This is a genomic window from Stenotrophomonas sp. 78350_Sma (assembly GCF_056482105.1).
Map to the genome: position 1 here is coordinate 3,739,808 of NZ_CM151182.1, position 57,671 is coordinate 3,797,478.

The following is a 57,671-nucleotide window of genomic DNA, read 5'->3' on the forward strand; positions in this document are numbered from 1 at the left end:
CGTGCCATCAGTCGAAGCTCCTCAGCGCCAGACCGGTGGCGATCATCAGCGCGGGGGCATCCTGGGCCAGCGCATGCGCGTTCACCTTCGGGCCCAGGGTCATCTGTGCCAGCGGGTTGGCCACCACGGTCGGCACGCCCAGCTGTTCTTCGACCATCTCCGGCAGGCCACCCAGTACGGCGCAACCGCCGGCCAGCACGATGTGGTCGACGCGATTGAACTCACTGCCCGCATAGAAGAACTGCAGCAGGCGGCTGATCTGCTGGACCGTGGCTTCCTTGAACGGCTCCAGCACTTCCATCTCGTAGCTTTCCGGCAAGCCACCCTGGCGCTTGGCCAGGCCGGCTTCCTCGTAGCTCAGGCCGTAGCGGCGCATGATCTCGTCGGTCAGCTGCTTGCCACCGAACACCTGTTCGCGGCTGTACAGGCTGCGGCCACCGCGCAGGACATTGAGGGTGGTCATGGTGGCGCCGATGTCGACCAGCGCGACCACGCCATCGCTGGACACCGGCAGTTCACTGGCGACCAGGGCGTAGGCGTTCTCGACCGCGAAGGCCTCCACGTCCATCACCTTGGCCTGCAGCCCACCCAGTTCCAGCGCGGACTGGCGCAGTTCCACGTTCTCCGAACGCGACGCGGCCAGCAGCACCTGGACCATCTCCGGGTTGTTCGGGATCGCCCCGATCACCTCGAAGTCCAGGTTCACTTCCTCGATCGGGTACGGAATGTAATTGACCGCTTCCAGCTCGATCTGGGCTTCCATGTCGTTCTCGTCGAGCTCGGCCGGCATCGGGATCACCTTGGTGATCACCGCGGACCCGGCGACGGCGGCAGCGGCCAGCTTGGCCTTGCTGCCTGAACGGTTCATCGCACGGCGGATGGCCTCACCCACGGCCTCCACTTCCACGATGTTCTTCTCCACCACCGCATTCGGCGGAAGAGGTTCCACAGCGTAATGTTCCACACGGAAACGATTGCCGCTGCGGGACAGCTGCAAAAGCTTTACCGCAGTCGAACTGATGTCGACGCCTACAAGCGGCGACTGACTTTTTGGGATGAGCCCCACGGTTTCTCCCCTGCCGACGGGCACTTGGACGCAAGACCTGCGCCCGAGCATTAATAACGTATTCTTAGCAAATGGCAACGGCCCTGCTGTGAAGTTCCTCACGGATTCACGATGCAGCCCCTGACTGTTCCCCTTGCGCTCCCCGGTGCCGACCCCAGCCGCCACCTTGCGTAATCTATACTCTGCGACCACGAAATTCGCAATCGGAATCTGAACCCGATGACTCGACTCCGCCGCTGGCTGCGCTGGATCTTCCTGATTGTCCTGGTCCTGGCGCTGATCGGCGCGGCCGCCGTGGGCGGTCTGTACTACGCTGTGTCCTCCAAGCTTCCCGACGTGCAGACCCTGCGCGACGTGGAAATGCAGGAGCCGATGTACGTCTATGCTGCCGACGGCAAGCTGATGGCGGTGTTCGGCGAGACCCGGCGCACCCCGATCACCATGAAGGATGTGCCCGAGCGCCTGAAGCAGGCGTTCCTGGCCACCGAGGATGCCCGCTTCTACGAGCATGGCGGCGTGGACTACATGGGCATCGGCCGCGCGGTGTGGCTGCTGGCCACCACCAGCGACAAGCGCGTTCCGGGTGGCTCCACCATCACCCAGCAGGTGGCCCGCCAGTTCTTCCTCAGCTCCGAGTACAGCTACACCCGCAAGCTGGCCGAGATCCTGCTGGCCCGCAAGATCGAGTCCGAGCTGAGCAAGGACGAGATCTTCGAGCTGTACCTGAACAAGAGTTTCTTCGGCAACCGCGCCTACGGCGTGGCCGCCGCCGCCGAGTTCTACTACGGCAAGAAGCTGAACGAGCTGGACCTGGACGAGATGGCCTCGCTGGCCGGCATCCCCAAGTTCCCGTCCTCGGGCAACCCGATCTCCAACCCGGAACGTGCCCGCCAGCGCCGCGACAACTATGTGCTGCAGCGCATGGCCGACCTGAAGTTCGTCAGCCAGGCCGAGGCGGATGCGGCCAAGGCCGTGCCGATGCATGCCACCGCGCATGAGCCGCCGGTGCAGGTCGATGCCCCGTACGTGGCCGAGCTGGTGCGCCAGGAAATGATCGCCCGCTTCGGCGGGGATGTGGTCAATAAGGGTTACCACGTCACCACCACGATCGACTCCACCCTGCAGACCGCCGCCAACCAGTCGGTGCGCGACGGCCTGCTGCTGTACGACCACCGCCACGGCTGGCACGGCGTGGAGAAGCAGGTGCAGGTGGGTGCCGGCGAAGACGCCGCCGCCCTGGCCGAGCACCTGCGCGGCATGTACGGCCAGGCCGGCCTGCTGCCGGCGATCGTCGCCAGCACCGGCGCCGATGGCAGCGCCACCGTGGTGCTGGCCAACCGCAGCGAGATCGTGCTGCCGGCCGGTGCCGCCAAGTGGACCAACAAGACCCCGGGCAAGCTGGTACAGCGCGGCGACATCGTGCGCGTGCGCGCCGGTGCCAAGGAAGGCGAATGGCTGCTGGACCAGATTCCGCGCGGCCAGTCCGCGCTGGTCTCGCTGGATGCCCACAACGGCGCGCTGAAGGCGCTGGTCGGTGGCTTCAGCTTCTCCGGCAACAAGTTCAACCGCGCCACCCAGGCTCGCCGCCAGCCGGGTTCGAGCTTCAAGCCGTTCGTCTATGCGGCCGCCTTCGACAAGGGCTACAACCCGGCGTCGATCGTGCTCGACGCCCCGGTCGTGTTCCGCGACCGCCGCGGCAAGACCTGGGCCCCGCAGAACGACGGCGGTGGCTTCCGCGGCCCGATGCGCCTGCGTGAAGCGCTGGTGCAGTCGCGCAATCTGGTCTCGGTGCGCCTGCTTGATGGCATGGGCGTGGACTACGCGCGCAAGTACATCAGCGAGTTTGGCTTCGCCGAATCGGAACTGCCGCCCAACCTGTCGATGTCGCTGGGTACCGCTTCGCTCACCCCGCTGTCGGTGGCCCGTGGCTACGCCGTGTTCGCCAATGGCGGCTCGCGCGTGGATACCTGGCTGATCGACCAGGTCAATGACCGCGACGGCAACCTGGTGTTCAAGGAGAACCCGGCACTGGCCTGCCGCGACTGCGCCGGCAGCAGCGACCAGCCCGTCAACCAGGTGGTGGACGGTTTCAATTTCGGCGCTCCGGCCCCGAAGGTGGACCCGGCTGCTGCGGCCAAGGCCGAAGCCAAGACCGAGACCCCGGCCACGCCGGTCAACCCGGATGCCCGCACCGCCCCGCGCGCGATCGACGCCCGCACCGCCTACCAGCTGGTGTCGATGATGCGCGACGTGGTCCAGCGCGGTACCGGTGCCCAGGCCAAGGTGCTCGGCCGCGAGGACGTGGGCGGCAAGACCGGCTCCACCAACGACCACCGCGACGCCTGGTTCTCCGGCTTCGGCGGCCCGTACGTGACCACCGTGTGGGTGGGCCGCGACGACTTCCGCTCGCTGGGTTACCGCGAATACGGTGGCAAGGCCGCCCTGCCGATCTGGATCGACTACATGCGTACCGCGCTGAAGGACACCCCGATCGCGCAGAACGACCCGCCCAGCGGCATGGTCCAGGCCACCCTCAACGGCGCGACCGAGTGGGTGAAGGTGGAAGACATGGACCGCCTGACCGACTACGACCTGAACCTCAATACGCCGCAGGCCGACGCCGCCGCGTTCGATATCTTCTGAGGAAGGGCCAGGTGGGTGCCAACCGTGGGTTGGCACCGATTCGACTCTGGTAGCGGCCAACCTTGGTTGGCGCCGCCTTTGTAGAGCCGAGCCATGCTCGGCTCCGGGCGCCCTCGGTAGAGCAGCCGAGCATGGGCTCGGCTCTACAGGATCAACGGCACCCTTTTGCCGTGGTAGCGGCCAACCTTGGTTGGCGCTCTGTGCCGACCAAGGTCGGCACCTACCAGAGCAGCAACATCCGAAATACCCACGCAGATGTCACATCCGTGCGCTAGTCTGTAGCCAGGTCGCAACAGGGAGTCATCGCATGCATCGCGCCCGTCAGCATGCTGCCAGCCAGACCCGCGAGCGGCGCCACCGCCTCGCCCACGAAGCCGCCCGCCTGATGGCCGAAGGCGGCATCCGCGACTACCACCAGGCCAAGTTGAAGGCCGCCAGCCGGCTCGGCATCCACGACGATGCCTCCCTGCCCCGCAATACCGAGATCGAAGACGCACTGCGCGAGTACCAGCGGCTGTTCTCCGGGCCCCAGCACGGCAACGAACTGCAGCGCCGCCGCGAGGCCGCAACGCGTGCGCTGGAGTTCCTGCACGGCTTCTCCCCGCGCCTGGCCGGCCCGGTGCTGGAGGGCACCGCCGATGCCAACAGCCCCGTGCAGCTGCACCTGCACAGCGACGACCCGGAAGCCGTGCACCGCTTCCTGGAAGACCACCGCATTCCGGCCGAGTCGCGCACGCGACGCCTGCGGATGGACCGCGAGCGCATCCTGGACGTACCGGTCTGGGTATTCAGTGCCGAGGAGCTGACCTTCGACCTGGCTGTGCTGCCCTACGACGCGTTGCGACAGGCGCCGCTGTCGCCGGTGGATGAAAAACCGATGCGGCGCGCCTCGATCAGCCAGTTGCGGCAACTGCTGGCCGAGGCCGAGATCACCGCCTACATCGGCGGCTGACCCCTGGTGCACGCTTACCAGTCATAGGCCAAGCGAAGCTGTGCATTGGCTTCCTTGTAGCCCTGGTCGCCCCGCATCAGGCCGAACCCGCCCCAGGCGTTCAGTCCGGAGCGGAAGGCAATGCGCGCGCCGGCGCTGACTTCATAGCGATCGCGCGCAACGCCTGCGCCCATCGCTTCGCCATCGAACGCAACCTGCGGTGCGGTGCCCTGGCGGTACCAGTTGGTCGCCAGATACGGGTTGACCGTCGCACCCGACCCCATGCGCGATTCGGCCTGCAGGCGCAGCCCCAATCGTCCAGACAGCCGGTTGGACTGCAGCAGGCGCACTTCGGTACCGGTGTGCTCCACATGCGTGCCCATCTGCGAACGGCTGTGGACCAACTGCAGTTCGGGCTGCAGGCTTACCGCGGTGGCACCCACGCGGCCCACACCGAAGCGGTAGCCCGCTTCCAGCGAGGACTGCCACAGATGGCTGCGATAGCGCTCACGCGCCAGTGCATCGCCATCGACACGGTTGCGGAACCGACCGCGCTGTGTCCACGCATCCACATAGGCCGCCTCGGATGCCCAGTTCGCGTAGATACCCACGGCGGCGCCCTGCACGTCGCCCTGCGCCTGGTAATCGGTCAACACCGACCGCGCCTGGGTTCTGGCACGTGCAGCAGTCAGCATCACGCCCACACGGGTGCGCGCTGCATCGAATACACCCACGTCGGCGCCCAGCTGCAGCACGGAATGCTGCGACCGCAGGGACAACTGGTTGTCCACGCCAGGCAGCCGCACCTGCGCGGCCTGCGTGCGGATCCAGCCCTGCACACCGTCGCCTGTACGAACGCCTCGGTCCTGTGCGCCGTGCTGCAACAGCCGGTCCATGGCGAAGCGGTTGGCCAGATAGGTACCCGCCTCCGGACGCAGGATGCGTGGCTGCAACCCAGTGCACCCATCGCCTTCAATCACCTCGCAGGGATCAGGCGTCACACCCGGGCCGTCTTCGCACGACGGCCCATCCAGGCCTTCACTGCAGAGTTCCGGCGGCGGCTTCACCGAGCAGCCTGTGCCCTGCGGATCGCTCTCGCAGGGGTCGGGCACGGTGGCCAGCGCCGAACGCAGGTACCAGCCACCGTCGGCAGGGTCGGCAATGCCGCCCTTGTGCAGGAAATACTCGTAGCGGCCCGCAACGGCACGCCCGGACAGCGAATAGTGCGCGTCCGAGCTGCCTTCCACCTGGATCAGCTGGATACCGTTCTGCGTCTGCGCGCCCAGCCCGCCGACATTGTTGACCTGGACCGCCGCATCGCCGCGGGTGCTGCCCAGCACGTGCAGGAAGTCGGTCGCGGACGCGTCACCGCCCAGCGCCGCATTGAACACCAGCAGACTGCCATGCGTATCCAGGTCACCGCCCACGACAAGGCGGTGGAAGCGACCGGCATAGCCCTGGGAAAGCTGCACCATACTGCGATCAAGCGACAGCGATCCGACCCGCGAATCACCGGTCAGCGTCCACTGGCTCTGCCCGGACAACCTCGCCTGCCCAAGCACGGTACTGCTTCCCTGCCACCGTGATCGATCGGCAAGGTTCAACCGTAGATCCACGGCGACCGGAATGCCCGCAGCAAGATCTTCCGGGGTGATCACGATGTCACCCACCGCGTCCACATCGCCGCTGAAATCGAAGGTGAACGGTGCAGCGAATGCGGCATCGACCTGCGCCAGCACACCATTGCCGCCGGCCAGTCGTGCACCGTTGCGCGCGGTGAACTGGCGGGCGCTGCGCACCCACAGTGCACCATGGCGCTCGGCCAGCAACGACCCACCGTCAATGTCCAGCACGCCGTTGGCATTGATCACCGCCGCCCAGGCACCACGGCCGGTCGTAGTCACATCGGTGCCAGACAGGGACATGCGGCCGGCACCGCCGGTCAGCACGCCATAGCCCTTTTCGCCGGACGTGACGATGGAGCCACCGGACAGCGCCACCTGGCCACCCAGCCGCGCCACCGCACCGATGCCACCTGCGCCACGGGTCTGGATGGTGACACCATCGGCCTGGATGGACGGCTGGCCACGGCCTGCATCCATCGATGCGTACAGGCCGTGCGAGGACTGCCCAAGCGTAGTCAATCGCACATCGAACAGGCGGGCATCACCTGCACGGTTGTCCAGCGCCACCGCGCTGCCGGCCGAGGTGCCAATAGTGCCACCGTGCATCGTGAAGCTGGCCGCGCCCAGGTGAACCGCTGCAGCAATGCCGCCATGGGTGTAGATGTCCACCCCATCCAGGCTGACCTCGTCGCCGTCCGTCGCGGAAACCGCGTAAAAACCGGTCTCGATACGCAGGTTCTCGAGTTGGGCAACGCTGTCGCCCCGCAGCGTGATGCCGCTACTGCGTTCCGAAGACGCGATCAGTTCCCCCCCGCGCCAGTGCAGCGTGCCGCCGTCCACTTCGGCCATCGGCATGGCGGCGGTCGGGTCCCCTTCCGCATCCAGATGAGTGTCAACCAACACTGCTGCGCCACCGCGCTCCACCAGCAAGCCCTTTGCAGAGGGTCCGGCCACGAGCGAACTGCCCTGCAGACGCAGGCTGCCGCCGCTGGCCACGGCGGCCGCCGCACTGCCCCAACCGTTGGCGCGCAGCACTGATCGGGTCACGTCCGCAATGGCGCCCTGCTCGATACGCAGGGCCTCGGAACCGGCGGCGGCCACGGTGAGCTCACTGTCGTCCACCTGCACCCGTGCACCGCCGGCAGCGATCAGCGCCATGGCCGAATTTCCCGTGGTGCTGAGGTGCGCACCCTGCATCAGCAGCGATCCGCCATCCACCCGGGCAGCGGCACTGCCAAGGCCGAGAGTGGACACCCGCACACCGGTTCCATCGGCGGCGCGCAGCAGCTCCACCCGCCCGCCCGACGCCACCGAAATGGCGTCGGACACGCGCCCGTGCTGCGTGCTGACTGCTCCGCCGTGCAGCCGGATCAGGCCATCGGATTCAGCGCGCAGGGCTGCGGCGCCCTGCCCGCGGGTAATGACCGACACCGGCGCGGCCGCGTCGATGCGACCGCCGTTGAGTGCGAACAGCGCATGACCCGCCGCCCCTGCCTCACTCGTCTCGTAGCTGCCTGCAGCGTCGTGCGCGCTGCCATCGGCAATCAACTGCGGCAGCGGCGTGCTGGCAAAGGCGGGAGCAGGCAGCACACAGGCGAAGATCGCCATGGCCAGCAGATTGCGGGGAAGAGGCCGTGAAGCTGAATGGCGGGCAGGGACATGCATGGCGGGGAGCCCGGTTGAAAAAAGGAGGGTGCGCAGTGTCCGTACAGGCCGGGGCCAATGCCATGCAACAAGTTGCAGATTCGCCCTTCCCTCATCACGTCCAGGCGGACCCGCCGCCCACCCTTCCGATGGCCCATGCCCTACAGCGGCATTCCGCTGCCGGTTGTGGGCCCGGCGCCCAACAGCCACTCCGGCAACCAGGGGGCAGGCGCACGCCTGGGATACTCCGCCATCATCCGCGCGTGCATGGTCCGAAGATCGTTCAACAACCATGCCTGGTGGTAGATGTCGCTGAACGCATCCGACCAGCCGCTCTTCACCCGCTGGCGTTCGACGCCTTCGAGACTGGGTACCCGATCAGGTGGGCCATCCAGGATGGGCTGCAGCGCGCGGTTGATGCCCCTGTTTTCCGCTGCGGCCTCGCGCAGCAGGCTGATGTGCGCCTGCACCCGCGCGCATTGATACGGCGCACAGCCATTGGTCGCCTCGATGTAATCGGCGATGTCCGCCAGCAGCGTGGCCTTCAACCGCCATGCCACCTCGCCATCCAGTACCTGCCGCACCCGCATCGTGCGCAGTGTACTGGCGCGGATGTCCTCCCCGGTGGTGAAGTCCTGGCCCGGCGGGCTGCCGGCGCGGCGCACCATCGCGATGCGGAGGATCGCCTCATTGGTGATGCCTTCCACCCGCAAGGCTGCCGCCTGCGGATGCAGCCGCGGGGGTGGCACCGTACTGAACTTCCAGTAGTACCAGAGCACGAACACCACAACCGCAAAGCACAGCACGTTGGACAACAGCAAGACATCCACGCGCCGGGTGTAGTAGTAATACCGCGCACGCCACAGATAGAACGTGCGGTAGCTGATGAATCGACTTGCCCATCGGTACATTGCCATCTCCTCGGCAAGGGCCCCGGCGCGGCGGGGATCTTTACGCGCACCACGCCGGGGCTGCACTGCTTACCAGCCGATACCCACACCGACGCCGACGGTGCGTTCGCCACTGTTGGTGAACGCGCCGCTGAGGCTGAAGGTGGCCGAGCCCTTGTCATTGAGCACACGCTGGTAGCCGACCGCCATGGCCGATTCACCCTCGCTGTAGCCCACGCCCGCGCCCAGGCGGTTGTAGGTGTTCAGGCCCGCGGTGTTCATCGCCATTGCGCTCTGCGCGCTGCCCATCGCCGCCATCCGGTTGAAGCGCTTGTCCATCTTGTCCAGGCGGCGTTCGACGCTGCTGATGGCGCCATCGGTGTACTCGTTGGCACGCGCCAGCATCTTCTCCAGCTCGGCGGTATCAACCTGCGCCTTCGGTGCCGGCTCGTCCTTCTTCTTCGGGGAACCCGCCGGCTGGCCGCCACCCTCGTTGGAGGCAACCTTCGGCACATTTCCGCTGTCAGCGATGGGCGATTCCTCGGTGGCAGGCGGCGGGGTCACCGGCGCTTCGGCTGATGCCAGGCGCTGCGAACGCCCCTGCGGCTGCCCATCCAGGCGGCTCTCCAGCCCGTCCACGCGGCCGTTGAGCTGCTGCTGCATGGCATGCAGCTGGCCACCATTGACCGCATCACGGCTGCCCGCCGCGATCAGACCGTTGGCCACGTTGGAAATGACCATGCCCTGTGCACCGGCCAGCGTCAGCTGACCGATGCCGTCGGTGCGGCTGGTGGGCGTGTCCTGGAACACCGAGCGCAACTGGCCTTCCACGCGATCCATGCGCGAACCGGTGGACGTGACGGCGCCGTCGAGCGACTGCAGGGCATCGCCGAGGGTGGCGTGGCTGCGGCCCTGCAGGCTGAAGCTGGGGCCGACGATGTTGCCGTTGGCGTCGATGCGGGCGCCGCCGCCGATGCTGCGCAGGGTTTCGTTGAGCTGGGCTACGGTGGTGGCGTCGTTCGCAGAAATGCCTCGCCCGACGTTCACTAGGCGGCGCTTCAGGTTGTCGTTGCCGAATGACACCGTCCCTACTTCCTTTGCGACAGATTGATTGCCAACAGCTACAGAGTTGGCCGCCCCGCGCGCAACAGACGACGCGGCCCCCAGTGCCATCCCACCTTCAGCCAAGACCTCGGCCTGGGTTCCGAGCGCGAAACCGGCATCCGCCGATGCAGCTATATAGGCCGCGCGTCCGAGAGCGACAGAGTTTCGAGCGTGCGCTTGAGAAAAGCTGCCTACAGCCACAGCACCTTCAGATTCCAGAGATGCTTCTGCATAGTCCCCAAGAGCAACAGCTACCAATCCCGCCTTCGCCGCAGCCTGCGCGCCACCAACTCCAACAGCTAAGTACTTTGCCTGTTCCTTCAGAGAAGCGACCTCTGAATTCGTGGCAAACAGCTGCCCACCAGTGACAGCATCCGTACTAGCAACGGAACTGATATCACCCTCTGCTAATCCGGTAACGCGAGCGCCAGCAAAGTCGATCGGGCCTTGGCGAGCGGAACCTAGCGGCTCATCCTGCTGCTCCTTCATCTGATCGATCTCGCTCTTGTTGCGGGCGATCTCCTGCTTGGCCGCATGCAGCTGGTTGCCCGTAACGGCATCGCGGCTGCCCGGAGCCAATCGACCATCAGCCAGGTTGGTCAGGACCATACCCTGTGCGCCAGCAAGGGACAGCTGACCAACGCCGCCCGTACGCGCAGATGTCGTCTCGTCGAACATCGAACGAAGCTGGTTCTCGATCACGCCCACTCGGGTACCGGTCTTGGTAGTGGTGCCATCCAGTACGTTCAGTGCATCCGCTACCGTGCGCTGGGTACTGCCCTGCATGGTGTAGGTCGGAGCGATCACGTTGCCGTTCGCGTCCATGCCCGCACCACCGCCAAGAGTAGCCAGGGATTCGTTGAGCTGTGCAATGGTGGTCGCATCATGGACTTCAGCTCCTCGACCGACATTTACCAGCCGACGTTTCAGAGTGTCGTTTCCGAAGGACACCGAAGCTTCCTCACGCGCCACCGAGCCGGAGCCGATCGCAACCGCTCGGGCCGCCCCAGCCATTACGCGACTGCCTGAACCAAGCGACACGCCGTTTTCGGCCGCCACTTCGGTTCCACTACCAAGCGCAAATCCGCCTGTAGCTCCAATGAGAACCGCAGATCCTCGCCCGACTGCAACTGAATTCTCGGCCTCTGCGAGTGCGAAGCTTCCGATTGCGGTCGAGCCCGCTCCCATTGCAGATGAGCCGGAACCAACAGCGACGCCAAGCCACCCTGACTCTGCGGGCAGGCTGGCAGATGATGAATCGATACTGAGGAGCATACTTTGCTCCTCAATCTTCGAAACCCGCTGATTGGTGGTAAACAACTGGCCACCATTCACTGCATCCGTACTAGCCGCAGAACTGATATCCCCATCAGCAATCCCCGTAACCCGCGCACCGCCCATCTCGACCAGGCTGCGGTCGTCGCTGAACTTCACCACGCTGTCCAGGTCCGGATTGAAGGCTTCAAACTCTTCGCGAAGGCGATCCAGGCCATCACGGTTGTCATCGATGCGGCCGGCATGTGCAGTGAGCTGCGTGGCATGCGACGAGAGCGCCAGACCCTGCGCCTTCGCTGTCTCGTTGGCGGCAAACAGCTGCTGGCCGCTCACGGCATCGGAGCTGGTGGCGCTGAGGACGCCATCGGCGACATTACTGATACGGCGCCTGGCACCGGCCTTGTTGGCGACATCCAGCACGGTGCCGCTGTTCTCGGCACCCAGCCGCACATTGCCGGTAGCCGATACCTGCCCCACCAGCCCACCCAGCGTGGTGGCCTGTGCCAGCGCGTTGTCAGCGGCAGTCCTGGCGGCACCGGCGGTGGTCTGCGCCGTGTTGGCGGTGTTCTGCGCGGTGGTGACGTTGCTGTTGGTAGCGGTGAGCTGGCGGCCGGTCACGGCTTCGGTGCTGGTGCCGCTCAGGGTCGCATCGGCAATCCCGCTGATCTTACGGTTGGCATTGGCCTTGTTACGTACGTCCAGCACGGTACCGCTGTTTTCGGCACCCAGCCGCACATTACCGGTAGCCGATACCTGCCCCACCAGGCCACCCAGCGTGGTGGCCTGTACCAGCGCGTTGTCAGCGGCAGTCCTGGCGGCACCGGCGGTGGTCTGCGCCGTGTTGGCAGTGTTCTGTGCGGCGGTAACGTTGCTGTTGGTGGTATTGAGCTGGCGGCCGGTCACGGCCTCGGTGCTGGTGCCGCTCAGGGCCGCGTCGGCCACGCCACTGATCTTGCGGTTGGCATTGGTCTTGTTGCGCACGTCCAGCACGGTACCGGTGTTTTCGGCACCCAGCCGCACATTGCCGGTAGCCGATACCTGCCCCACCAGGCCACCCAGCGTGGTGGCCTGCGCCAGAGCGTCATCAGCGGTGGTCTTCGCCGTGCCGGCGGTGGTCTGCGCGGCGTTGGCGGTGGTCTGCGCGGTGGTGACGTTGCTGTTGGTAGCGGTGAGCTGGCGGCCGGTCACGGCTTCGGTGCTGGTGCCGCTCAGGGTCGCATCGGCAATCCCGCTGATCTTACGGTTGGCATTGGCCTTGTTACGTACGTCCAGCACGGTACCGCTGTTTTCGGCACCCAGCCGCACATTGCCGGTAGCCGATACCTGCCCCACCAGCCCACCCAGCGTGGTGGCCTGTGCCAGCGCGTTGTCAGCGGTAGTCCTGGCGGCACCGGCGGTGGTCTGCGCCGTGTTGGCGGTGTTCTGTGCGGCGGTAACGTTGCTGTTGGTGACGGTGAGCTGGCGGCCGGTGACGGCTTCGGTGCTGGTGCCGCTCAGGGTCGCATCGGCAATCCCGCTGATCTTACGGTTGGCATTGGCCTTGTTACGTACGTCCAGCACGATACCGGTGTTTTCGGCACCCAGGCGCACGTTGCCGGTCGCCGACACCTGCCCGACCAGGCCCGACAGCGTCGTCACCCGGGCCGCGGCAGCATCAGCGGCGGTCTTCGCGGTGTTTGCGGTGCTCTGCGCAGTGGTGACGTTGGTATTGGTGGTATTGAGCTGGCGGCCGGTTACAGCTTCGGTGCTGGTTGCACTCAGCACCGCGTCGGCAACGCCACTGATCTTGCGATTCGCATTGGACTTGTTGCGCACGTCCAGCATGGTGCCGGTGTTGTCAGCGCCCATGCGGATGGTGCTGCTGGCCGAGGTCTGTGTCAGCAGACGGGTGTTGGCCAGCGCCTGGTCGGCGGCAGTCTTGGCGGCGTTGGCGGTGGTACGCACCACGCCCAGATCGGCGTTGGTCTTGTGCAGCTGCTTGCCGGTGACCGCATCGGTACTGGTATCGGACAAGCGCGCATCGGCGACGTTGACGATGCGGCGTTGGGTGGATGCGCTGCCAACGGAGACGCTGTTTCCTTCGTTGGCGACTGAGCCACGGCCCAGCGCCACGGCGCCGCTTGCGCTGGCAGTCGCATGGTGACCCAACGCGACACCGTCGTGCGTTGCGTCGGCACTCGCCCCCAGTGCGATCGCACCACTCCATCCTGCCGTACCGGCACGCGCGTTGCCGCCGATGGCGATGCCACCCAGGCCTGCGCCCGTGTCAACATTCGCACCGCTACCGACGACGACGGCATTCCGCCCCGATCCTGATGCATCGTTGCCGATCACCGTGGCCCCGATGCCGTCCGCCCTTGCCCAGGCGCCCAAAGCGGTACTGTAGCCCTGGTAGGCAGTTGCGTAGTAACCCAGTGCCGTCGCGCGGTCACCCAGAACCTTGCTGCGATGTCCGAATCCAGTTGAGAAGCGACCGTCGATTTCAGTTCCATTACCCGTGATCATCGAGTTGCGGGTATTGCTTCCCACCAGAGTGTAGATGCGACTGTCGTCGTGCCCATAGGAAGGCGTACAGGGATAATAGTCCTCTATCAGGGGCAGACAGCTCTCATTGAAGACGGCCGCAGCAACCGGCGACGACGCACAGAGAACAGCCGCCATCAGGCAGAGCTGCGTTCCATTGCGCTTGCCTTTTGTGGCACTCAGCTCACTCGCAACTACCCAGCACTGACGGGCAGTCGACCACAATCTACGATAGATCTTGTTCATGGAAACTCCTTAACAGGACAAACGAAGGGAACGCCGTGGCGCTGCAGCCACGGCGGGTGTCGGAGATCAGGGGGCGAAGGTCTGCAGGTGTTCGCGATAGCCATCGCGGGTGAGGCGATAGCGCAGTTGCACGGTGCTTCCCGCAGCGGGAACGAACGGCAGTTCCAATGCGCTGCCGGGGTACAGGCTTCGCGACACGTCATGCGCAGTGCAGCGGCTGCCCTGGCATTCGGCGATGCTGGTGATGCCCAGGCGCAGCGTTCCGGTGTTGCGCAGCTGGTTGCCGTCCAGGCGGAAGCCGACGGTGCCGTCATCCGGCAGTACGTTCACCAGCGCGCCCCACACCAGGCTGACGCCGACGTTGGCCTGCGCGCCCTGCCCGCTGGGTTCGAGTGGTGTTTCGTCCGGCCCGCGCACGCCCTCGAAGTAGACGCGGTAGGCGGTTTCCTGGGTGACCGGTTGCAGCGGAATGACGCGGATCAGGCGATTGCCGCCCCCGGCCAAGGCAAACTTGCCCGGGGTGATGGCGATGGCCGCCTCGGCCGGCTCGATCTCCACCTCGTTCTCGTCGGCCTGCGCCGCGTTGTCGATGCGGCGGATGGATGCCTGCACGTACTGCGGCTGGGTGGACTGCGAATAGACACGGATGTTGGTGCCCTTCTTCACGTCCACCGATGCACGCATGGGGTGCACGGTGAGGTTGGCATGGGCGGGAACGGCCGCCGCAAGGGCGATCGACAGTAGTCCGAACGTGATCGGTTTCATCAGGGTCTCCAGGATCAGGGACGCGTAGTGGGCAGGCGCAGCTCGACCTTCAACTGGCCTTCGTAGCCACCGGCGCGCTGTTCGGTGATCGGCACGCGTGGTGTGGTCAGCAGCAACGGGGTGGGGACGCAGAACACCGGCTGGGTCATGCCTGGCAGCAGCACCAGCCGCAGCTTGGCGGTGTCGATGCCGCGCAGTTGTTCTTCCACGCCGTTGGCCATGCGGCGACGCACGCCGGCATGTTCCAGTTCGATCATGTAGTCCAGCCGCTGGTCATCACTGCTGCCGCCATCGTCATGCCACAGCGAGTACCCCAGTGGCCCGGGGGGACGCCCGCTGGTGTCGGTGACAGTCAGGCCCAGGTACTCACTCTGTGAGCCGAGGCCGTCGTAGAGGCACATGTCCAACGGCTTGCGCCCGCCCACGGTCTGGGCGAGTGGGTCGTAGCTGAGATTCAGATCGACGTTGGGCGTGGTCTGCGGGAACTCCGGGAAGTAGATGGAGACCGCGTCGTAGTCGGTGATGGTTATCTGAAAATTGAAGTCAAAGCTCGCAACGCGAGAGGCAGCACTACTGCGAAGCGTCAGCTCCAAGCGGCCGACCCATCGACCCGCGACCAAGCGAGACAGTTCCGCATCTGAAATGAACAATGACGCGGCGGTCCCACTGGCCGGCGTCCTTGGACACGGGGTCGAGTAGCTGGTCCAAATAGGGCGTCTGTCAAACTGCCAATAGTTATGGCACACCAATCCCGAGTCAGCACGCTCCAGATATCCCTCTACCGCGAGTGAGGTCACCATGCCGCTACGCAGCTCCGTGAACTGGAGTTGGATGCGACTCACATACGAGCCGTTCTCGCCGGTATCCGCCGTCGGACACTGACCCGTAGCAGGGTTCTGACTGGAGTTGCAGGTGAAATGGAGTTGTCCAAATCCCTGCGCAGGGTCACCGTCGTATGCAAGCAGCGTTCTTTCCGCAAGCAGGCGAATGCCACCGGGCAGCAACGACCTGTCAAAGTTCATAATGATCGTCTCTGAATAATCCATGGGTACTTGATCCGGCGGCCTTTGCGCCCACGCGCCCGGCACCAGCAGCACGCTGGCCAGCACCACCCACACCCACACAACACCCCGCCTCATGGCGTTCCTCCTGCAGCAGCGGTCTGGGGCGTCGCGGCAATCAGTGCCTGTTCCTGCAGCAGGCGGGTCACCCGTGCCTGCTGGCGGATCTCTGCTGGCAGCTGGGCCACGGCAAGCGGCTCGCACTGCACGGTGCCGACCAGCAGCACCACGCTGCGCCGCTCGCGCACCTGCAGCGGGCAGTGCAGCAGGCGGTCGTCCTGCAGCAGGTAGAGCGTGCGTTCGCGACGCGGGAAATCGGCGACGAAGCCGCCGTTGCTACCGGTGCCCGGCACCGGTGCGTTGAGGATGCGGGCGCCGCCCAGCGGCAGCCCGGCAATGTCCTGTGCGTTGCCGATGAAGGTGTAGGTCACCTCGATCGGAATCGGCATGCGCAGCAGCTTGCCCGGCGGCAGGAACAGCGGGCGCGAACCGCCCACGCCGGTCACCCGGATCGCAGCAATGCTGTCCATGGTGCTGGCGTCCTGCACTTCGGCGCGGTGCGACTGGTAGGCCGACAGCGGCAGCAGGCGGCGCTCGCCCAGGGCCAGCTTCTGCCGGCGCAGGCCGCCAACCTGCAGTTCGGCGGCCACCCCACTCAGGTCCAGATCGTCGGTGTCATCCACCTGCACGGCCAGCCCGGATTCAGCCCCCAGGCCGCCGCCCCAGTAGAGGCCACGGGCGCCCAGCGCCAGGCCCGACCGGGGGGGGGCGCGGGGGGCCTTTTTTTTGGGGCCCCCCTGGTGGTACCCCCCCACGGGGGGACCGGGGGGGGGGGGGGGGTTCGGCGGGGGGGGGGGGGGGGGGGGGGGGGGGGGCGGGCGGTGGTGGGCGGGGGGGGGGGGGGGGGGTGGGGGGGGGGGGGGGGGGCTTGCCGGGGGGGGGGGCGGGGGGGGGGGGGGATATCCGGCCGTGCGTGTTCAGGCTGGCGCAGGTCGGCACTGTAGCGCCGCTGCGACGAACCGCGCTCGCTGCGCTGCAGGCGGGTCAGGCTCAGGTTGAGATACACACCGCGGTCGCGCCCGCTGCGCAGGCTGCCATCGGTATCCTGCTGCCACAGGCCCACGCGCGCGGCCACGCTGAATTCGTTCCAGCGCTGGGTGCGGCCGTAGCTGGCCTGCCAGGTGCGGCTGAGCTGCGGCTGCCGGGTCGGCGCCGGCAGCAGCGGTGGCAGCAGCGGATCCAGCCCGGCCAGTGGATCATCCACGGCGCCAGGCAGGTCCAGCCCCGGCCGCCAGGTCTGCCGGCGGGTATAGCCAACGTAGGCGCTGCCACCGGCCAGCGGCAGCGCTACCGACGCGCTGAGCGAATCGGCGCAGCCCAGCCGGTCACGCGCGTCGTCTTCGAAGTTGCAGGCGTTGCCGCGCAGGCGCTGGTGGTAGACGTTCCAGGACGCGCCACGCCGGTACGACAGCTGGTGCTGCTGCCCGTTGCTGCCATCGCTGCCCTGCATGCCACTGAAGCTGGCGCGGACCTCCTGCGTGGCGAACACGTGGCGCAGGTCCACGCGCAGTTCGCCATAGCTGTAGCCGCCGATGTCGGCCACGCCGGCGGTGGCCGCAACGTTGCGGCCCAGAGGAATGCGCAGGCCGGCCATCGCCGCCAGTTCATCATTGTGGCGTGCTGACCGGCGCTCCTGCCGGCGCCCGCCCTGCAGGAACCACTGCACGCTGCTGTCGGTCCAGTCGCCGCCCTTGTCGAACGGTGCTTCCTCGCTGCGCACCAGCACGCCGTCTTCATGGATGCGCAGGCTGACGGTATAGCTGCCGAACGGGAAGCGGCGGGTATCGAGCTGGTTGATGCCGGCCCGCAGGTAGTAGGTCTGCAGCAGACGGTTGCCGTCGAAGGCATCCACGCGCGCATCGCGTGCCAGCAGCACCGTGAGCGGAGTGGCCTGCACGGCAGCATCGGCATCCACATAGGCCTGGGTGGTGCCCAGGCGCAGGCCCTGGAAGCGGTCCAGCGGCAGCATGCCGAAGCTGAAGGTGCCGCCCAGCGGGCTGGAGAGATTGCGGCGGTCCATGCGGCCCAGCTGCAGGTAGTGCTGCGGGCCCAGGTCGTGCCGGTAATAGGCGTTGTCGAGCTGGAAGTCATCGCGCATGCGCTGGTTGCGATAGCGCTGCTGGCTGTAGTTCCACTCTGCCGCCAGGTGGCCACGCTCGAACACGCCCAGCATGCCCATGCCCTGCGCCGACAGCGCCTGCATGCCGCGACCACCGCTGAGGTTGATGGACTGCTGGTGCAGGAAGGCGTTTTCGGCATTGGCGCTGACGCTGTGGAAGCGGGATGCGGCCGGCTCACCGTTGATCCACTGGCGCGCGACGAACAGCCGCACCGTGCCCTCGCCTTCGTCATACAGGGCCCGCACGGCGGCAGGATCCTGCGGCGGCTCCAGATAGCCGCAACCCGCGCTGCCCGCGCCGAAACGGCAGGCCAGGTGGCTGTTGCGGGGGAGTGGCTGCGAGGCTGCTGCCAGCAGCGCCTGCTGCGCTTCTGCGGACAGCTGCAGAGCGGCCAGCACCGCGGTGGGGTCTTCCAGCTGCACGTGTTCCAAAGTGACGCGCACCGGCATGAGCCCGGTCGAACGACCGAACAGGCTGATGTCGAGTTGTTCGGTCTGACCTTCGACCAGATCCTCGAAACCGGGTGGCACGCCACGCGCCATCACCCACGGTGTGGGCAATGACAAGGCGAGCGCGATCGCCAGCCGGGTGACGGCGGGTGCAGGTGTTTTCATGGGGATGCTGCCGGAAGCGGCCGGCCCGGTGATCGGGCCGGCCCGGGGTGTTACGGCGAAGTGGTCGTCTGCGCCATTGCAATGCTGACCATGCCTTCATACTTGCCGGCCACGGTGATCGGCGCACGGGTCGCCTGGGCGACGACCAGCGGCATCGCGACCGAACCACCCGGAACGCCACCGCTGTACAGGTCCGCTGCCGGGAACTTGGTGTTGACCAGAGTCAGCTCCTGGCGGTTCAGGGTGACCGTCAGCGGCACGGACGGCGCGGCGCCGGCGGCATCGGTGGCGATCAGCGATGCGGCATTCACCAGCCGCACCTCGACATCCTTGGCAATGTCATTGGTGTAGATGCGCACCTGCTGGCTCCAGGGCGACAGGCCGCTGGCCGGGTTGTGCACCAGGTTGACGACATCCGGCAACGCCGTGCCATCGTCCTTCAGCAGGGCCAGCGACGTATCAACCTGGGCCCAGACGGAGATGTTCGCTTCGGCGGCGTTGGCGGACAGGGAAGCAGTGGCCAGCGCAGCAGCGAGCGCGGCCTTCTTGAGAATGGCGTTCATGGGGAGTCTCTCTCGGACAGGGAAAATGAAAGCCGCCCTCCCCCTGGAAAGAGGAAGAGCGGCGCCGCCCGCAGAGGTGGTTGCGGGCAACGGAGAGAATGTTAGGAACCCATTGCCATGCAGACCATTCAAGCTTTCCTAAAACATTGAACGCTAAGGAGAAACCTTGAAGACGCTCAATGTTTGAGAGTTATGCAAATTCCCTCACTGATTAAATGCAATAAACCTCATTGCCTTGCCTGTGCAGGGTCGAACCGCGCCGAAGAATCCGTGGACGCGCTCCAGATGAACGCATCGCCATGCGCGCGGAACCTGTCGCCGGGCGGAGAACATGATTCGCGCTCGACTGCTGTTCGCATTGCGCGCGCGATTCAACTGCCGGTCGACGCTACCTCCCGGGCAATGACAACAGGAACGACTCCATGGCCGCCACCAATGCCAAGGGTGTCTCATTCATCGGGTAGTGCCCTGCACTTTCGATGACCTCCAGCGTTGCGTGGCGATAGCGGCACAGATAGGTCTTCTCCATCAGTGATCGGTTGAACGTTGGATCCTTCCCGCCCACCACCACCTTCAACCGATGGTCGCCGATGATCTCATCGCTGAAATCCGTATCTGCCCACGCGGAAAGATAGGCAGCAAATGCGCCGGGCGTGGAGTGCTCCATTGAGTAGTCGGCCTTCCAGTCCAACCAGGCGACAGGCAGCCGCCCACCGGTGCTGCGGTCGATGATGGTCCGCCGGTTGGCCAGGCTGTCGGCGGCACCCTCCAGCAGGTGGCGCGTGGCCGCGTCATAGGCAATACCACCGCAGGGAACGGGTGCGATGGCGAGCATGGATCGCACACGCTGTGGCGCGAGCACGGCGATGCGTTCGATCGCCATGCCTCCCATGGAATGCCCGACCAGGCTGAAGGTGCCGATCCGCAGCGCATCGGCGAGCGCCAACGCATCATGCGCGATCTCGTCGATGCTGAACTGACCCGTCGCATCGCGCATGCCTCCGTAGCCACGGCAATCCATGAAGACGTAGCTGAAGTGATCGCGCGACAGCCACGGCTCGATCGGCTCGAACGCATGCGCGTCGCCGAACCAGCCATGCAGGACCAGGACGAAGTGAGGCCCCCGCCCCACGCGATGAAAAGTGTTGGCCATGAAGAATCGCCACAGTCAGAAGGAGCACTGATGCTAGGCAGGGCAAGTGCGGCCCGCCGTCGATGGCGGGTCAACCGCTATAGAATCCGGGCCATGCGCAATTCGCTGCTCGATCCCTACGAAGACCTGCCGCGCGATGTTGTGGTCACCTCGAACGACTACGCGGCCGCGTCCACGTTTCCCCGGCATGCCCACCGACGCGGTCAGTTCGCGTTTGCGGCGCGCGGCACCATCAGCGTGACGACACCGCAGGGACGCTGGCTGGTGCCTCCGCAGCGCGCCTGTTGGGTACCGGCGGGGCTGGCCCACGAGATGACGATGCGCGGGCCGGTAACGATGCTCAATGCCTTCCTTTCCATCGAGGCGGCCGCCGCCGTGGCACTGCCAATGCACTGCAGCGTGTATGCGGTCTCTCCCTTGCTGCGGCAGCTGCTGGAGGATGCAGTGGACCTGCCACCGCTCTACGACGAGGACGGGCGTGCGGGCAAGCTGATGCAACTACTGGTGGCGGAGATCGCGTCGATGCCGACGCTTTCCCTGCATGCGCCATTGCCTGCCGATGCACGCCTCGCGCGTATCTGCCGGGCGCTGTTCGATGCGCCTTCGCTCGCCATTGGGCTTGATGAGGTGGCTGCGGAAGCGGGCATGAGCCGTCGCACGTTCACGCGGATGTTCCGCGCGGATACCGGGGTGAGTTTTGCCGAGTGGCGGCAGCAGGTGTGCCTGCTGGTGGCCATCGAACGACTGGGGCAAGGGCAGGCGGTGACGCGCGTGGCACTGGACCTGGGGTACGCAAGCCCGAGTGCGTTTTCTGCGGCATTCCGGCGTGTGCTGGGGAGTTCGCCGAGCCAGTATTCAGAGGTGTAGCAAGAGCAGTCGAGCATGGCTCGACTCTACAGAAGCGTGCCAACCAAGGTTGGCACCCACCAGGGTGGCGGCAAAAAAAACGCCCCGCGGATGCGGGGCGTTCCCAGCACAACCTACGCGGGCGATCAGCTCTGGTAGTCGCGCACGTCGCTGCCGGTGTAGACCTGGCGCGGACGGCCGATCTTCATTTCCGGATCGACCTGCTGTTCCAGCCAATGCGACACCCAACCGGAGGTACGGCCCAGGGCGAACATGACGGTGAACATTTCGGTCGGGATCTGCAGCGCCTTGTAGATGATGCCGCTGTAGAAATCGACGTTCGGGTACAGCTTGCGGGCGACGAAGTACTCGTCCTGCAGCGCGGCCTGTTCCAGCTTCACGGCCACGTCCAGCAGCGGATCCTGCACGCCCAGCTGCTTGAGCACCTTGCTGGTCATCTCGCCGATGACCTTGGCGCGCGGGTCGAAGTTCTTGTAGACGCGGTGGCCGAAGCCCATCAGGCGGAAGCCCGAGGTCTTGTCCTTGGCCTTGACCACGGCGGACTCGACGTTGTCGGCGCTGCCGATCTCTTCCAGCATCTTCAGCACGGCTTCGTTGGCACCGCCGTGGGCCGGACCCCACAGCGCGGTGACGCCAGCGGCGACCGACGCGTACGGGTTGGCACCGGTCGAACCGACCAGGCGCACGGTCGAGGTCGAAGCGTTCTGCTCGTGGTCGGCGTGCAGGATGAACAGCAGGTCCAGCGCCTTGACCACGTCCGGGTTCAGGTCGTACTGGCCGTCCGCCGACTCGAAGGTCTGCTTCAGGAAGCGGCTGACGTAGTCCAGCGAGGTGTCCGGCTTGTTGGCCGGCAGGCCCTTGCCGTGGCGGTAGATCAGCGCCGACAGGGTCGGCACCTTGGCGATCAGGCGCACGGCGGCCTGGCGGCGCTGTTCGGCGTCGGACAGGTCCAGCGAGTCGTGGTAGATGGCCGACAGCTGCGCGATCGCAGCAGCCAGGATGGCCATCGGGTGGGCGTCCTTGGCGAAGCTGCCGATCAGGGTGTTGATCGAATCGTCGACGTTGGCTTCGGCAGCCAGCTCATCGGTGAAGGCCTTCAGCTGCTCGGCGCTCGGGCGCTCGCCGTTGATCAGCAGGTAGGCCACTTCGACGTAGCTCGACTTTTCCGACAACTGTTCGATCGGGTAGCCGCGGTACAGCAGCACGCCCTTGTCGCCGTCGATGTAGGTGATGGCGGACTTGCAGCTGGCCGTCGCGGTGAAGCCGGAATCGTAGGTGAAATACCCCGTTTCCTTGGTCAGCTTCGCGATGTCGACGCAGTCGTTGCCAAGGGTGGGTTTGATGACGGGCAGAACGACCGACTTATCGCCGGCGTTGAGCGTGACCTGATCAAGATCGGACACTGTGTGCGCTCCTTCATGGGAAGGCGCCTGCCCAAGCGCATTGGTCAGGCACGTGAATGACGTCCTCGGCCTGTGCCGGGGATCAGGTCATTATCGCACAGCAGCATTTGTCGGGTGCTAGACGGAAGTCGTATACGACAGGCGGCCAGACGCCGGCCGTTGAGCGGCCCGGATCGGCAAAAGCGCTGTCATACGAACGCAGTGTTCCGCCCATCCAAACGCCCGTTGGGCAGGCGTTGGGGAAAAACAAACGGCCGCGCAGAGCGCGGCCGTCGGTTCGAAGCAGGATCGACAGATCAGCGCGCGTAGCGCTTCTGGAACTTGTCGATACGGCCCGAGGTGTCGATGACCTTGTGCTTGCCCGTGTAGAACGGGTGCGAAGCCGAGGAAATTTCAACCTTCACCAGCGGGTAGTCGTTGCCGTCTTCCCACTTGATGGTTTCCTTCGTCGCCATGGTCGAGCGGGTCAGGATCTTGAAATCGGAGGTGACGTCATGGAAGACGACGTCGCGGTAGTTCGGATGGATATCGGCCTTCATGGGCTCACACCGTAAATGGGCTGGTGGTCAAGAGCGGCATTATAAGCACCGGTTGCCGCCCGGGGCAACCGGTGCCGGGCAATTGACTTCAGTCCGCGCCCAGGGCCTGGCGTACCAGGGCCTCGAAACGCTGCTGGTCGTAGGCCATCAGCAGATCGCAGTTGTCCGGCTGGCCGGTCTGGCGGTTCCAGTCGACGATGGTGGCACCGCGGCTGAACGTGCCGTTCAGTTCCACGTTCAGCGGCCGCGACTCGACCTGCAGCTGCCCTTCCGGGTTCAGTGCCCAGGCCATGGCCACCGCATCGGCGGTGTACCAGCGGCCGCCTTTGGCGTCTTCAGACAGCGCGCGGGTCTTGCGCGAAATCAGCTCGTAGAAGCGGGCGCGATCGGAGTCGGCCTGCAGCCACGTCTCGGCATCTTCCAGCGGCAGGCCATGGGCGACGGTTGCCTCCCAGTCCGACACCAGCAGGTGCTTGAACGAGGTGAACACCACGTGCGCCGCTTCAGGGTCGAAGGCGATGTTGAACTCGGCCGCCGGGGTGATGTTGCCGTGGCAGGTGACTGCGCCTCCCATCACCACGATGCGCTTGATGCGCTGGGGCAGGGTCGGGTCCAGCTTCAGTGCCAGGGCCAGGTTGGTCAGCGGGCCGAGCATCACCAGCATCAGTTCGCCGGCGTGCTCATGCGACAGGCGCAGGATGGCCAGTGCAGCGTGCTCGGCTTCAGCCTGGCGGCTCGGCGGCGGCAGGTCCACGTCGCCGTAGCCGTCACGGCCATGCACGTGGGCAGCGTCGACGGAAGGATGCAGCAGCGGATCCGGGCTGCCGGCAAACACCGGTACGTCGGCGCGGCCGACGATGTCGCAGAGCTTGAGGGCATTGCGGACGGTGTACTGCAGGCCGACATTGCCGGCGGCGATGGTCAGGGCGACCACGTCATGCCGTTCATCGGCAAAGGCCATCAGCAGGGCCAGGGCGTCGTCCACACCGGGGTCGGTGTCGATCAACAGGGGGATCTTGTGGGTCATCGTTGCCGTCTTCAGATCGGCAACGAAGTGTGGACCGGGATGATGACCGTTGCAAGTACGGGGGTTCTGGCAGGGCTGCGCCCTGCACCCGCAGAATCAACGGCAAACGCCAGAGCAACGGCAAAAGCTGGTTTCCTGGGGGCTGCGGGGTGGGTCCGATTGCGGGGGACGCCGTAAACCCGTCCTTGGGGGCTTGGCCGCGGCATCCATGCCGCGGACACCCCCGCAACCGGACCCACCCCGCCTTCGACAGATTTCCGCGGTCTGTCGGAACGGCGGATGTTGGTAGGTGTCGACCTTGGTCGACACATCCACGCAATGCGTGGATGAACATGGAGATGATCGAAAGCGCTGTAGAGTCAGGAATGGGCTCAGAGCCCTTCGGCACTTACGCCGAGGCGTAACGCACGGCGGTGCCGATCCAGCGTTGCACCACACGATCGGCCAGCGCGGGTTGCTGGGCCAGCAGGCGCTCGGCGAGGTCATGCACGCCGGGCAGCAGGCCGGCGTCGCGGGCCAGGTCGGCGATGCGGAAACCGGCCAGGCCGGTCTGCCGCGTACCCAGCAGTTCGCCGGGACCACGCAGCTCCAGATCCTTTTCGGCGATGACGAAGCCATCGTTGGTTTCACGCATGGTCTGCAACCGCTCGCGTGCCATCTGCGAGAGCGGCGCCTGGTACAGCAGCACGCAGCGCGACACCGCCGAACCACGGCCGACGCGGCCGCGCAGCTGGTGCAGCTGGGCCAATCCGAGGCGCTCGGCGTTCTCGATCACCATCAGCGAGGCGTTCGGCACATCCACGCCCACTTCAATCACCGTGGTTGCCACCAGCAGGTCGATGTCGCCGCCCTTGAACGCCACCATCGTCGCCAGCTTCTCGGCGGCTTTCAGGCGGCCATGCACCAACCCCACGCGAACGCCGGGCAGCAGCGCCTGCAGCGATTCGTAGGTGGCCTGCGCGGGCGTTGCATCCAGCTCTTCGCTTTCCTCGATGAGCGTGCACACCCAGTACACCTGCCGCCCCTCCTGGCAGGCCAGCGCGATGCGCTCGATCAGCTCCGGGCGGCGATCGTTGTTGAGGGCCACGGTCTGCACCGGCGTGCGGCCGGGCGGCAGTTCGTCGATGGCCGAGACATCCAGGTCCGCGTATTCGGACATCGCCAGCGTGCGTGGAATCGGTGTGGCGGTCATCACCAGCTGGTGCGGGACGCTGTTGCCGCCCGCGCCCTTGTCACGCAGGGCCAGACGCTGGTGCACGCCGAAGCGGTGCTGCTCGTCGACGATGGCCAGGGCCAGGTCCTGGAACACCACCGCCTCCTGCATCAGCGCGTGGGTGCCGACCACCACCTGCGCTTCGCCATTGGCGACCTGTTCCATCACCTTGGCGCGCGCCTTGCCGGTGACCTTGCCGGCCAGCCAGGCGATGCGCACACCGAGCGGTTCCAGCCAGCCGCGCAGGTTGTTGAGGTGCTGCTCGGCCAGCAGTTCGGTGGGAGCGGCCAATGCGACCTGCTTGCCCTGCTCCACCGCCAGCATCGCCGCCAGCGCGGCGACCACGGTCTTGCCCGAGCCGACATCGCCCTGCACCAGGCGCAGCATCGGGCTGGGCCGTGCGAGATCCTCACGGATCTGCTTGAACACGCGCGCCTGCGCACCGGTCAGTGCGAATGGCAGCTGCTTCAGCAGCGCCTTGGCCAGCTTGCCAGGACCGCCCAGCGGCGGCGCATGGTGCGCCTGCAACGCGATGCGCTGGCGACGCAGGCTGAGGTGGTGGGCCAGCAGCTCTTCCATCGCCAGGCGGCGCTGCGCCGGGTGGGTGCCGGTGGCCAGCGCGGCCAGATCGGCATCCGGCGGTGGCCGATGCACGGTCAACAGCGCGCTGCGCAGCGACGGCAGGCCGAGGCCATCGAGCCAGCCGCTGGGCAGCAGTTCCAGGGTGCTTTCCTCGGGCAGGCGATCCAGGGCCTGGCCGATCAGCTTGCGCATGGTCATCGGACCGACGCCTTCGACGGTGGGATACACCGGGTCGAGGCGGTCGCCGAGTTCGGGGTCGTCGTTGCGGCCCAGCACCTGGTAGCTGGGATGGACGATCTCCAGGCCGAGGTGGCCGGGCTTGGGCGTGCCGAAGCAGCGCAACCGGTTGCCGACCGCGAACTGGCCGACCTGCTGCTGGCGGAAATGGAAGAAGCGCAGCACCAGGGTGCCCTGCCCTTCGTCCTCCACCGCCACTTTCAGCATCGGCCGGTAGCGCATGCCGCGTTCGACCGCGACCACCCGCACTTCCACCTGCGCCGGCACGCCGTTGCGCAGGTCTTCGATGCGGGTCAGCCGGGTCCGGTCTTCATAGCGCAGCGGCAGGTGAAGCCAGAGATCCTGCAGGGTGGCCAGGCCACGCGCCTGCAGTTTGGCGGCCACAGCCGGACCGACGCCCGCGAGCATCGCCAGGGATGCTTCGCCGGACGGTGACAGTACCGGAGTGACCGCCGCCTTGCGTGCCACGTGGCGGTCAGTCGATGACCATCACCGCGTCGACCTCGAAGTTGGCGCCCTTCGGCAGGCCGGAGACTTCGATGGTGGAACGGGCCGGGTACGGGGCCTGGAAGTAGTCCTGCATGACCGCGTTGACCTTGGCGAACTCGCCCAGGTCGGTCAGGTACAGGCCCAGGCGCACGACCTTGTCCAGCGAACCGCCAGCGGCTTCGGCCACGGCCTTGAGGTTGTCGAAGGCGCGGCGGGCCTGCGCTTCGACGTCACCAGCGCCGACGACATCGCCGGTAGCCGGGTCGAGCGGGATCTGGCCGGAGAAGTACACGGTGTTGCCGGCGCGCACGGCCTGCGAGTACGGGCCGATGGCGGCGGGAGCCTTTTCGGTGTTGATGATCTGGCGGGACATGGGTCGCTCCGGTGCTTGGGGGAAAACAGAGCGGTGATTGTACCGGCTGGGCGCGGCATCGGCTGGGGTCGGATCCGTTTCCCGGCGGGAAACGGATCCGACCCCATGCGTCGTGTGCGCGGAACGTCATCCACGCATGGCGTGGACCTACTGGCGGCGTACCGACTGCACGACCGACAGGCGGCGCAGGCGGCGCATCACTTCGGCCAGGTGGTTGCGGTCGCGCACCTGGATGTTGAACGCCAGCACGGCGGCGTTGAAGTCACGGTCCAGGTAGTCCACGCGCTCGATGTTGGAGTGACTCTGCGCGATGGCGGCAGCCAGCTGCGCCAGCACGCCGGTGCCGTTCTCCACTTCCACCACCAGCGAGGTGTCGTAGTCGCCGGACACGGTGGTGTCCCAGCCGATCGGCACCCAGCGCTCGGGCGACTTGCGCAGCTCGGCCAGGTTCGGGCAGTCCATGCGGTGCACCACGATGCCCTTGCCGGCGGTGTGGTAGCCCATGATCTCGTCGCCGGGAATCGGCTGGCAACAGCCGGCGAAGGTGACCACGCCGCGCTCGCTGCCGTTGATCAGGATCTTTTCCTGCGAATGGTGGCGTGAATGCGGGCCGCCGCGCAGTTCGGCGTAGGCCATCAGCGCCTGCGCCGCCTGGGTCGGCATCCAGTTGCCCAGGGCGACCTCGGCCAGCAGCGCCTCCAGGCGCGGGAAACGGTGTTCGGCCAGGAATGCATCCAGGCGCCCCTTCGGCAGCCGCTCCAGCGAGGAATCCATCGCCTCCAGCGCACGGTCGAGCATGCGGTGGCCCAGCTGCACGGCATCTTCGTGCTCCAGCTGCTTGAGCTGGTGGCGGATGGCGGTGCGCGCCTTGCTGGTGACCACGAATTCCAGCCACTGCGGTTTCGGCGTGGCCGAGCGTGCGGTGATGATCTCCACCGACTGCCCCGACACCAGCTTGGTGCGCAGCGGCACGAGTTTCTTGTCCACGCGCGAGGCCACGGCCATGTTGCCCACGTCGGTATGCACGGCGTAGGCGAAATCGAGTGCAGTGGAGTTGCGTGGCAGGGCCAGGATCTTGCCCTTCGGGGTGAACAGGTAGACCTCGTCCGGGAACAGGTCGACCTTGACGTTGTCGAGGAACTCCAGCGAGGAACCGGCGGCGCGCTGCGAGTCGATCAGCTCGACGATCCAGGCGTGCGCGCGGCTCTGCGCGCTGTTGGGCGAATCGCCGCCGAACTTGTAGGTCCAGTGCGCGGCCACGCCGCGTTCGGCGATCAGGTCCATTTCCTCGGTACGGATCTGCACTTCGATCGGCGAACCATACGGCCCGAACAGCACCGTGTGCAGCGACTGGTAACCGTTGGCCTTGGGAATGGCGATGAAGTCGCGGAAACGGCCATCGAGCGGCTTGAAGGTGGCGTGCACCGAGCCCAGCGCGTGGTAGCAGCTGGGCACGCTGCGCACGACCAGGCGGAAGCCGAACACGTCCATCACCTGGTCGAAGGATTTGTTCTCGTCGCGCATCTTGTTGTAGATGCTCCACGGGGTCTTGATGCGGCTGATCAGCCGATGCTCGATCCCCTCCTTGGCCAGGCGCTGCGACAGCTGCACTTCCACCTGCGCCATCGCCTCGCGGCGCACCACCGGCTGGCTGCGGATGTGCTTTTCAATGATGGCGTGGCGCCACGGGTACAGCGCCTTGAACCCCAGGTTCTGCAGCTCGCTCTTGACCAGGCTCATGCCCAGGCGCTGGGCGATGGGCGCGTAGATCTCCAGCGTCTCGCGGGCGATGCGGCCGCGTGCTTCGCGGCTCTGCGCGCCCAGCGTGCGCATGTTGTGCAGGCGGTCGGCCAGCTTGATCATGATCACGCGCAGATCGCGCGACATCGCCAGCAGCATCTTGCGGAAGCTCTCGGCCGCCGCTTCCTGGCGGTCGCGGAACTTCAGCTTGTCCAGCTTGGTCACGCCGTCGACCAGTTCGGCCACGGCTTCGCCGAACTCGGCGGCCAGCGCCTCACGGGTCAGCGGGGTGTCTTCGATGGTGTCGTGCAGGATCGCGGCGATCAGCGCTTCCACGTCCAGGCCGAGCTCGGCCAGCACCTGGGCCACGGCCACCGGATGGGTGATATAGGGCTCGCCCGACTTGCGCGTCTGCCCAGCGTGCGCGGAGGCTCCGACTTCCCAGGCACGGCGCAGCAGCGGCAGCTGTTCCGGCGGCAGGTAATGGGCAGCGCGTTCAAGCTGGAGGACGTAGTCGGGTACGGCGGCAGCGGGCGCTGCGGCGACCTTGGCAGTGGGGCCTGGGTTCATGCCCGAAGCCTATTCCAGCGCGACGTTTACGGCAAATCCTGAATGCGAAACAGCCCGCACGGGGCGGGCTGTTCGGCGATCCAGCAATGACGTTGATCGATGCGATCAATCGTCGTTCTTGGACATGTCTTCGTCGGCGACCACTTCGGCGGCGGCCCACTCCAGCGCTTCGCGCTCGGCGCGCTCACGCTCGGCCTTCTCGACTTCGTCGATCAGCGCGTTGTCGATCTTGCGGGCGGCGATTTCGCGCAGCGCCAGCACGGTCGGCTTGTCCTCGGTCTCGCTGTTGTCCAGCGTGGCCTGCACGCCGTTGGCGAGCTGGCGGGCACGCTTGGAAGCCATCATGACCAGTTCGAAACGGTTGTTAACGACTTCCAGGCAATCTTCTACGGTGATGCGGGCCATACGGGCTCCCGGCGACCGGTCGGCCGCTCAGTCGAATGAGGGAAAGGGGACGGAGTGTACTGGCAGGGGCTGGACAAAATCAAGCCAACCCCCACCCGATTCTTTTGGAATCAGTCAGTTGCGCCCGGATCGGGGGTCAACAGGGCCTGGATCAGGCCGGCATGGCGGACCTTCTGGGCCTCCCGGCGCAGGCGGCTGGCGGTGAAGATGGCGCACAGCTCGTCCACGGCGGTGTCGAACACCTCGTTGACGATGACGTAGTCGAACTCGTTGAAGTGCAGCATTTCATCGCGGGCCGCGCCCAGGCGCTGGGCGATGACCGCCTCGCTGTCCTGGCCGCGCTTGCGCATGCGGTCCTGCAGGGCCTGCTTGGACGGCGGCAGGATGAACACGGTGACCGTGCCCGGCACCAGCTGGCGCACCTGCTGCGCCCCCTGCCAGTCGATTTCCAGCAGCACGTCCTGGCCGGCGGCCAGCTGCGGCTCCACCGACTGGCGGGCGGTGCCCTTCCAGTCGCCGTGCACCCAGGCATGCTCGAAGAAGTCGCCGGCGGCGATCATTTCCTCGAACTTCTCCGCAGAGACGAAATGGTAGTGCTGGCCGTTCACTTCACCGGGGCGCATCGCGCGCGAGGTGAAGGAGATCGACAGGGCGATCTGCGGGTCACGCGCCAGGGTGGCATTGACGATGCTGCTCTTGCCGGCGCCGGACGGGGCGGCAACGATGTACAGCGTGCCGCGCGCAACGGCGTCCGACGGCTTCGACGGGGCGCTCATACGGCGGATCCAACGGCTTGATTTCGCAAAATTTTTCCTCGGTGTTCCAGATCCGGCGCGGAGGATCGCGCCAGGACGGCGGGGGCTGCGCGGAACATCCTGGAACCAGGCCCGGCAGACGCTTCCCCGGGGTACGGGCACGCAACTTTACCAGAGCGGCCCCGTTGCGCGCCCGCCCGGCAGGCGCCGGGCCTTGTGCCACATGGACGTGCGGGGGCCTGTGCTATAACCGGGCCGTACCCAACGACAGCCCGGAGGCCTGCGCCTCCCCGCCATCCCAGGAGAACGGCATGCCATCGATGAGCCGCCGCCAGTTCCTGAAAGTGACCGGGACAACCCTGGTCGGCTCCAGCCTGGCATTGATGGGCTTCGCGCCCGGCATCGCGCTCGCGGAGGTCAGGCAGTACAAGCTGACCCGCGCGACCGAGACCCGCAACACCTGTACCTACTGTTCGGTGGCCTGCGGCATCCTGATGTACAGCCTCGGCGATGGCGCCAAGAACGCCGAGCCGAGCATCTTCCATATCGAGGGCGACCCGGACCATCCGGTCAACCGCGGCACGCTGTGCCCGAAGGGTGCCGGCCTGGCCGACATCATCCACAGCAAATCGCGCCTGCTCTACCCTGAGTACCGCGCGCCGGGCTCGAACGAGTGGAAGCGGCTGAGCTGGGACGATGCGCTGGACCGCATCGCGCGGCTGATGAAGGAAGACCGCGACGCCAACTTCGTGCAGAAGAACGAAGCCGGGCAGACGGTCAACCGCTGGCTGACCACCGGCATGCTGGCGGCCTCGGCCACCAGCAATGAAACCGCGGTGCTGACCCACAAGGTCGTGCGCTCCCTGGGCATGCTGGCATTCGACAACCAGGCACGTGTCTGACACGGCCCGACGGTGGCAGGTCTTGCCCCGACGCTAGGCCGTGGTGCGATGACGAATCACTGGGTCGACATCAAGAATGCCGACCTGATCCTGATCATGGGTGGCAATGCCGCCGAGGCGCACCCGTGCGGGTTCAAATGGGTGACCGAGGCCAAGGCACACAACAAGGCACGCCTGATCGTGGTCGATCCGCGCTTCAACCGCTCGGCCGCGGTGGCCGACGTGTACGCGCCGATCCGCACCGGCACCGACATCGTGTTCCTGGGCGGCCTGATCAACTACCTGTTGACCGAGGACCGCATCCAGCACGAGTACGTGCTGAACTACACCGACATGTCGTTCCTGGTGAAGGACGAATTCGCCTTCAAGGACGGCCTGTATTCGGGCTACAACGAAGAGAAGCGCAGCTACGACCGCTCCAGCTGGGACTACGCCTACGGTGACGATGGCTTCGTGCGCAGCGACCCGACGCTGAAGGACCCGCGCTGCGTCTACAACCTGCTCAAGCAGCACTATGCGCGCTACACGGTGGAGATGGTCGAACGCATCTGTGGCACGCCGGCCGACAGCATCCGCCAGATCTGGGACATGATCGCGTCCACCGCCGGCAAGGACAAGGCGATGACCATCCTGTACGCGCTGGGCTGGACGCAGCACTCGATCGGCGCGCAGAACGTGCGTGCCGGCACCATGGTGCAGCTGCTGCTGGGCAACATCGGCGTGGCCGGTGGTGGCATGAACGCCTTGCGCGGGCATTCCAACATCCAGGGCCTGACCGACATCGGCCTGATGTCCGACCTGCTGCCCGGCTACCTGACCCTGCCGAAACAGGACGAGCAGGACTACGAGGCCTACATCGCCAAGCGCACGCAGAAGCCGCTGCGCGCCAACCAGATGTCGTTCTGGCAGAACTACCCGAAGTTCCACGTCAGCCTGATGAAATCGTGGTGGGGCGACGCCGCCACCGCCGACAACAACTGGTGTTTCGATTACCTGCCCAAGCTCGACAAGCCGTACGACATGCTGCAGGCGTACGAGCTGATGAACGAAGGCAAGATCCACGGCTACATCTGCCAGGGCTTCAATCCACTGGCCTCGGCGCCGAACAAGGGCAAGCTGATCAGCGCGTTCTCCAAGCTGAAGTTCATGGTCAGCATGGACCCGCTGGAAACCGAGACCATCGCCTTCTGGCAGAACCACGGTGCGTTGAACGACGTCGACCCGAGCACGATCCAGACCGAAGTATTCCGCCTGCCGACCACCTCCTTCGCCGAGGAGAACGGCGCGGTGGTGAATTCCTCGCGCTGGCTGCAGTGGCACTGGAAGGGTGCCAACCCACCGGGAGAGGCACGCAGCGACATCGAGATCATGTCCGAGCTGTTCCATCGCATCAAAGCGATGTACGAGAAGGACGGCGGTGCGTGGTGGGAGCCGGTGCGCGACCTGGCCTGGAACTACGCCAACCCTGGGGTACCCACGCCCGAAGAACTGGCGATGGAATACAACGGCAAGGCGCTGGCCGACGTGTTCGATCCGAAGGACCCAACCAAGCTGGTGCGCAAGGCCGGCGAGCAGCTGGCCGCATTCGGCGACCTGCGCGACGACGGCAGCACCGCCTCCGGCTGCTGGATCTACATCGGTGCCTGGGGCCCGACCGGCAACATGATGGCGCGGCGTGACAACAGCGACCCCACCGGCATCGGCAACACGCTGGGCTGGGCCTGGGCGTGGCCGGCCAATCGTCGCGTGATGTACAACCGCGCCTCGTGCGACGTCGCCGGAAAGCCGTTTGATCCGCGGCGCACGCTGCTGGCGTGGAACGGGAAAAACTGGGGCAGCGTGGACGTGCCCGACTTCAAGGCCGACGAAGATCCCGCCGGCGGAATGGGCCCGTTCATCATGAATCCGGAGGGCATCGCCCGCTTCTTCGCCAAGGCCGGCATGGCCGAAGGCCCGTTCCCTGAGCACTACGAACCGTTCGATACACCGCTGCGCAGCAACCCGCTCAGCCCCGGCCAGGCACTGACGCTGAACAACCCGGCCGCCCGCGTATTCGCCAGCGATCGCGCACAGATCGGTTCGCCGGACGAGTTCCCGCATGTGGCCACCACCTACCGCCTGACCGAGCATTTCCACTTCTGGACCAAGCACGGCAAGTTGAACGCCATCATCCAGCCCGAGCAGTTCGTCGAGATCGGCGCGGCGTTGGCCGACGAGCTGGGCATCAACAACGGCAGCCGCGTGCGGGTCAGTTCCAAGCGCGGCCACATCGAAGCGGTCGCCATGGTGACCAAGCGCATCAAGGCCCTGCAGATCGATGGCCGGACCGTGCACCAGGTGGGCGTGCCGATCCACTGGGGCTTCCTCGGTGCGGCCAAGCCCGGATACATCGCCAATACGCTGACCAACGCCATCGGTGACGGCAACTCGCAGACGCCCGAATCGAAGTGCATCCTGGTCAAGGTCGAGAAGGTGTAGGAGACACGCCATGTCACTGCAATCCCTGGACATCATCCGCCGCTCGGCCACCACCACGCCCTCGCCGGAGGCGCGTGGTGCGCACACCGGCCAGGTCGCCAAGCTGATCGATGTGAGCAAGTGCATCGGCTGCAAGGCCTGCCAGGTCGCCTGCATGGAGTGGAACGACCTGCGCGACGAAGTGGGCAGCTGCGTCGGCAGCTATGACAACCCGCCCGACCTGAGCGAACAGTCGTGGACGGTGATGAAGTTCCGCGAGTACGAGGACGAGAAGGGCAAGCTGGAGTGGCTGATCCGCAAGGAAGGCTGCATGCACTGCAGCGATCCGGGCTGCCTGAAGGCCTGCCCTTCGCCCGGCGCGATCATCCAGTACGCCAACGGCATCGTCGACTTCCAGGAAGAGAACTGCATCGGCTGCGGCTACTGCGTGACCGGTTGCCCGTTCGACGTGCCGCGCATCTCCAAGAAGGACCACAAGGCCTACAAGTGCACGCTGTGTTCGGACCGGGTGGCGGTAGGCCAGGAACCGGCCTGCGTGAAGACCTGCCCGACCGGCGCGATCACCTTCGGCAGCAAACAGGCGATGACCGAGCACGCGGCCGGACGGGTGGAAGACCTGAAATCGCGCGGCTACGAGAACGCCGGCCTGTACGACCCGCAGGGCGTGGGTGGCACCCACGTGATGTACGTGCTGCAGCACGTGGACAAGCCCGAGCTGTACGCCGACCTGCCCAAGGACCCGCGCATCAGCCCGATGGTGGAAGTCTGGAAGGGCGTGGCCAAGCCGCTGGGCGTGCTGGCCATCGCCGCCACCGCCTTCGCCGGCTTCCTGCACTACATCGGCATCGGCCGCAACACGGTCAATGACGAGGAAGAAGAGGAAGCCGAACACGAGGCGAAGAAGATCGAAGAGGAGCAGCGGCCATGAAGTACGCCCCGCACCCGCGCCAGATCATCCGCTACCGCGCGCCGACCCGCATCAATCACTGGATCGTGGCGATCTGCTTCGTGCTGACCGCGCTGTCCGGGCTGGCATTGTTCCACCCTGCCCTGTTCCCGTTGACGCAGCTGTTCGGTGGTGGACCGTGGACGCGCATCCTGCATCCGTTCATCGGCCTGGCCATGGTGGTGGGCTTTGCGCTGCTGGCGTTCCGCATGTGGCGTGACAATCTGCCGACCGCCGACGATGGAAAGTGGATGCGTGGCATGCGCGATGTGCTGCGCAACGAGGATGAGAAGCTGCCGCCGGTGGGCCGCTTCAATGCCGGCCAGAAGCTGCTGTTCTGGGCCATCATCGGTTGCCTGTCGGCGCTGCTGCTGACCGGCTTCGTGATCTGGCGGCAGTACTTCAGCCACTTCTTCCCGATCGGGGTGATCCGCTTCTCGGTGCTGGCCCATGCGCTGTTCGGCTGGGTGCTGGTGTGCGCGATCGTGGTGCACATCTATGCAGCGATCTGGATCAAGGGCTCGGTGCGGGCGATGACCCAGGGCAAGGTGACCTATGGGTGGGCGTACAAGCATCACCGGCAGTGGTTCAGGGACATCCTGCGCGGACGTCGGGAAGAGGGGTAGCGGCAGGGCCTGCGGCCCTGCACCCGCTTCAAGCCAAGGCAACAGCAACAGCGGCTATCCGTGGGATTGCGGGGTGGGTCCGGTTGCGGGGGACGCCGTAAACCCATCCATGGGGGCTTGGCCGCGGCATCCATGCCGCGGACACCCCCGCAACCGGACCCACCCCGCCTTCGACAGTTTCCTGCGATCTGTCGGCACGGGGTTCTGCGTTGCTGTTGGTGGGTGTCGACCTTGGTCGACACGATGAACACGGCAACGACAGAAACCAGTTTTTGTAGAGTCGAGCCATGCTCGACCGCGTTGCTTGAACAGGCTGGACGCCAGCGCCGACAACGGCGAGGATGGAGGCTGGTTCTTCTGGCTGGCCCTGCATGGCGCAACGCATCCTTGAACCCGGTGAGATCGAGACGCTCGCCTCGCGCGATGTTCCGCGCATCATCCTGCCCGATGTCACGTCCCTGTTCGCTGAGCGCGCCACGCGCCTGCGCAGCCTGGCTGCGCACAGTGCCATCGGCGGTTACCTGCAGCTGCTGGCGGCGTTGGCCGATGCACAGCAGGCGCTGCTGGATGAGCTGACACCGCAACAGCGCGAGGCACTGCAGTCGCAGGCGCGCGCGCAGCAGTCGAGTGCGGCGGTCGGTGCCGGCATGCCGTTGCGGCCGGCCAACACGCTTCAGTTGGACGGGCGTTGGCGCGACTGGCTGCGCACGCTGTGCCAGCACTGCGCCGACGAAGCGGGGCTGCCGGTGGAAACCCGCCAGGAGCTGCAACGCGTCGCCGCGGCCGACGATGCCTGGCTGGATGCACAGGCCCATGCCGTGCTGGAGCGCGATGACGCGCCGTCGGTGGATGCGGTCGCTGCGCTGCTGGTGATGAACGCACTGCAGGTTTACTGGGCAGTGCTCGCAGCCAGCTTCCGCCCCACCGACCTGAAGCCGCTGGCCGATGCGCCAGGGCTGTGCCCGCTGTGCGGCACGTTGCCGGTGACCAGCGTGGTGCAGGCGCGTCCGCCCTATGCCTCCTACCGCTACCTGTCGTGCTCGCTGTGCGCCTGCCAGTGGCACTACGTGCGCGTGCAGTGCAGCCAGTGTGGTGCCGCCGGCAAGGATATCGCCTATCGCGCCCTGGCCGATGTGGACGGCGACAGCGGCGAGGCGGTGCGCGAGAGCGCGGTACGCGCCGAGACCTGCGACCACTGCCACAGCTACCGCAAGATCCTGTATCTGGAAAAGGACCCGTCACTGGAACCGGTGGCCGATGACCTCGGCACGCTGTCGCTGGATCTGCTGCTGGCCGAGGAAGGCTATGCGCGTGCCAGCCAGAATCCGCTGCTGTGGCAATCCGACGGCGATTGAGGCGATGACAGCCTCGCCCCCCACCCCGGCATCGGCCGCCGCCCTGCCCTCGCTGGACCGATTGCTGCGCCTGCCTGCACTGGCGGCACTGATCGAAGGCCACGGCCGCAGCCGCATCACCCAGCTGCTGCGTTCGCACCTGCAGGTGCTGCGTGACCGTATCAGCGCCGGGCAGCTGTCGACCGCGCAGCTGCAGGAAGCCATTGATGGCCCGGCACTGGTCGCGGCACTCAACGCCACACTGGCGGCCGATGCACGGCTGGGCCTGCAGCCGATGTTCAACCTGACCGGCACCGTGCTGCACACCAACCTGGGCCGTGCCCTGTTGCCCGAGGCCGCGGTGCAGGCAGTCACCCGCGTGATGACCGCGCCGGTCGATCTGGAATTCGACATCGCCCGTGGTCGTCGCGGCGACCGCGATGCGCGGGTACAGGCACTGATCTGCGAGCTGACCGGTGCCGAAGCCGCAACCGTGGTCAACAACAATGCGGCAGCGGTCCTGCTGCTGCTCAACAGCCTGGCCAACCGCCGCGAGGTGGTCGTCTCCCGCGGCGAGCTGGTGGAGATCGGCGGCGCTTTCCGCATCCCGGATGTGATGCGCAGCGCGGGCGCGCGGCTGCTGGAAGTGGGTACCACCAACCGCACCCATCCGGCCGACTTCACCAACGCCATCGGCGCGTGCACAGCGCTGCTGATGGAGGTGCACGCCAGCAACTACGCGATCACCGGATTCACTGCCAAGGTCGACACCACGGCGATGGCCGCGATCGCGCACGAGCATGGCCTGCCGCTGGTGGTGGACCTGGGCAGTGGCAGCCTGTGCGATCTGGCCACGTTCGGCCTGCCGCACGAGCCCACCGTGCAGGAAACATTGACGGCCGGCGCCGATCTGGTTTCGTTCAGCGGCGACAAGCTGCTGGGTGGCCCGCAGGCCGGCATCATCGCCGGCCGCGCCGACCTGATCGCGCGGATCAACCGCAACCCGCTCAAGCGCGCACTGCGCATGGACAAGATGGGACTGGCTGCACTGGAAGCGGTGCTGGCCCTGTACCGCGAACCGGAGCTGCTGGCACAACGCCTGCCGACCCTGCGCACGCTGTCGCGCACGCAGGATGACATCGATGCGCAGGCCGAGCGCCTGCTGCAACCGATGCGGTCCGTGCTGGCAGCCGCCTACACCCTTGAACGGGCATTGATGCATAGCCAGATCGGCAGCGGCGCGCAGCCACAGGCGCAGCTGGCAAGCGCCGGACTGCGCATCACGGCCGCGCGGCGCGGTGGGCTGGACCGCCTGGCCAAGCGACTGCGCCAGCTGCCCCGACCAGTGCTGGGCCGAATCGCCGATGACGCACTGTGGCTGGACCTGCGCTGCCTGGAACCCGGGGACGAAGCGGCCTTCCTCGCCCAATGGAGCGCGCTGCAGGCATGATCGTCGGCACCGCCGGGCATATCGACCATGGCAAGACAAGCCTGGTGCGCGCACTGACCGGCATCGAAACCGATCGCCTGCAGGAAGAGCGTACGCGCGGCATCTCCATCGAATTGGGCTATGCCTATGTCCCGGTGGAAAGCACGCACGACGACCGTCCGGCGACAACACTGGGCTTCGTCGACGTGCCGGGCCATGAGCGCTTCGTGCACACGATGGTGGCCGGCGCCACAGGTATCGATGTCGCCCTGCTGGTAATCGCCGCCGACGACGGTGTGATGCCGCAGACCCGCGAGCATCTGGCCATCCTGCAACTGCTGGGCGTGAACCGTGGTGCGGTGGCCCTGACCAAGATCGACCGTGTGGATGCGGCGCGCATCGCCCGGGTCGAGATCGAGATCGCTGCGCTGCTGGCCGCGACACCGCTGCAGAATTCCCCTCTGTTCGCCTGCAACAGCACCGCGCCCGGCGATGCCGGCATCAGCGCACTGCGAACCCAGCTGCACGCGTGGGCGGCGGATGACGCCAGCACGCGCCAGGCCGAACTGCGCTGCGAACTGTTCCGCATGCCGGTGGACCGCGTGTTCTCATTGGCAGGCCACGGCACGCTGGTGACCGGCGCAGTGCACGGGGGCATCGCCGCGGTGGGTGAGCATCTGCAGCTGATGCCGGCCGCCACGGAAGTGCGAATACGCAGCATCCACGCGCAGAACCAGGCCAGCGACCACGCAATGGCCGGGCAACGCTGCGCGTTGAACCTGGCGGCAATCGCCCGCGACGACATTCACCGCGGCGACTGGATCGCCGACCCTCGCGCACTACTGGCCACCACCCGCGTTGATGTGCGCCTGCGGCTTTCCGCGTTGGCCGCACCATTGCGCGACTGGGCGCCGCTGCATATCCACTGGGGAACGATGCACCAGCAGGCCCATGTGGTGCTGCTGGAAGACGACGATCACGGCAATGGGCAGTTGGTGCAACTGGTGTTCGATGCACCGGTCTGTGCGATGTGTGGGGATCGCTTCATCGCCCGCGATTCAGCGGCGACCCACACGCTGGGCGGTGGCCTCGTACTCGATCCGGACCCGCCACAGCGGCGCCGGCGCAGCCCTGCACGGCTCGCGTGGCTGGGAGCACTGGAGCAACTGGCCGCGGGTGCGGGAATCGGCCCGCTGTTGCAGCAGGCGTCCTTCGGCATTGCCATGGCCGCGCTGCAACGCTACTGCCGGCGCGGCGCCGACCAGATCAATCTGCCTGCAGGCGCACAGCGCATCGTCACTCGCGAAGACACGGTGATCATCCTCGCCTCGCACTGGCGGGCGCTGCGCGAACAGGCGATCACATCGCTGCGCAGCTGGCATGAGCGACGCCCGGACGAACCCGGTGTCGACAGCGGGCGCCTGCAGCGCAGCACCCTGCCCTCGCTTGCAGTGGGTTTGTGGAACGCGCTTCTTCAGGACCTGCTGGACGACGGCAGCGTGCAACGCGTGGGTGCCTGGTGGCGCCTGCCCGGCCATGACCATGCGCCGCCGGAACGCGAACGCCTGCTGCTGGAACGCGTGCTGCCGCAGCTGCACGCCGGTGGCTTCGATCCACCGTGGGTGCGCACTCTGGCCACCGACATCGGACTGGCCGAAGACGAGGTCCGAGCCGTCCTGCGTCGCGCCGCGGCGCGCGGTGAACTGTTCCAGGTGGTACCGGACCTGTTCTATGCACCGGCCCGCATTGCCGAGCTGGCCGCGATCGTCGCGCAGCTGTCACAGGCCAGCGGCACGGTGGATGCGGCGGCCTTTCGCGATGCCATCGGCCTGGGCCGCAAACGCAGCATCCAGATCTTGGAGTTCTTCAATCGCGTTGGCTACACTCGACGCGTCGGTGACCAGCATCGGCCGCGTGGCGACCTGCAGTGGAACGCAGCCCGCGACTGAGCCCACCGGCACCGCCGTACTTTCGGAAGGCATGCGCATCCGGGCATGCGGCTGGGCTTCAAACCCAGTAGGGGGCGTCGATCGTTCCCTGGTAGGTTCGACTCCTGCTGCCTTCCGCCATTCGTGTTTCCGCAGGAGATGTCGGCATGGCCACGCACGCGCAGTCCCCCGCTCCTTCAACGGCCGATGCCCCGCAACGACTGACGTCTCTCGCGCATGGCGGCGGCTGCGGCTGCAAGATCGCGCCGGGCGTGCTGAGCGAACTGCTGCGCGGCGTGCCAGCGCTTCCGGCACCGGCTGAGCTGCTGGTCGGCCGCGAGACCAGCGACGACGCCGCGGTGTACCGCCTCGATGATCGCCAGGCCATCGTCGCCACCACTGATTTTTTCATGCCGATTGTCGACGATCCGTTCGACTTCGGCCGCATCGCCGCCACCAACGCGTTGTCGGACCTGTACGCGATGGGCGCCCGGCCATTGTTCGCGCTGGCCATCGTCGGCATGCCGATCAACACGCTGCCGCAGGACACCATCCGCCGCATCCTGCAGGGCGGCGAGCGTGCCTGCGCCGATGCAGGCATCGTGGTGGCCGGTGGCCACAGCATCGATTCTGTGGAACCGATCTATGGCCTTGCCGCGATCGGCGTTCTCGACCCGCAGCAGCTCAAGCGCAATGCCGATGCCCGCGCCGGCGACGTGCTGGTGCTGGGCAAGCCATTAGGCGTAGGCGTGTATTCGTCGGCATTGAAGAAGGAAGTGCTGGATGCCGACGGCTACCAGCAGATGCTGGATTCAACCACCCGCCTGAACACCGTGGGCGTGCCCCTGGCCACGCTGGACGGCGTGCATGCGATGACCGACGTCACCGGCTTCGGCCTGCTCGGCCACCTGCTGGAAGTGTGCCGCGCCAGTGGCGTTGCCGCCGAAGTGGAGAGCGCACGGGTGCCGCTGCTGCCTCAGGCCCTGGAACTTTTGCAGCGCGGCTGCGTGACCGGTGCCTCCCACCGCAACTGGTCCTCGTATGGTGCCGAGGTGCAGTTCGCCGAAGGCCTGGCTGCGCATTGGCAGCCACTGCTGACCGACCCGCAGACCAGCGGTGGGTTGCTGGTCTCGTGCACACCGGAGGCGGTGGACGCGGTGCTGGCCTGCTTCCGCGATGCGGGCTTTACCCAGGCCACGGTGGTGGGGCGGCTGAACGACGCGACGCCGGGCGTCAGCGTGCGCTGAAACGATGAGGGCGCCCGAAGGCGCCCCCTGCAACATCACTCGATGTTCTGCACCTGTTCGCGGATCTGGTCGATCAGCACCTTCAGCTCCACCGCGGCATTGGACGTGCGGCTGTCCACCGACTTCGAGCCCAGCGTATTGGCTTCGCGGTTGAACTCCTGCAGCAGGAAGTCCAGGCGGCGGCCGACCGGCTCGCGCTGCTTGAGCACGCGGCGGATCTCGACGATGTGGCTGCCAAGACGGTCCAGTTCTTCATCCACGTCCAGCTTCTGCAGCCACAACACCAGTTCCTGCTCGGCACGACCCGGGTCGACCGGGTGCGGCAGGTCAGCCAGGCGTGCGGCCAGCTTGGCGCGCTGACCGTCGCGAATGGCCGGAATCAGCGTCCGGACTTCAGTGGCGATGCGTTCGATGCCGTCCACGCGCTCGCTGATGGCCGCGGACAACTTGCCGCCTTCGCGCTCACGGGCCTCGACGAAGCCATCCAGCACCTGGTCCAGCAGGGCCAGTGCCTCGACCTGCAGGGCGGCGGCGTCGGTGGCCTCGCCACGGGTCACGCCCGGCAGCTGCAGCAGGTCGGTGAAGCTGACCTGCAGATTGGGGAAATCGGAGGTCAGGCGGTGCGCCAGGCGGCCCAGCTGGCCCAGCAGGGCCTCGTCCACCTGCAGGTTGGCCGCCGCTTCCGGCGCACGCAGGCGCAGCACCAGATCCAGCTTGCCGCGGCTCAGGCGCACGGCAATGCGCTCGCGCAGCTGCGGTTCCAGCGCCCGCAGTTCCTCGGGCAGGCGGGTGCCGACCTCCAGGAAGCGGTGGTTGACCGAGCGCAGCTCGCAGCCCAGCGTGCCCCACGGGGTGACCCGCTCGCCGCCGGCGTAGGCGGTCATGCTTCGAATCATGGATTGTGTCCGGTGCGTGCAAAGGGGGAATGGTACCCTAGCGCCCTCACCAGAGCCCCCTTGCCCGCCCCGTGAAGGTCGCGGGCGTGGCGGCGTACTCCCTCGCCATTACGGAACCCGCACCATGTCCGATTCCCGCCCCAGCGGCCGCCAGCCCGACCAGCTCCGCCCGGTCGTCATCCAACGCGGCTTCACCCGCCATGCCGAAGGTTCGGTGCTGGTGTGCTTCGGTGAAACCCGTGTGCTGTGCACCGCCAGCGTCGAGAACCGCGTGCCGGGCTTCCTGCGCGGCAAGGGCGAAGGCTGGGTCACCGCCGAGTACGGCATGCTGCCGCGCGCCACCCACACCCGCAGCGACCGTGAAGCGGCCCGTGGCAAGCAGGGCGGCCGCACACTGGAGATCCAGCGCCTGATCGGCCGCAGCCTGCGCGCGTGCGTGGACCGCAACGCGCTGGGCGAGCGCACCATCACCCTCGACTGCGACGTGCTGCAGGCCGACGGCGGCACCCGCACCGCTGCCATCACCGGCGCCTACGTGGCCCTGGTCGATGCGGTGAACGTGCTGATGAAGCGTGGCGACATCAAGCGCAACCCGATCCTGGGCGCGGTGGCCGCTGTGTCTGTGGGCGTGTACCGCGGCACGCCGGTACTGGACCTGGACTACGCCGAAGACAGCGACTGCGACACTGACATGAACGTGGTGATGAACGACGGTGGTGGCTTCATCGAGCTGCAGGGCACCGCCGAAGGCCACGCCTTCCGTCGCGATGAGCTGGACGCGCTGCTGGGCCTGGCCGAAAAGGGCGTGAGCGAACTGCTGGCCGCACAGCAGGCGGCGCTGTCGGCATGAACCGCCGCATCGCCCTGACCACCCTGGTGGTGGCCGACTATGACGAAGCCATTGCCTGGTACACCGGTAAGCTCGGCTTCGCACTGTTGGAGGACATCGACCAGGGCCACAAGCGCTGGGTGGTGGTCGGGCCGACCGATGGCAGCGCTGCCGCCCTGCTGCTGGCCCGCGCCAGCGACGAGGAACAGCGCAGCCGTATCGGCAACCAGACCGGTGGCCGCGTCGGCTTCTTCCTCAACACCGACGACTTCCACCGCGACCACGCGGCGATGCTGGCCGCCGGCGTCGAGTTCCTGGAAGCGCCACGCGAAGAACCCTATGCAACGGTCGCGGTGTTCCGCGACCTGTATGGCAACACCTGGGACCTGCTGGAGCCCCGCCAATGAAGAAACTGGTACTGGCCAGCCACAACGCCGGCAAGCTGGTGGAGATGCAGGAGATCCTTGCCGATCTGCCGCTGCAGATCACCTCGGCCGCCGAGCTGGGCCTGGGCGACGTGGAAGAGACCGGCCTGACCTTCGTCGAGAACGCGCTGCTGAAGGCACGCGCGGCCTGCGAGGCGACCGGCCTGCCGGCGCTGGCCGATGATTCGGGCCTGATCGTTGATGCGCTTGGCGGCGCGCCCGGCCTGTACAGCGCGCGCTACGCCGGCCATCCGACCAATGCTGCGGCCAACAATGCCAAGCTGCTGGACGCGATGGCCGACATTCCCGATGGCCAGCGCAGCGCCCGCTTCTATGCGGTGATCGTGCTGCTGCGCCACGCCACTGACCCGCAGCCGCTGATCTGTGAAGGCCGCTGGGAAGGACAGATCATCCGCGAACTGCGTGGCACCAATGGTTTCGGCTACAACCCGGTATTCCTGGACACCACCCACGGCCTGACCGCCGCGGAAATGGAGCCGGCGCTGAAGAACGCCATCAGCCACCGTGCCATTGCCCTGCAGCAGCTCAAGCAGCAGCTGGCGACGCTGTACTGACGCCACCCGATCGAACCAGGGAAGCCGGCCAGCGGCCGGCATTACCGAAGAAGCCCATGCCGCACGCCCACGACCACGACCACTGCAACCACCTGCCCGGCGAAGCCTGCTCCGCCGACCACGACAGCCCGCCGCGGCTGGTGCCGCCACCGCTGTCGTTGTACGTGCACCTGCCGTGGTGCGTGCGCAAATGCCCGTACTGCGATTTCAATTCGCACCAGGCCAAGGGCGAGCTGCCGTTCGATGCCTACATCGATGCACTGCTGCGCGACCTGGACCAGGACCTGCCGCTGGTCTGGGGCCGGGTGGTGCACAGCGTGTTCTTCGGTGGCGGGACGCCCAGCCTGTTCCCGCCGGAAGCGATCGACCGCTTCCTGCAGCAGGCCAGCGCGCGCCTGCGTTTCGCGCCCAATGCCGAGATCACCCTGGAAACCAACCCGGGCACCGCCGAGCATGGCCGCTTCGACCGCTATCGCGCGGCCGGCGTGAACCGCCTCAGCTTCGGCATCCAGAGCTTCGACGACGCGATGCTCAAGCGCCTGGGCCGCATCCACGACAGTGGCGAAGCCGAGCGCGCGGTGAAGATGGCGCAGGACGCGGGTTACGACAACTTCAACATCGACCTGATGTACGCGCTGCCGGAACAGACTCTGGCCGGTGCCGAGGCCGACCTGGAACGTGCATTCGCGCTGCAGCCGGCGCACATCTCGCACTACCAGCTGACCCTGGAACCGAACACGGTGTTCTTCGCGCGGCCGCCGCAGGGCATTCCCGATGAAGACAACGCCTGGGACATGCAGGAACACTGCCAGGCCCTGCTGGCGCAGGCCGGTTTCGGCCAGTACGAAGTCAGCGCCTATGCGCGCCCCGGCCGGCAGAGCGCGCACAACCTGAACTACTGGCGTTTCGGCGATTACCTGGGCATCGGTGCCGGCGCGCACGGCAAGATCAGCTCGGGCGCCGAGGAACACGTGCTGCGCCGCTGGAAGCTGAAGCACCCGCAGGCCTACCTGGACAGCGCCGGCACTCCGGCCTCGTTCGGTGGCGACGACGTGATCGCAGCCGAACGCCTGCCGTTCGAGTACATGCTGAACCTGCTGCGCCTGCACGAAGGTTTCAGCCTGCGCGATTTCGAGTCGCGTACCGGGCTGCCGCGCAGCATGCTGGACGCCCCCTTGGCCGAGGCCGTCCAGCGCGGCTGGCTGCAGCTGGCCGATGGCCATGTGCAGCCGACCGAGCTGGGCCGCCGCTTCACCAACGACGTGGTGAGCCTGTTCCTGGAGGAATAAGCCTTCCGCCGCAAGGGGTAGTGCCGGCCGCTGGCCGGCAATCCGGTGCGGATCGCGTTGCCGGCCAGCGGCCGGCACTACCGCGCATCGGGGCCATGCCCTGCAGATGCATTTCACGTTCAGCCTAAAGTAGCGCCGACATCGGCCGACACGGTAGATTCACCAGATCGATCCGCGGGAATCCGGGTACCGCTCGCAGATGTCAGCTGTCTTTTCCCCAACCCCTGCCGACAAGGCCCGCCTGGCTGCGGCCGACCTGCCGCCGCGGGTACGCGAACTGCTGGGCGCGTTGATCGGCCTCTGCCGGCAGACCCTGGCCGCGCCTCTGATCCTGACCGTTGAAGCGCTGGAACAAGCGCTGCTGCACGACGCGGATCGCGCGCGCAATCCCATGCAGCAGGCGGACCTGATGGCCCAGCGCGGCCAGCTGCATGCCTTCGCCGGCCATTTCCCCGATCGCATGCTCGATGCAGTCGCCGAATCCCTGTCACGCCTGCGTGACCCTGCGGCGGCGCCGCCGGCGCTTTCCACGCCACCACCGCTGCCCGGCATGCTGGGCCTGTCCCTGGTCGCCGAACACGATGTCGACCGCGATCTGCTGCTGACCGAGATGGTGCGGCGCGAAACCCTGCGTTCAACCAACTCGCTGAACCTGCTGGGCCAGCGGTTGGGCGTACTCGCCGCTGCGCCGGCATTCGAGACCGACGCCCTGCCCCTTGCACCGCAGTCCTTGTGTGCAATGGTGCGCAGGCTGGCCGAACAGGACAGTCTCAGCACCGAAGTGCAGCTGGCGCTGTACCGCAGCTTCGAACGCCAGGTGCTGGAGCGCCTGGGCGATGTACTCGACCGCGCCAATGCCCTGCTGTCCCAGCAGGGCGTCCTGCCCGGGCTGGTCTACACCCCTTACCTGGCACGTTCGGCGAGCACGCGGCGCATCATCACCCAGTCGGTGGGTGGTGGCCGCGCGACGCAGCCCGCCAAACGTACCGCAGCGCCGCTGACCGGCTGGAACGGGCCGGCCCCCTCCGGCTCGTGGTCGAACCTGCTGCAGGATGCGGTCAGCGACAGTGGTACCGTCGGCTCGGCCATCCCTGGGCTGACCACTTCCGCCGGCAGCGCCCTGCACGAACTGCTGCAGCAGGCCCGGCAGGCCAGCGCAGCGCCCGCGCAGAGCGTCGCCGTGCCCAGCGCCGCCGTGGATGCCGTACTCGCGCGACTGCAGGCCCAGTCCAGCGCCGCCACCGGCGTTGCCGATCTGCAGGCGGCCGTTGTCGCCCAGCTCCGCAGCGAACATGGCGCACAGGCACAGCTCGGCAGCCATGACCGTGACAACCTCGACCTGCTGCGCCTGCTGATGCAGCAGGTGCAGCAGCAACAACGCCCAGACCCGGTGCCGGCGGCCCTGCTGGCACGCCTGCAGGTGCCACTGGCGCGCGCCGCCATGGCTGATCCCGGCTTCTTCGTGCGTGACGAGCACCCCGCCCGCGAACTGCTAAACCAGGTCGCCGAAGCCGGCGCCAGCTGGCTGGGCGATGATGATGTCGATCCGCAGCTGCTGCAGCGCATGGCGCAGAGCGTGCAGGGCCTGCTGGGCCAGGACGTCCGTACCCCGGAAGCCTTCGCCACCGCCAGCGAGGACGTGCAGCAGCACCAGCGTGCGGCGGTTCATCGCGCCGAGCTGGCCGAACGCCGCCACGTCGAAGCCGCGCGCGGCAAGGAACGCCTGGAACTGGCCCGGCGCCAGGCCAATGCACAGATCGACCAGTGCTGTGATGCGCAGGCACCGCCACGCTTCGTGCAGACGCTGCTGCGCCAGGCATGGGCCGATGCCCTCACCCTGACCCGCCTGCGCCACGGCGATGATTCACCGCAATGGCAGGAACGCCTGCAACAGACCCAGCGCATTGCAGCGGTGACCGCGCAGGCCGTGGATGCCCCCGGTGGCACCGATGCCGCACTGGCCGCCGATGTGGAAGCCGCGCTGGTGCAGGTGGGCTACCACGCCGAGGAAGCCGCTGCGGTCGCGCGCAGGCTGGCCACGCCCGGCGGCGAGGATGACAGCACCTCGCGTACCGAACTCAGTGCGCGCCTGAAGGCGCGCGCACGGCTGGGAGAACAGGCCGGGCCCACCACCACGGCACCGTCCAGCCCGCGCAACGCCGCCGAGGAAGCCGCTTACCAGCAGCTGTCCGCGCTGCCGTTCGGCAGCTGGTTCGACATCGACAATGGCGATGGCACGCTGCGCCGCCAGCGCCTGTCCTGGTACAGCCTGCTGACCGGCCATGCCCTGTTCGTCAATCCGCGCGGACAGAAGATCGCCGATACCGACCTGGATACGCTGGCCCGGCAGCTCAGCGCGGGCCGCGCGCAGCTGGTCACCGAAGACAAGGGGCGACTGGTTGATCGCGCCTGGCAGGCCAGCCTCGACGCACTGCGCGCACTGGCCGACGGCCACGCCGGGGAGACATCCGCATGAACACCCAACCGCCCCAGGACACCCGTCGCGCACCACGCCGGCAGGTCTCGGACCTGGTACCGGTCACCGACCAGATGCGCGACTGCGTGGTGGGTCGCCTTGGCAACGTGTCCGAAACCGGCATGCTGATGCTGGCCAGCACGCCATTGCGCGAGGACGCGCTGTACCAGCTGCGTTTCCCATTGCCGATGGGCGACGGCCGTCAGGAGGCCATCGACGTGGGCGTGCACCTGCTGTGGAGCGAGCCTGCGCACGCCCCTGGGCAGAGCTGGACCGGCTTCCGCTTCCTTACCCTGTCACGCGAACATCGGCAGCTGCTGCGGCAGTGGGTGGGTGAGGACAGCGACGAGGGGCCGGTTTCGACGGCCTGAGTGCCGGTTCCAGCACAGCGGTTTCTTGCGGTATGCGGCAGAATCTAGGGCCGTTTTCCGTGTCGAGCCACCGCAATGATCCAGCAAGACCCCGGCGTCCTGTATTCCGACCACCTGGCCGTGCTGTGCCGACGCGCCGAACAGGCGCTGGCCCGCGGCGGCTTCGACCACCTGGTGGTGCCCAGCGGCACCCTGCATTACCAGGTGTTCGACGATCGGGACTACCCGTACGCGGTAAATCCTCAGTTCAAGGCGTGGCTGCCGCTCACCCGCGTGCCCAACAGCTGGATCGTGTTCACCCCGGGCAAGCGCCCGGCGGTGATCTTCCACCAGCCCTTCGATTACTGGCACGTGGTGCCGGACGCGCCCAGCGGCTGGTGGGTGGAGCACTTCGACATCCACATCATCCGCAAGCCCGAAGAGGCGCTGGCCCTGCTGCCGGCCGACCCGTCGCGCTGCGCCATCCTCGGCGAGCCGCAGAGCGCGCTGGGCAACTACGTGCCGAACAACCCGGCGCCGGTGGTGAACTACCTGGAATGGCACCGCGGCAGCAAGACACCGTATGAAATCGCACTGATGCGCCAGGCGCAGGTGCTGGGCGTGCGCGGCCACCGCGCCGCCGAAGCCGCGTTCCGCAATGGCGCCGACGAATTCAGCATCCACATGGCGTACTGCCAGGCCGTCGGCCAGGATGCCAACGAACTGCCCTACGGCAACATCGTGGCCCTGAACGAACATGCCGCCGTGCTGCATTACACCGAGCTGGGCCGCAAGGCACCGCAGCCGCTGCGCAGCTTCCTGATCGATGCCGGCGCCAGCGCGCACGGCTACGCCAGCGACATCACCCGCACGTACGCTGCGCACGGCCACGACGAATTCGCCGCGATGATCGCCGCCGTCGATGCCGCCCAGCAGCAGATGTGCGCCGCAGTACGCCCGGGCTTCGACTACAAGCAGCTGCACGTGGATGCGCACCTGTCGCTGATGGGCGTTCTGAAGGACTTCGGCGTCATCAAGGTCTCGCCGCAGACCGCGCTGGAAACCGGCGTCAGCGCCGCGTTCTTCCCGCACGGCATCGGCCACCTGATCGGTCTGCAGGTGCACGACGTGGCCGGCTTCGCGGCCAGCGACGAAGGCGGCCGCATCGAGCGCCCGGCCGGCCACCCGTACCTGCGCCTGACCCGCGTGCTGGAACCGGGCATGGTGGTGACCATCGAGCCGGGCCTGTACTTCATCGACATGCTGCTGAACGAAGTGAAGGATGCCGGCCATGGCGATGCGATCAACTGGGACCGCGTGGACTTCTTCCGCCCGTATGGCGGCATCCGCATCGAAGACGAAGTGCTGTGCACTGATGGCGAGGCTGACAACCTGACGCGGCCGGAGTTTGCTGCGGCGAACGGCTGAGCCCCTCGTGGTTGGCCGCTGAATTCAGAAGCCGCGCTTTGCCGGGCGGGGTGGGTTTGCAGGACACGCCGTAAACCCATCCATGGGGGCTCGATGGCGCCATCCATGGCGCCAACGGTCCTGCAAACCCACCCCGCCCGGCCTTTGACAGTTTCCTGCGCGCGTCCAACCACGGAAAAGAAAAAGAAAATCAAAAGCGGGTCGCTCGCTGCGCTCGCTCTGTGTCGACCAAGGTCGACACCTACCAACAGCCGCAATTGCCAGTAGATCCACGCCATGCGTGGATGATTCATTCGATATCTCACAGATGTGCCGACCAACGGTCGGCACCCACCAACAGCCGCGTGAACCTGTCGAAGGCTGGGCACTGTGGGTTTGCGGGGTGTGAGCGGCTTGGATGCCGCGACCAAGCCCCCATGGGTGAGGGCGCTTTGCTTGCGAAGCACTGCTTCGCAAGCGCCCGAACGCACAGCCGCCAGCGGCTGGGCCGGACTGGGGGTTTACGGCGTCCCCGCAAACCCACAGTGCCCCGCCATCCCACGGAATGCCCGCTGTTGCTGTTGCCCTGGCTTGAAGCAGGTGCAGGGCTGCAAGCCCTGCCGAACCCCCTTACCCCGCCATCACCGCTTCGATCTCGTCGGCGCTGCGCGCCAGGCCTTCGGTCAGCACCCGATGCCCATCGTCGGTGATCAGCACATCATCCTCGGTACGGATGCCGATACCGCGCCAGCGCGGTTCCACCGTCGTGTCGTCCACCGCGATGTACAGCCCCGGCTCGATGGTGAACGCCATGCCCGGCTCCAGCAGGCGCGAATCGCCCGCCAGGCGATAGTCGCCCACGTCATGCACGTCCAGCCCGATCCAGTGCCCGGTCTTGTGCCGGTAGAAGCGCTGGTACAGGCCCTCGGCCAGGTTCTTTTCCAGCGTGCCCTTCAGCAGGCCCAGGCGCAGCAGGCCCTCGGTCAGGGTCTGCACCGCCGCGAGGTGACCGGCCTCGTACGGCACGCCCGGCCTGGCCTGGGCCAGTGCAGCGGCCTGCGCGTCGCCAACCAGATCGTGCAGCGCACGCTGCTCGGCGCTGAAGCGGCCATTCACCGGGAAGGTGCGGGTGATGTCGCTGGCGTAGCCGCGGAACTCGGCACCGGCATCGATCAGCACCAGCTCGCCATCGCGCGAACGCGCGTTGTTGTCGCGGTAATGCAGGATGCAGCCGTTGCGGCCGGCGCCGACGATGCTGCAGTACGCTGGCACGGCATCGTTGGCGCGGAACACGCGCTCCAGCTCGGCCTGCAGTTCGTACTCGTGGATGCCCGCCTTCGCTGCATGCATCGCGGCCAGGTGCGCACGCACGCTGATCTGTGCGGCGCGGTGCATCAACGCGACTTCCGCGCCGGACTTGAACAGGCGCTGCTCGTGCAGCAGGTGGCCCAGTTCCAGGAACTCATGCGGTGGCTGCGCACCATGGCGCACCTGCGAACGCACGCGGTTGACCCAGCCGATCAGTTTCAGGTCGAAGTCGGCATCGCGGCCGAAGTGGTAGTAGACGCGCGAGCGCCCTTCCAGCAGGCCCGGCAGGATGTCGTCCAGATCGTCGATGGGGTAGGCATCGTCCATGCCGAACTGCGCTACCGCGCCTTCCTGGCCGGCACGGCTGCCGTCCCAGGCCTCGCGTTCGGCATCCCGCTCGCGGCAGAACAGGATGGCCTCGCCGTGGCGGCGGCCCGGGATCAGCACCAGCACCGCTTCCGGCTCCGGGAAGCCGCTGAGGTACTGGAAGTCCGAATCCTGCCGGAACGGATAATGGGTATCGAGGCTGCGCACCTTCTCGGCCGCGGCCGGCAGCACCAGGATCGCGTCCTCGCCGGCCATGTCCATCAGCTGGCGGCGGCGACGCTTGTACTCGCCGGCCGCAATGCCGGTGCGCTGCTTGATGTCCATCAGTTCAGGCGCTGCCGATGGCGCGAGGCCAGCACCACGTCGCCGTGCAGCAGCAGCACCGCCACGCGGATGAATTCCTCGATCTCCGACAGGGCTTCATCATCATCATCGCCACCGGCCTCGAAATCGTCGCTGGAGGCGCGGGCCAGGCTGGCCATGTCGGTCAGCGCTTCTTCGCCTTCCTCGGACAGGGCCGGGCGGCGGCCGCCGCTGCCCAGGCCGAAGCCGCCCAGGAACGAGCGGGTCCAGCTGAACATGGCGTCGGCCTGCGCGGACACGTCGTCGGTGTCGGTCAGCAGCAGTTCGAAGGCGAAGTCGCGGTCTTCCAGCTGCTTGATGGTGACCTGCAGCAGCTGCGCCAGCACGCTGTCGTCGGCCACCGGCGGCAGGTTGTCGTCGGCCAGCACGCGCGCCGGCCAGTCGTTGCCGGCGGCGCCGCCAGCGGCCAGCCAGCCGCACAGCGCGCCATGAAGCTCGGCAGCGGTGGCGCCCAGGCCCAGTTCGTGGCTGGCGCGGGTAACGTCGTCGACGGAGGGAAGTTCGGTCATCGTGCGGCTCGTTCGGATAAGGAAACCCGGGACGCGCACGCGCGCGCCCGTGAGACCCGGTAGTGTAGCAACCCGACGGCATCCTCTCCGCAGCCGTCCAGCCTTGCTGCGACAACGCTTGACCGCCCTTACCCGGCTTGCCTATCGTGCCCGCATGGAACCCGCCGATCCCCTTGCCCAGCTGCAGGACTTCGCCGCCCGCGTGGAAGCGTTGCTTGAACGCAACCAGCGCCTGGCCGAGGAGAACCGCAGCCTGCGCCACCAGCAGGAACAGCTGGTGGCCGAGCGCTCGACGCTGCTGGCCAAGAATGAGCAGGCACGCTCGCGGGTGGAAGCAATGATCAGCCGGCTCAAATCCCTGGAGCAGCACACATGAGCGCCGAACCGGTCAGTGTCCGCATCCTCGATCGTGAATACACGGTGGGCGTCGGCGGCGACGAACGCGACAGCCTGATGGCCGCCGCGCGCCTGCTGGATGCGCGCATGCGCGAGATCCGTGGCAGCAACCGCATGGCCGCCGTCGACCGCGTCGCCGTGCTGGCCGCGCTGAACCTGGCCCACGAACTGCAGCTGCTGCGCGACGAGAACGCCCGCCAGGCCGTGGCGCTGCAGCAGACGCTGGCCGACCTGAACCGGCGCCTGGACCGCGCGATCGACGGCACCCCATAGAAAAAGGGGACGGAGGGAATCAAGGCGCATTCGCCCCTTCCGTGCTGGAAACGCCTTGATTCCCTCCGTCCCCTTTTCGCGTATCTGAATTGGCACGGACTGTTGCCGACGAACGGCCTATCCAGATCCTGCGCGCTGGCTATAATGGCCACGCGTTCTCTGCGGTACTCGACGGCATGTGCAAACATTCGCCTTGTCCCTTAAGAACGACACCGGGAGCGCGACAGCGCCGGGAGTGCAGGTCCGCCTTGTAGCGGGAAGCCCGATGGTTCTCCAGCGTTCCCACTTGAGCCCCCGGGTTCAAGGTCGTTTCGCATGCATCGACATTGCGGAGAATGCAATATTCCAGCAAGGGCGGCGTCTTCGGGCGTCGCCCTTGTTCTTTCCGGCACAATGACGGCTGATCCTTGCCGCACGCTGCCATGACCGACCCGCGCCAGGCCCTGCGCCACGACCTGCGGCAACGCCGCCGCGACCTTTCCGCCGCTGAGCGCATCGCCGCCGCCGAATCGCTTGCCGATGCCCTGCTGACCCTGCCGTTCGCCCCGCGCGAAGGCGCCGTGGCCGGCTACTGGGCGCTGGATGGCGAAATCGCCCTGCACCGCTGGCAGCTGCAGCTGCCCGAAGGACTCACCTACTGCCTGCCGGTGCTGGCCGACGACGTGCTGCGCTTCGCACCGTGGCGGCCCGGGCAGCCGCTGACCAGCAACCGCTACGGCATTCCCGAGCCGGACGTGGCGCTGGAAGACACCCTGGAACCGGCGCAGATGGCGCTGGTGGTGACCCCGCTGGTGGGTTTCGACACGCAGTGCCGGCGGCTGGGCATGGGGGGCGGCTGGTATGATCGCAGCTTCGCCTTCCGCCACGACCGGCCGGCGCCGCCCTGGCTGGTCGGTGCTGCGTTCGCGGTGCAGCAGGTCGAGTCCTTGCCGGTGGCGTCGTGGGACGTGCCGGTGGATGCGATCTGCACCGAAGACGGCACCTTGTTCCCCTCCGCTGCCCCCGTGAACGCATGACCGCCCGCAAGCGCTACTGGCTGATGAAGTCCGAACCGGACGCCTTCTCCATCGATGACCTGGCCAAGGTCAAGGTCGAACCCTGGAACGGGGTGCGCAACTACCAGGCGCGCAATTTCATGCGCGATGGCATGCAGGTGGGTGACGGCATCCTGTTCTACCATTCCAATACCAAGGTGCCGGGCATCGTTGGCCTGGCCACCGTGGCCAGCCCGGCCTACCCCGACGACACCCAGTTCGACCCGACATCCGACTACCACGACCCCAAGAGCACGCGCGAGAACCCGCGCTGGATGCTGGTGGACGTGGGCTTCGACCGCAAGCTCAAGCAGGTGATCGCGCTGGACGAGATCAAGCTGCACGCCGAAGAACTCGGCGAGGGCTTCCCGCTGGTTGCCAAGGGCAACCGCCTGTCGGTGTTCCCGGTGACCGCCGCGCAGTGGAAGCTGCTGCTGTCGCTGGAAAAGAAATCCTGATTCCCTGCCTGAGAGTTCTCCCATGTCCGAAGCCAAGCGCCTGGCCGCCGAGAAAGCCATCGAGTACGTTGAAGACGGCATGATCGTCGGTGTCGGCACCGGTTCCACCGTGGCCTATTTCATCGATGCCCTGGCCCGCATCCAGCACCGCATCAAGGGCGCCGTGTCCAGCTCCGAGCAGAGCACCGCACGCCTGAAGCAGCACGGCATCGAAGTGATCGAGCTGAACCACAGCGGCAACCTGTCGCTGTACGTGGACGGCGCCGATGAGTGCGACGCCAACAAGTGCCTGATCAAGGGCGGCGGCGCCGCGCTGACCCGCGAGAAGATCATCGCCGAGGCCAGCGAGCGCTTCATCTGCATCGTCGACCCGAGCAAGCAGGTGCCGGTGCTGGGCAAATTCCCGCTGCCGGTGGAAGTGATCCCGATGGCACGCAGCCTGGTCGCCCGCCAGATCCGCGACATGACCGGCGGCCAGCCGACCTGGCGCGAAGGCGTGGTCACCGACAACGGCAACCAGATCCTGGACATCCACAACCTGCAGATCACCGATCCGGAAAAGCTGGAGCGCGAGCTCAACCAGCTGCCGGGCGTGGTCTGCGTCGGCCTGTTCGCGCGCCGCCGTGCCGATGTGGTGATCGTCGGTGGCGAGCCGCCGGTCGTGCTCTGACCCTTTCGAAGGATCCTGACGATGTCGCTGTTGCGTTCGCTGCTGATGCTCCCGCTGCTGGCCCTGGCCGGCTGCGCCACCGATGCGGCCCGCCACTGGGTCGAACTGGATGGCGCCCGCTACCAGGTCGAGCTGGCCACCAACGATGAAACCCGCGCGCGCGGGTTGATGTTCCGCGACCAGATGGCCGCCGACCACGGCATGCTGTTCATCCACGACCGCGAGGAAATGCAGGCGTACTGGATGAAGAACACCAGGATCGCGCTGGACATCCTGTACTTCGACAGCGAGCGCAGGCTGGTCAGCCAGCAGCGCGACGTTCCGCCGTGCTCGGCCGGCGACATGTGCCCGCCGTATCCCAGCGGTGGTCCGGCCCGGTACGTGCTGGAGCTCAATCCAGGCCAGGCCGAGAAGCTCAAGCTGAAGGACGGCACCGCGCTGACCTTCGGCCCGGGCATCGAAAAATAGGGGTAGTGCCGGCCGCTGGCCGGCAATCCAACCCGACCGGGGTCAGATCCCTTTCGCAGGCGAAAGGGATCTGACCCCTGAATTTTTCACGCGACACTGCTTGAAACCGCCTGCGAATGACGCCAGTCTGTGGTCATGCAGGACCGGATCACACTCCCCGACTGGGATGCACTGGCCGACCTCGAAGACGAGGCGCTGCCCTTGTTGCCGACCGCGCTGCTGATCGCGCGCGATGAATACCCCGATCTGCAGCCGTCCACCTACGACGCGCTGATCCAGAGCCATGTGGACCACCTCCGCTCGGAAGTGGAGAGCATCGACAACAGCCCATTGAAGATGGCGGCGATCAACCGCCACCTGTTCGACGAGCTGGGCTACAGCGGCGACCACGACGAGTATTACGACCCGCGCAACAGCTACCTCAACCAGGTGTTCGAGCGCCGCCTGGGCAACCCGATCTCGTTGGCGCTGGTGCAGATGGAAGTCGCGCGCCGGCTGGGGATCCCGCTGGATGGCGTGTCCTTCCCCGGCCACTTCCTGGTGCGCCTGCCAGTGGACGACGGCGTGCTGGTGATGGACCCGTTCAACGGTGGCCGCCCGTTGGACGTGGACGAACTGCGCGAGCGGGCCAAGTCACACCTGGGTGGGCAGATGCCCGACGACCAGGTGCTGGCGCAGATCCTCGACCCGGCCCCGGCACGCGCCATCCTCATGCGCATGCTGCGCAACCTGCATGGTGTCTACGCCGAAGCCGGTGAATGGGACCGTGCCGCGCGCAGCGCCGACCGCCTGTTGAAGCTGGCACCCGAACAGGACGACGCCCTGCGCGACCGCGGCCTTGCGTACCTGCAGCTGGAGTACCTGGCCGGTGCCCGTCACGACCTGGGGCAGTATCTGAAGCGCAACCCGGAAGCCAGCGATGCGCAGTGGCTGCGTGAGAAGCTGATCGACCTCGGCGGGCCGGTACCGCGGCTGCATTGAGGGTGTGGGTGTGTGGACCAACGGTCCACACCCACCGGATGGGCCGGGTGGCCCACCAATCAATCGACCTCGACCATCTCGAAATCGGCCTTGGTCACGCCACAGTCGGGGCAGGTCCAGGTCTCGGGAATGTCCTCCCAGCGCGTCCCGGGCTCAATACCCTCTTCCGGCAAGCCTTCCGCTTCGCTGTAAAGAAAGCCGCAGACCACGCACATCCAGGTTCGCAGGGTGGTGGGGGTGGCGTCGCTCATCGGATAATCGGGGCTGGATTCACGGGCCGCCATTGTCCCATTGCGGCCCACGCACCGGTAGCCATCGATGACTTCTGCTTCCCCGGCGCCCCGCGGCGTCTACCTGATCACCCCGGATGAGCCCGATACCGCACGCCTGCTGGCCCGTACCGCGCCGCTGCTGGCCGCCGGCGCCACCTGGCTGCAGTACCGCAACAAGACCGCCAGCGATGCACTGCGGCAGGAGCAGGCGATCGCGCTGCAGGCGCTGTGCGCACACTACGGCGTACCGCTGATCATCAACGATGCCCCCGCGCTGGCCCATGCGGTGGGCGCAGCCGGCGTGCACCTGGGCGGCACCGACGGTGACATCCCCAGCGCGCGCGCCCTGCTCGGTACCGAGGCCATCATCGGCGCCTCCTGCTACGACCAGCTGGCCAATGCCGAGAAGGCCGTGGCGGCCGGCGCCAGCTATGTGGCCTTCGGCGCGTTCTTCCCGACCACCACCAAGATCACCACCAGCCGCGCCCATACCGACCTGCTGCGGCAAAGCGCCGCACTGGGCGTGCCGCGGGTGGCGATCGGCGGGCTGACGCCGGACAATGTCGGTCCCATCATCGACGCCGGCGCCGATCTGGTGGCCGTGGTCAGCGGTATCTATGCCGCACCAGACCCGGTCGCGACCCAGCGCGCCTACCTCGCCCAGTTCGCGTAATGCCCAGGAAAGCCCCATGAACCACGACCAGTCCCACGCCCTGTTCTCCCGTGCCCAGCAGCTGCTGCCGGGCGGCGTCAATTCGCCGGTACGTGCGTTCAAGTCGGTTGGCGGCGAACCGTTCTTCGTCGAGCGCGCCGACGGCGCCTACCTGTACGACGTCGACGGCAACCGCTATATCGATTACGTCGGTTCGTGGGGCCCGATGATCGTCGGCCACAACCACACGGCGGTGCGCCAGGCGGTGAAGAAGGCGATCGACAATGGCCTGTCGTTCGGTGCGCCGTGCGCGGCGGAAGTGACCATGGCCGAAACCATC

At 66.8% G+C, this 57,671-nt stretch carries 47 protein-coding genes, 1 tRNA gene, 1 other RNA gene and 2 pseudogenes (2 of these 51 running past the window's edge); 28 read left to right on the forward strand and 23 right to left on the reverse strand.

Annotation, left to right across the window (positions count from 1 at the left end):
* A protein-coding gene (locus ACZK4H_RS17310; RefSeq protein WP_099552985.1) for a PilN domain-containing protein crosses the window boundary here: on the reverse strand, window positions 1-8 show its 5' end (the start). The gene continues 895 nt to the left of window position 1, outside the view; 8 of the gene's 903 nt are visible here — the first part of the coding sequence; its start codon is at window positions 6-8; the stop codon falls past the left edge of the window.
* A complete protein-coding gene (locus ACZK4H_RS17315; RefSeq protein WP_099552984.1) occupies window positions 8-1,066 on the reverse strand; it encodes a pilus assembly protein PilM in 1,059 nt (352 codons plus the stop codon). Before ACZK4H_RS17315 ends, ACZK4H_RS17310 begins: the two co-directional genes overlap by 1 nt.
* Window positions 1,067-1,285: 219 nt before the next feature.
* Here ACZK4H_RS17315 and ACZK4H_RS17320 point away from each other — a divergent pair, with 219 nt between their 5' ends.
* Window positions 1,286-3,709: a penicillin-binding protein 1A gene (locus ACZK4H_RS17320; RefSeq protein ID WP_099552983.1), complete on the forward strand. Its 2,424-nt coding sequence runs from the start codon at window positions 1,286-1,288 to the stop codon at window positions 3,707-3,709.
* Window positions 3,710-4,016: 307 nt separating this feature from the next.
* A complete protein-coding gene (locus ACZK4H_RS17325) occupies window positions 4,017-4,661 on the forward strand; it encodes a hypothetical protein (protein ID WP_099552982.1) in 645 nt (214 codons plus the stop codon).
* A gap of 14 nt (window positions 4,662-4,675) precedes the next feature.
* Here the strand turns inward: ACZK4H_RS17325 and ACZK4H_RS17330 are convergent, their stop codons facing one another.
* The 9 genes and pseudogenes from ACZK4H_RS17330 to ACZK4H_RS17370 form a co-directional block, all read right to left on the reverse strand.
* A complete protein-coding gene (locus tag ACZK4H_RS17330) occupies window positions 4,676-7,873 on the reverse strand; it encodes an autotransporter outer membrane beta-barrel domain-containing protein (protein ID WP_158230217.1) in 3,198 nt (1,065 codons plus the stop codon).
* A gap of 197 nt (window positions 7,874-8,070) precedes the next feature.
* Entirely contained in the window at window positions 8,071-8,820 is a 750-nt protein-coding gene (locus ACZK4H_RS17335; RefSeq protein ID WP_099552980.1) for a hypothetical protein, read from the reverse strand.
* Between the two features lie 69 nt (window positions 8,821-8,889).
* Entirely contained in the window at window positions 8,890-13,683 is a 4,794-nt protein-coding gene (locus ACZK4H_RS17340; RefSeq protein WP_239503735.1) for a YadA-like family protein, read from the reverse strand.
* Window positions 13,684-13,878: 195 nt separating this feature from the next.
* Window positions 13,879-13,947, reverse strand: a pseudogene (locus tag ACZK4H_RS17345) (ESPR-type extended signal peptide-containing protein); the annotation flags it as partial.
* Window positions 13,948-14,013: 66 nt separating this feature from the next.
* Window positions 14,014-14,712: a pilus assembly protein gene (locus ACZK4H_RS17350; RefSeq protein WP_099552978.1), complete on the reverse strand. Its 699-nt coding sequence runs from the start codon at window positions 14,710-14,712 to the stop codon at window positions 14,014-14,016.
* 14 nt (window positions 14,713-14,726) lie between these two features.
* Window positions 14,727-15,851: a CfaE/CblD family pilus tip adhesin gene (locus tag ACZK4H_RS17355; protein ID WP_478472997.1), complete on the reverse strand. Its 1,125-nt coding sequence runs from the start codon at window positions 15,849-15,851 to the stop codon at window positions 14,727-14,729.
* Window positions 15,848-18,567: pseudogene (locus ACZK4H_RS17360) on the reverse strand (TcfC E-set like domain-containing protein). Before ACZK4H_RS17360 ends, ACZK4H_RS17355 begins: the two are co-directional and overlap by 4 nt.
* A gap of 50 nt (window positions 18,568-18,617) precedes the next feature.
* Complete coding sequence (locus ACZK4H_RS17365) at window positions 18,618-19,130, reverse strand: CS1 type fimbrial major subunit (protein ID WP_099552975.1); 513 nt, start codon at window positions 19,128-19,130, stop codon at window positions 18,618-18,620.
* Between the two features lie 388 nt (window positions 19,131-19,518).
* On the reverse strand, window positions 19,519-20,283 hold the full coding sequence (locus tag ACZK4H_RS17370; RefSeq protein ID WP_099552974.1) for an alpha/beta fold hydrolase: 765 nt from the start codon (window positions 20,281-20,283) through the stop codon (window positions 19,519-19,521).
* A gap of 93 nt (window positions 20,284-20,376) precedes the next feature.
* Here ACZK4H_RS17370 and ACZK4H_RS17375 point away from each other — a divergent pair, with 93 nt between their 5' ends.
* Window positions 20,377-21,150, forward strand: coding sequence for an AraC family transcriptional regulator (locus ACZK4H_RS17375; RefSeq protein ID WP_099552973.1), 774 nt, complete (start codon window positions 20,377-20,379; stop codon window positions 21,148-21,150).
* A gap of 125 nt (window positions 21,151-21,275) precedes the next feature.
* Here ACZK4H_RS17375 and ACZK4H_RS17380 read toward each other — a convergent pair whose 3' ends face one another.
* The 8 genes from ACZK4H_RS17380 to gmk all read right to left on the reverse strand — a co-directional run bounded on the left by ACZK4H_RS17380 (window position 21,276) and on the right by gmk (window position 30,504).
* On the reverse strand, window positions 21,276-22,553 hold the full coding sequence (locus tag ACZK4H_RS17380; protein WP_099552972.1) for a citrate synthase: 1,278 nt from the start codon (window positions 22,551-22,553) through the stop codon (window positions 21,276-21,278).
* Window positions 22,554-22,849: 296 nt separating this feature from the next.
* A complete protein-coding gene (locus tag ACZK4H_RS17385) occupies window positions 22,850-23,092 on the reverse strand; it encodes a type B 50S ribosomal protein L31 (protein WP_010484049.1) in 243 nt (80 codons plus the stop codon).
* An 88-nt stretch (window positions 23,093-23,180) separates the two neighbouring features.
* Window positions 23,181-24,119, reverse strand: coding sequence for a nucleoside hydrolase (locus ACZK4H_RS17390; RefSeq protein ID WP_099552971.1), 939 nt, complete (start codon window positions 24,117-24,119; stop codon window positions 23,181-23,183).
* A gap of 388 nt (window positions 24,120-24,507) precedes the next feature.
* On the reverse strand, window positions 24,508-26,619 hold the full coding sequence (gene recG / locus ACZK4H_RS17395) for an ATP-dependent DNA helicase RecG (protein WP_099552970.1): 2,112 nt from the start codon (window positions 26,617-26,619) through the stop codon (window positions 24,508-24,510).
* A 7-nt stretch (window positions 26,620-26,626) separates the two neighbouring features.
* Entirely contained in the window at window positions 26,627-27,013 is a 387-nt protein-coding gene (locus ACZK4H_RS17400; protein ID WP_049461736.1) for a RidA family protein, read from the reverse strand.
* A 147-nt stretch (window positions 27,014-27,160) separates the two neighbouring features.
* On the reverse strand, window positions 27,161-29,323 hold the full coding sequence (locus ACZK4H_RS17405; RefSeq protein WP_005410876.1) for a RelA/SpoT family protein: 2,163 nt from the start codon (window positions 29,321-29,323) through the stop codon (window positions 27,161-27,163).
* Between the two features lie 105 nt (window positions 29,324-29,428).
* Window positions 29,429-29,728, reverse strand: coding sequence for a DNA-directed RNA polymerase subunit omega (gene rpoZ, locus ACZK4H_RS17410; protein ID WP_005410877.1), 300 nt, complete (start codon window positions 29,726-29,728; stop codon window positions 29,429-29,431).
* Between the two features lie 110 nt (window positions 29,729-29,838).
* Complete coding sequence (gene gmk / locus ACZK4H_RS17415) at window positions 29,839-30,504, reverse strand: guanylate kinase (protein ID WP_014038334.1); 666 nt, start codon at window positions 30,502-30,504, stop codon at window positions 29,839-29,841.
* A gap of 290 nt (window positions 30,505-30,794) precedes the next feature.
* Between gmk and fdnG the strand changes: the two genes are divergently transcribed.
* From fdnG to selD, 8 genes are all read left to right on the forward strand, one after another.
* Window positions 30,795-33,863, forward strand: coding sequence for a formate dehydrogenase-N subunit alpha (gene fdnG, locus ACZK4H_RS17420; RefSeq protein WP_143567652.1), 3,069 nt, complete (start codon window positions 30,795-30,797; stop codon window positions 33,861-33,863).
* A gap of 10 nt (window positions 33,864-33,873) precedes the next feature.
* Window positions 33,874-34,791 (forward strand): formate dehydrogenase subunit beta, encoded by a 918-nt coding sequence (gene fdxH, locus ACZK4H_RS17425; protein ID WP_012481154.1) that lies wholly within the window; start codon window positions 33,874-33,876, stop codon window positions 34,789-34,791.
* Window positions 34,788-35,435 carry a formate dehydrogenase subunit gamma gene (locus tag ACZK4H_RS17430; RefSeq protein ID WP_032127833.1) on the forward strand — a complete coding sequence of 216 codons (648 nt, stop codon included), beginning with the start codon at window positions 34,788-34,790 and terminating at the stop codon, window positions 35,433-35,435. The genes fdxH and ACZK4H_RS17430 overlap by 4 nt, the downstream gene beginning before the upstream one ends.
* Window positions 35,436-35,806: 371 nt before the next feature.
* Window positions 35,807-36,790, forward strand: a complete 984-nt coding sequence (gene fdhE, locus ACZK4H_RS17435) for a formate dehydrogenase accessory protein FdhE (protein ID WP_099552968.1) — start codon at window positions 35,807-35,809, stop codon at window positions 36,788-36,790.
* Window positions 36,791-36,794: 4 nt separating this feature from the next.
* Window positions 36,795-38,219 (forward strand): L-seryl-tRNA(Sec) selenium transferase, encoded by a 1,425-nt coding sequence (gene selA / locus ACZK4H_RS17440; RefSeq protein WP_099552967.1) that lies wholly within the window; start codon window positions 36,795-36,797, stop codon window positions 38,217-38,219.
* Entirely contained in the window at window positions 38,216-40,147 is a 1,932-nt protein-coding gene (gene selB, locus ACZK4H_RS17445) for a selenocysteine-specific translation elongation factor (RefSeq protein ID WP_099552988.1), read from the forward strand. The genes selA and selB overlap by 4 nt, the downstream gene beginning before the upstream one ends.
* A gap of 24 nt (window positions 40,148-40,171) precedes the next feature.
* Window positions 40,172-40,267 (forward strand) — tRNA-Sec (locus tag ACZK4H_RS17450).
* Between the two features lie 26 nt (window positions 40,268-40,293).
* Window positions 40,294-41,373 carry a selenide, water dikinase SelD gene (selD, locus tag ACZK4H_RS17455; protein ID WP_099552966.1) on the forward strand — a complete coding sequence of 360 codons (1,080 nt, stop codon included), beginning with the start codon at window positions 40,294-40,296 and terminating at the stop codon, window positions 41,371-41,373.
* Between the two features lie 35 nt (window positions 41,374-41,408).
* Here the strand turns inward: selD and ACZK4H_RS17460 are convergent, their stop codons facing one another.
* Entirely contained in the window at window positions 41,409-42,269 is an 861-nt protein-coding gene (locus ACZK4H_RS17460; protein WP_099552965.1) for a YicC/YloC family endoribonuclease, read from the reverse strand.
* 124 nt (window positions 42,270-42,393) lie between these two features.
* On the opposite strand from ACZK4H_RS17460, the gene rph reads away from it, so the two are divergent.
* The 7 genes from rph (at window position 42,394) to pepQ (ending at window position 49,641) form a co-directional block, all read left to right on the forward strand.
* On the forward strand, window positions 42,394-43,119 hold the full coding sequence (gene rph, locus ACZK4H_RS17465; protein WP_099552964.1) for a ribonuclease PH: 726 nt from the start codon (window positions 42,394-42,396) through the stop codon (window positions 43,117-43,119).
* Window positions 43,116-43,505: a VOC family protein gene (locus tag ACZK4H_RS17470; RefSeq protein ID WP_099552963.1), complete on the forward strand. Its 390-nt coding sequence runs from the start codon at window positions 43,116-43,118 to the stop codon at window positions 43,503-43,505. The genes rph and ACZK4H_RS17470 overlap by 4 nt, the downstream gene beginning before the upstream one ends.
* Window positions 43,502-44,098, forward strand: coding sequence for an RdgB/HAM1 family non-canonical purine NTP pyrophosphatase (rdgB, locus tag ACZK4H_RS17475; protein WP_005410891.1), 597 nt, complete (start codon window positions 43,502-43,504; stop codon window positions 44,096-44,098). The genes ACZK4H_RS17470 and rdgB overlap by 4 nt, the downstream gene beginning before the upstream one ends.
* 56 nt (window positions 44,099-44,154) lie before the next feature.
* Window positions 44,155-45,387, forward strand: a complete 1,233-nt coding sequence (gene hemW, locus ACZK4H_RS17480; RefSeq protein WP_099552962.1) for a radical SAM family heme chaperone HemW — start codon at window positions 44,155-44,157, stop codon at window positions 45,385-45,387.
* Between the two features lie 199 nt (window positions 45,388-45,586).
* Window positions 45,587-47,863 carry a DUF1631 family protein gene (locus ACZK4H_RS17485; protein ID WP_099552961.1) on the forward strand — a complete coding sequence of 759 codons (2,277 nt, stop codon included), beginning with the start codon at window positions 45,587-45,589 and terminating at the stop codon, window positions 47,861-47,863.
* Window positions 47,860-48,234 carry a PilZ domain-containing protein gene (locus ACZK4H_RS17490; RefSeq protein ID WP_049426705.1) on the forward strand — a complete coding sequence of 125 codons (375 nt, stop codon included), beginning with the start codon at window positions 47,860-47,862 and terminating at the stop codon, window positions 48,232-48,234. Before ACZK4H_RS17485 ends, ACZK4H_RS17490 begins: the two co-directional genes overlap by 4 nt.
* Window positions 48,235-48,309: 75 nt before the next feature.
* Window positions 48,310-49,641, forward strand: coding sequence for a Xaa-Pro dipeptidase (pepQ, locus tag ACZK4H_RS17495; RefSeq protein WP_099552960.1), 1,332 nt, complete (start codon window positions 48,310-48,312; stop codon window positions 49,639-49,641).
* Between the two features lie 609 nt (window positions 49,642-50,250).
* On the opposite strand, the gene ACZK4H_RS17500 is transcribed toward pepQ, so the two are convergent.
* Window positions 50,251-51,573 carry an aminopeptidase P N-terminal domain-containing protein gene (locus ACZK4H_RS17500; RefSeq protein WP_099552987.1) on the reverse strand — a complete coding sequence of 441 codons (1,323 nt, stop codon included), beginning with the start codon at window positions 51,571-51,573 and terminating at the stop codon, window positions 50,251-50,253.
* A 5-nt stretch (window positions 51,574-51,578) separates the two neighbouring features.
* A complete protein-coding gene (locus tag ACZK4H_RS17505) occupies window positions 51,579-52,127 on the reverse strand; it encodes a UPF0149 family protein (protein ID WP_099552959.1) in 549 nt (182 codons plus the stop codon).
* Window positions 52,128-52,281: 154 nt separating this feature from the next.
* Here ACZK4H_RS17505 and ACZK4H_RS17510 point away from each other — a divergent pair, with 154 nt between their 5' ends.
* The 8 genes from ACZK4H_RS17510 to ACZK4H_RS17545 all read left to right on the forward strand — a co-directional run bounded on the left by ACZK4H_RS17510 (window position 52,282) and on the right by ACZK4H_RS17545 (window position 56,407).
* The gene (locus ACZK4H_RS17510) at window positions 52,282-52,503 is read left to right on the forward strand and encodes a TIGR02449 family protein (RefSeq protein ID WP_005410898.1); all 222 of its coding nucleotides are present in this window, start codon (window positions 52,282-52,284) and stop codon (window positions 52,501-52,503) included.
* On the forward strand, window positions 52,500-52,796 hold the full coding sequence (locus ACZK4H_RS17515; protein WP_005410899.1) for a cell division protein ZapA: 297 nt from the start codon (window positions 52,500-52,502) through the stop codon (window positions 52,794-52,796). The genes ACZK4H_RS17510 and ACZK4H_RS17515 overlap by 4 nt, the downstream gene beginning before the upstream one ends.
* Window positions 52,797-52,949: 153 nt before the next feature.
* A non-coding RNA gene (ssrS, locus tag ACZK4H_RS17520) (6S RNA) lies at window positions 52,950-53,135 on the forward strand.
* 83 nt (window positions 53,136-53,218) lie between these two features.
* Complete coding sequence (locus tag ACZK4H_RS17525) at window positions 53,219-53,812, forward strand: 5-formyltetrahydrofolate cyclo-ligase (RefSeq protein WP_099552958.1); 594 nt, start codon at window positions 53,219-53,221, stop codon at window positions 53,810-53,812.
* A complete protein-coding gene (locus ACZK4H_RS17530) occupies window positions 53,809-54,288 on the forward strand; it encodes an EVE domain-containing protein (protein ID WP_099552957.1) in 480 nt (159 codons plus the stop codon). The genes ACZK4H_RS17525 and ACZK4H_RS17530 overlap by 4 nt, the downstream gene beginning before the upstream one ends.
* A 22-nt stretch (window positions 54,289-54,310) precedes the next feature.
* Window positions 54,311-54,958 carry a ribose-5-phosphate isomerase RpiA gene (gene rpiA / locus ACZK4H_RS17535; RefSeq protein ID WP_006389802.1) on the forward strand — a complete coding sequence of 216 codons (648 nt, stop codon included), beginning with the start codon at window positions 54,311-54,313 and terminating at the stop codon, window positions 54,956-54,958.
* Between the two features lie 21 nt (window positions 54,959-54,979).
* A complete protein-coding gene (locus tag ACZK4H_RS17540; protein ID WP_478472999.1) occupies window positions 54,980-55,426 on the forward strand; it encodes a DUF192 domain-containing protein in 447 nt (148 codons plus the stop codon).
* A gap of 135 nt (window positions 55,427-55,561) precedes the next feature.
* Window positions 55,562-56,407, forward strand: coding sequence for a SirB1 family protein (locus ACZK4H_RS17545; protein WP_005410904.1), 846 nt, complete (start codon window positions 55,562-55,564; stop codon window positions 56,405-56,407).
* 59 nt (window positions 56,408-56,466) lie between these two features.
* Here ACZK4H_RS17545 and ACZK4H_RS17550 read toward each other — a convergent pair whose 3' ends face one another.
* Complete coding sequence (locus ACZK4H_RS17550; protein ID WP_080354805.1) at window positions 56,467-56,691, reverse strand: rubredoxin; 225 nt, start codon at window positions 56,689-56,691, stop codon at window positions 56,467-56,469.
* A gap of 34 nt (window positions 56,692-56,725) precedes the next feature.
* On the opposite strand from ACZK4H_RS17550, the gene thiE reads away from it, so the two are divergent.
* Window positions 56,726-57,352, forward strand: a complete 627-nt coding sequence (thiE, locus tag ACZK4H_RS17555) for a thiamine phosphate synthase (RefSeq protein ID WP_099552955.1) — start codon at window positions 56,726-56,728, stop codon at window positions 57,350-57,352.
* A gap of 16 nt (window positions 57,353-57,368) precedes the next feature.
* Window positions 57,369-57,671: the 5' portion of a glutamate-1-semialdehyde 2,1-aminomutase gene (hemL, locus tag ACZK4H_RS17560; RefSeq protein ID WP_099552954.1), read on the forward strand. Its footprint extends 987 nt past the window's final position; only the first 303 of its 1,290 coding nucleotides appear in the window; it begins with the start codon at window positions 57,369-57,371; the stop codon falls past the right edge of the window.

What these genes read in the sequence shown, in the direction of transcription:
- fdhE (WP_099552968.1), top strand. Translation starts at nt 35,807, where the DNA reads ATGGCGCAACGCATCCTTGAACCCGGTGAGATCGAGACGCTCGCCTCG.
- ACZK4H_RS17545 (WP_005410904.1), top strand. Translation starts at nt 55,562, where the DNA reads ATGCAGGACCGGATCACACTCCCCGACTGGGATGCACTGGCCGACCTC.
- ACZK4H_RS17385 (WP_010484049.1), bottom strand. Translation starts at nt 23,092, where the DNA reads ATGAAGGCCGATATCCATCCGAACTACCGCGACGTCGTCTTCCATGAC.
- selB (WP_099552988.1), top strand. Translation starts at nt 38,216, where the DNA reads ATGATCGTCGGCACCGCCGGGCATATCGACCATGGCAAGACAAGCCTG.
- gmk (WP_014038334.1), bottom strand. Translation starts at nt 30,504, where the DNA reads ATGAGCGCCCCGTCGAAGCCGTCGGACGCCGTTGCGCGCGGCACGCTG.
- ACZK4H_RS17530 (WP_099552957.1), top strand. Translation starts at nt 53,809, where the DNA reads ATGACCGCCCGCAAGCGCTACTGGCTGATGAAGTCCGAACCGGACGCC.
- selA (WP_099552967.1), top strand. Translation starts at nt 36,795, where the DNA reads ATGACAGCCTCGCCCCCCACCCCGGCATCGGCCGCCGCCCTGCCCTCG.
- ACZK4H_RS17335 (WP_099552980.1), bottom strand. Translation starts at nt 8,820, where the DNA reads ATGTACCGATGGGCAAGTCGATTCATCAGCTACCGCACGTTCTATCTG.
- ACZK4H_RS17510 (WP_005410898.1), top strand. Translation starts at nt 52,282, where the DNA reads ATGGAACCCGCCGATCCCCTTGCCCAGCTGCAGGACTTCGCCGCCCGC.
- ACZK4H_RS17550 (WP_080354805.1), bottom strand. Translation starts at nt 56,691, where the DNA reads ATGGCGGCCCGTGAATCCAGCCCCGATTATCCGATGAGCGACGCCACC.
- ACZK4H_RS17330 (WP_158230217.1), bottom strand. Translation starts at nt 7,873, where the DNA reads ATGGCGATCTTCGCCTGTGTGCTGCCTGCTCCCGCCTTTGCCAGCACG.
- ACZK4H_RS17340 (WP_239503735.1), bottom strand. Translation starts at nt 13,683, where the DNA reads ATGATCACGGGTAATGGAACTGAAATCGACGGTCGCTTCTCAACTGGA.
- ACZK4H_RS17515 (WP_005410899.1), top strand. Translation starts at nt 52,500, where the DNA reads ATGAGCGCCGAACCGGTCAGTGTCCGCATCCTCGATCGTGAATACACG.
- ACZK4H_RS17405 (WP_005410876.1), bottom strand. Translation starts at nt 29,323, where the DNA reads ATGAACCCAGGCCCCACTGCCAAGGTCGCCGCAGCGCCCGCTGCCGCC.
- ACZK4H_RS17490 (WP_049426705.1), top strand. Translation starts at nt 47,860, where the DNA reads ATGAACACCCAACCGCCCCAGGACACCCGTCGCGCACCACGCCGGCAG.
- ACZK4H_RS17375 (WP_099552973.1), top strand. Translation starts at nt 20,377, where the DNA reads ATGCGCAATTCGCTGCTCGATCCCTACGAAGACCTGCCGCGCGATGTT.
- rpiA (WP_006389802.1), top strand. Translation starts at nt 54,311, where the DNA reads ATGTCCGAAGCCAAGCGCCTGGCCGCCGAGAAAGCCATCGAGTACGTT.
- ACZK4H_RS17470 (WP_099552963.1), top strand. Translation starts at nt 43,116, where the DNA reads ATGAACCGCCGCATCGCCCTGACCACCCTGGTGGTGGCCGACTATGAC.
- rpoZ (WP_005410877.1), bottom strand. Translation starts at nt 29,728, where the DNA reads ATGGCCCGCATCACCGTAGAAGATTGCCTGGAAGTCGTTAACAACCGT.
- ACZK4H_RS17370 (WP_099552974.1), bottom strand. Translation starts at nt 20,283, where the DNA reads ATGGCCAACACTTTTCATCGCGTGGGGCGGGGGCCTCACTTCGTCCTG.
- ACZK4H_RS17540 (WP_478472999.1), top strand. Translation starts at nt 54,980, where the DNA reads ATGTCGCTGTTGCGTTCGCTGCTGATGCTCCCGCTGCTGGCCCTGGCC.
- ACZK4H_RS17390 (WP_099552971.1), bottom strand. Translation starts at nt 24,119, where the DNA reads ATGACCCACAAGATCCCCCTGTTGATCGACACCGACCCCGGTGTGGAC.
- ACZK4H_RS17525 (WP_099552958.1), top strand. Translation starts at nt 53,219, where the DNA reads ATGACCGACCCGCGCCAGGCCCTGCGCCACGACCTGCGGCAACGCCGC.
- fdxH (WP_012481154.1), top strand. Translation starts at nt 33,874, where the DNA reads ATGTCACTGCAATCCCTGGACATCATCCGCCGCTCGGCCACCACCACG.
- ACZK4H_RS17320 (WP_099552983.1), top strand. Translation starts at nt 1,286, where the DNA reads ATGACTCGACTCCGCCGCTGGCTGCGCTGGATCTTCCTGATTGTCCTG.
- selD (WP_099552966.1), top strand. Translation starts at nt 40,294, where the DNA reads ATGGCCACGCACGCGCAGTCCCCCGCTCCTTCAACGGCCGATGCCCCG.
- ACZK4H_RS17485 (WP_099552961.1), top strand. Translation starts at nt 45,587, where the DNA reads ATGTCAGCTGTCTTTTCCCCAACCCCTGCCGACAAGGCCCGCCTGGCT.
- rph (WP_099552964.1), top strand. Translation starts at nt 42,394, where the DNA reads ATGTCCGATTCCCGCCCCAGCGGCCGCCAGCCCGACCAGCTCCGCCCG.
- ACZK4H_RS17400 (WP_049461736.1), bottom strand. Translation starts at nt 27,013, where the DNA reads ATGTCCCGCCAGATCATCAACACCGAAAAGGCTCCCGCCGCCATCGGC.
- ACZK4H_RS17365 (WP_099552975.1), bottom strand. Translation starts at nt 19,130, where the DNA reads ATGAACGCCATTCTCAAGAAGGCCGCGCTCGCTGCTGCGCTGGCCACT.
- hemW (WP_099552962.1), top strand. Translation starts at nt 44,155, where the DNA reads ATGCCGCACGCCCACGACCACGACCACTGCAACCACCTGCCCGGCGAA.
- rdgB (WP_005410891.1), top strand. Translation starts at nt 43,502, where the DNA reads ATGAAGAAACTGGTACTGGCCAGCCACAACGCCGGCAAGCTGGTGGAG.
- ACZK4H_RS17430 (WP_032127833.1), top strand. Translation starts at nt 34,788, where the DNA reads ATGAAGTACGCCCCGCACCCGCGCCAGATCATCCGCTACCGCGCGCCG.
- ACZK4H_RS17505 (WP_099552959.1), bottom strand. Translation starts at nt 52,127, where the DNA reads ATGACCGAACTTCCCTCCGTCGACGACGTTACCCGCGCCAGCCACGAA.
- ACZK4H_RS17325 (WP_099552982.1), top strand. Translation starts at nt 4,017, where the DNA reads ATGCATCGCGCCCGTCAGCATGCTGCCAGCCAGACCCGCGAGCGGCGC.
- thiE (WP_099552955.1), top strand. Translation starts at nt 56,726, where the DNA reads ATGACTTCTGCTTCCCCGGCGCCCCGCGGCGTCTACCTGATCACCCCG.
- ACZK4H_RS17355 (WP_478472997.1), bottom strand. Translation starts at nt 15,851, where the DNA reads ATGAGGCGGGGTGTTGTGTGGGTGTGGGTGGTGCTGGCCAGCGTGCTG.
- ACZK4H_RS17350 (WP_099552978.1), bottom strand. Translation starts at nt 14,712, where the DNA reads ATGAAACCGATCACGTTCGGACTACTGTCGATCGCCCTTGCGGCGGCC.
- ACZK4H_RS17460 (WP_099552965.1), bottom strand. Translation starts at nt 42,269, where the DNA reads ATGATTCGAAGCATGACCGCCTACGCCGGCGGCGAGCGGGTCACCCCG.
- pepQ (WP_099552960.1), top strand. Translation starts at nt 48,310, where the DNA reads ATGATCCAGCAAGACCCCGGCGTCCTGTATTCCGACCACCTGGCCGTG.